General features: G+C 66.6%; 61 protein-coding genes (1 of these 61 running past the window's edge). 38 read left to right on the top strand and 23 right to left on the bottom strand.

The window, feature by feature from the left end:
• The 12 genes from Q8S38_RS00845 to Q8S38_RS00790 all read left to right on the top strand — a co-directional run.
• Positions 1-432, top strand: the 3' end of a protein-coding gene (locus Q8S38_RS00845) for a PQQ-dependent sugar dehydrogenase (protein ID WP_305678520.1). It extends 702 nt beyond the left edge of the window; 432 of the gene's 1134 nt are visible here — the last part of the coding sequence; its start codon lies off the left edge, out of view; its stop codon occupies positions 430-432.
• 270 nt (positions 433-702) lie between these two features.
• Positions 703-1389 carry an RNA polymerase sigma factor gene (locus Q8S38_RS00840; RefSeq protein ID WP_371125809.1) on the top strand — a complete coding sequence of 229 codons (687 nt, stop codon included), beginning with the start codon at positions 703-705 and terminating at the stop codon, positions 1387-1389.
• A gap of 126 nt (positions 1390-1515) precedes the next feature.
• A complete protein-coding gene (locus Q8S38_RS00835) occupies positions 1516-2343 on the top strand; it encodes a flagellin (RefSeq protein ID WP_305678519.1) in 828 nt (275 codons plus the stop codon).
• Between the two features lie 65 nt (positions 2344-2408).
• Entirely contained in the window at positions 2409-4127 is a 1719-nt protein-coding gene (fliD, locus tag Q8S38_RS00830) for a flagellar filament capping protein FliD (protein WP_305678518.1), read from the top strand.
• Positions 4124-4546 (top strand): flagellar export chaperone FliS, encoded by a 423-nt coding sequence (locus Q8S38_RS00825; protein WP_305678517.1) that lies wholly within the window; start codon positions 4124-4126, stop codon positions 4544-4546. Before fliD ends, Q8S38_RS00825 begins: the two co-directional genes overlap by 4 nt.
• A gap of 71 nt (positions 4547-4617) precedes the next feature.
• Entirely contained in the window at positions 4618-4962 is a 345-nt protein-coding gene (locus Q8S38_RS00820) for a hypothetical protein (protein ID WP_305678516.1), read from the top strand.
• Between the two features lie 377 nt (positions 4963-5339).
• Positions 5340-5660 (top strand): flagellar hook capping FlgD N-terminal domain-containing protein, encoded by a 321-nt coding sequence (locus Q8S38_RS00815; RefSeq protein WP_305678515.1) that lies wholly within the window; start codon positions 5340-5342, stop codon positions 5658-5660.
• A gap of 52 nt (positions 5661-5712) precedes the next feature.
• Entirely contained in the window at positions 5713-6975 is a 1263-nt protein-coding gene (flgE, locus tag Q8S38_RS00810; protein ID WP_305678514.1) for a flagellar hook protein FlgE, read from the top strand.
• A complete protein-coding gene (locus Q8S38_RS00805) occupies positions 6972-7313 on the top strand; it encodes a hypothetical protein (RefSeq protein WP_305678513.1) in 342 nt (113 codons plus the stop codon). The genes flgE and Q8S38_RS00805 overlap by 4 nt, the downstream gene beginning before the upstream one ends.
• A gap of 18 nt (positions 7314-7331) precedes the next feature.
• Positions 7332-7814 (top strand): flagellar protein FlgN, encoded by a 483-nt coding sequence (locus Q8S38_RS00800; protein ID WP_305678512.1) that lies wholly within the window; start codon positions 7332-7334, stop codon positions 7812-7814.
• A 28-nt stretch (positions 7815-7842) separates the two neighbouring features.
• Positions 7843-9585: a flagellar hook-associated protein FlgK gene (flgK, locus tag Q8S38_RS00795; RefSeq protein ID WP_305678511.1), complete on the top strand. Its 1743-nt coding sequence runs from the start codon at positions 7843-7845 to the stop codon at positions 9583-9585.
• A 30-nt stretch (positions 9586-9615) separates the two neighbouring features.
• A complete protein-coding gene (locus tag Q8S38_RS00790) occupies positions 9616-10518 on the top strand; it encodes a flagellin (RefSeq protein WP_305678510.1) in 903 nt (300 codons plus the stop codon).
• A gap of 31 nt (positions 10519-10549) precedes the next feature.
• Here the strand turns inward: Q8S38_RS00790 and Q8S38_RS00785 are convergent, their stop codons facing one another.
• The gene (locus Q8S38_RS00785; RefSeq protein WP_305678509.1) at positions 10550-11314 is read right to left on the bottom strand and encodes a class I SAM-dependent methyltransferase; all 765 of its coding nucleotides are present in this window, start codon (positions 11312-11314) and stop codon (positions 10550-10552) included.
• Between the two features lie 85 nt (positions 11315-11399).
• Positions 11400-11660 carry a SemiSWEET family sugar transporter gene (locus Q8S38_RS00780; RefSeq protein ID WP_305678508.1) on the bottom strand — a complete coding sequence of 87 codons (261 nt, stop codon included), beginning with the start codon at positions 11658-11660 and terminating at the stop codon, positions 11400-11402.
• Between the two features lie 130 nt (positions 11661-11790).
• On the opposite strand from Q8S38_RS00780, the gene Q8S38_RS00775 reads away from it, so the two are divergent.
• The 6 genes from Q8S38_RS00775 (at position 11791) to Q8S38_RS00750 (ending at position 17132) form a co-directional block, all read left to right on the top strand.
• The gene (locus Q8S38_RS00775) at positions 11791-12975 is read left to right on the top strand and encodes a lytic murein transglycosylase (protein WP_305678507.1); all 1185 of its coding nucleotides are present in this window, start codon (positions 11791-11793) and stop codon (positions 12973-12975) included.
• 91 nt (positions 12976-13066) lie between these two features.
• Entirely contained in the window at positions 13067-13456 is a 390-nt protein-coding gene (locus Q8S38_RS00770; RefSeq protein WP_305678506.1) for a RidA family protein, read from the top strand.
• 85 nt (positions 13457-13541) lie between these two features.
• Complete coding sequence (gene leuB, locus Q8S38_RS00765; protein ID WP_069055983.1) at positions 13542-14651, top strand: 3-isopropylmalate dehydrogenase; 1110 nt, start codon at positions 13542-13544, stop codon at positions 14649-14651.
• A 183-nt stretch (positions 14652-14834) separates the two neighbouring features.
• Complete coding sequence (gene msrP, locus Q8S38_RS00760) at positions 14835-15791, top strand: protein-methionine-sulfoxide reductase catalytic subunit MsrP (protein WP_305678505.1); 957 nt, start codon at positions 14835-14837, stop codon at positions 15789-15791.
• A gap of 143 nt (positions 15792-15934) precedes the next feature.
• Positions 15935-16501 carry a methylated-DNA--[protein]-cysteine S-methyltransferase gene (locus Q8S38_RS00755; protein WP_305678504.1) on the top strand — a complete coding sequence of 189 codons (567 nt, stop codon included), beginning with the start codon at positions 15935-15937 and terminating at the stop codon, positions 16499-16501.
• A 79-nt stretch (positions 16502-16580) separates the two neighbouring features.
• Positions 16581-17132 (top strand): NADPH-dependent FMN reductase, encoded by a 552-nt coding sequence (locus Q8S38_RS00750; RefSeq protein WP_305678503.1) that lies wholly within the window; start codon positions 16581-16583, stop codon positions 17130-17132.
• 454 nt (positions 17133-17586) lie between these two features.
• Here Q8S38_RS00750 and Q8S38_RS00745 read toward each other — a convergent pair whose 3' ends face one another.
• The 3 genes from Q8S38_RS00745 to Q8S38_RS00735 form a co-directional block, all read right to left on the bottom strand.
• Positions 17587-18477, bottom strand: a complete 891-nt coding sequence (locus Q8S38_RS00745; RefSeq protein WP_267521841.1) for a LysR family transcriptional regulator — start codon at positions 18475-18477, stop codon at positions 17587-17589.
• 144 nt (positions 18478-18621) lie between these two features.
• Positions 18622-19587 carry a thioredoxin-disulfide reductase gene (gene trxB / locus Q8S38_RS00740; protein WP_305678502.1) on the bottom strand — a complete coding sequence of 322 codons (966 nt, stop codon included), beginning with the start codon at positions 19585-19587 and terminating at the stop codon, positions 18622-18624.
• A gap of 74 nt (positions 19588-19661) precedes the next feature.
• On the bottom strand, positions 19662-20645 hold the full coding sequence (locus tag Q8S38_RS00735) for a mitochondrial fission ELM1 family protein (protein WP_305678501.1): 984 nt from the start codon (positions 20643-20645) through the stop codon (positions 19662-19664).
• A gap of 101 nt (positions 20646-20746) precedes the next feature.
• Here Q8S38_RS00735 and Q8S38_RS00730 point away from each other — a divergent pair, with 101 nt between their 5' ends.
• Positions 20747-21211 (top strand): Lrp/AsnC family transcriptional regulator, encoded by a 465-nt coding sequence (locus tag Q8S38_RS00730; protein WP_305678500.1) that lies wholly within the window; start codon positions 20747-20749, stop codon positions 21209-21211.
• 4 nt (positions 21212-21215) lie between these two features.
• Positions 21216-21671, top strand: coding sequence for a GNAT family N-acetyltransferase (locus tag Q8S38_RS00725; RefSeq protein WP_305678499.1), 456 nt, complete (start codon positions 21216-21218; stop codon positions 21669-21671).
• Here Q8S38_RS00725 and Q8S38_RS00720 read toward each other — a convergent pair.
• From Q8S38_RS00720 to carB, 3 genes are all read right to left on the bottom strand, one after another.
• Positions 21656-22150: a hypothetical protein gene (locus tag Q8S38_RS00720; protein ID WP_305678498.1), complete on the bottom strand. Its 495-nt coding sequence runs from the start codon at positions 22148-22150 to the stop codon at positions 21656-21658. The genes Q8S38_RS00725 and Q8S38_RS00720 overlap by 16 nt on opposite strands.
• 89 nt (positions 22151-22239) lie before the next feature.
• The gene (gene greA, locus Q8S38_RS00715) at positions 22240-22716 is read right to left on the bottom strand and encodes a transcription elongation factor GreA (RefSeq protein WP_305678497.1); all 477 of its coding nucleotides are present in this window, start codon (positions 22714-22716) and stop codon (positions 22240-22242) included.
• 101 nt (positions 22717-22817) lie between these two features.
• Positions 22818-26180: a carbamoyl-phosphate synthase large subunit gene (gene carB, locus Q8S38_RS00710; RefSeq protein ID WP_305678496.1), complete on the bottom strand. Its 3363-nt coding sequence runs from the start codon at positions 26178-26180 to the stop codon at positions 22818-22820.
• A gap of 219 nt (positions 26181-26399) precedes the next feature.
• Between carB and Q8S38_RS00705 the strand changes: the two genes are divergently transcribed.
• Positions 26400-26804 carry a GtrA family protein gene (locus Q8S38_RS00705; RefSeq protein WP_305678495.1) on the top strand — a complete coding sequence of 135 codons (405 nt, stop codon included), beginning with the start codon at positions 26400-26402 and terminating at the stop codon, positions 26802-26804.
• Between the two features lie 21 nt (positions 26805-26825).
• Here Q8S38_RS00705 and Q8S38_RS00700 read toward each other — a convergent pair whose 3' ends face one another.
• Positions 26826-27782, bottom strand: a complete 957-nt coding sequence (locus Q8S38_RS00700; RefSeq protein ID WP_305678494.1) for a LysR family transcriptional regulator — start codon at positions 27780-27782, stop codon at positions 26826-26828.
• Positions 27783-27890: 108 nt separating this feature from the next.
• On the opposite strand from Q8S38_RS00700, the gene Q8S38_RS00695 reads away from it, so the two are divergent.
• On the top strand, positions 27891-28814 hold the full coding sequence (locus tag Q8S38_RS00695) for an MBL fold metallo-hydrolase (protein ID WP_371125808.1): 924 nt from the start codon (positions 27891-27893) through the stop codon (positions 28812-28814).
• A 59-nt stretch (positions 28815-28873) separates the two neighbouring features.
• Here Q8S38_RS00695 and Q8S38_RS00690 read toward each other — a convergent pair whose 3' ends face one another.
• From Q8S38_RS00690 to Q8S38_RS00675, 4 genes are all read right to left on the bottom strand, one after another.
• Entirely contained in the window at positions 28874-29701 is an 828-nt protein-coding gene (locus Q8S38_RS00690) for an Ivy family c-type lysozyme inhibitor (RefSeq protein WP_305678492.1), read from the bottom strand.
• Positions 29702-29747: 46 nt separating this feature from the next.
• Positions 29748-30440 (bottom strand): class I SAM-dependent methyltransferase, encoded by a 693-nt coding sequence (locus Q8S38_RS00685; RefSeq protein WP_305678491.1) that lies wholly within the window; start codon positions 30438-30440, stop codon positions 29748-29750.
• Between the two features lie 92 nt (positions 30441-30532).
• A complete protein-coding gene (locus Q8S38_RS00680; protein WP_305678490.1) occupies positions 30533-30754 on the bottom strand; it encodes a hypothetical protein in 222 nt (73 codons plus the stop codon).
• Positions 30755-30819: 65 nt separating this feature from the next.
• Complete coding sequence (locus Q8S38_RS00675) at positions 30820-31086, bottom strand: PilZ domain-containing protein (RefSeq protein ID WP_305678489.1); 267 nt, start codon at positions 31084-31086, stop codon at positions 30820-30822.
• A 137-nt stretch (positions 31087-31223) separates the two neighbouring features.
• On the opposite strand from Q8S38_RS00675, the gene Q8S38_RS00670 reads away from it, so the two are divergent.
• Positions 31224-32477, top strand: coding sequence for an SAM-dependent methyltransferase (locus Q8S38_RS00670; RefSeq protein ID WP_305678488.1), 1254 nt, complete (start codon positions 31224-31226; stop codon positions 32475-32477).
• A 7-nt stretch (positions 32478-32484) separates the two neighbouring features.
• Here the strand turns inward: Q8S38_RS00670 and Q8S38_RS00665 are convergent, their stop codons facing one another.
• The 5 genes from Q8S38_RS00665 to carA form a co-directional block, all read right to left on the bottom strand.
• Positions 32485-33006 (bottom strand): GNAT family N-acetyltransferase, encoded by a 522-nt coding sequence (locus Q8S38_RS00665; RefSeq protein WP_305678487.1) that lies wholly within the window; start codon positions 33004-33006, stop codon positions 32485-32487.
• Positions 33007-33052: 46 nt separating this feature from the next.
• On the bottom strand, positions 33053-33481 hold the full coding sequence (locus Q8S38_RS00660; RefSeq protein WP_305678486.1) for a group III truncated hemoglobin: 429 nt from the start codon (positions 33479-33481) through the stop codon (positions 33053-33055).
• A gap of 208 nt (positions 33482-33689) precedes the next feature.
• Positions 33690-35312 (bottom strand): ABC-F family ATP-binding cassette domain-containing protein, encoded by a 1623-nt coding sequence (locus Q8S38_RS00655; protein ID WP_305678485.1) that lies wholly within the window; start codon positions 35310-35312, stop codon positions 33690-33692.
• Positions 35309-36178, bottom strand: a complete 870-nt coding sequence (locus Q8S38_RS00650; RefSeq protein WP_305678484.1) for a prephenate dehydrogenase — start codon at positions 36176-36178, stop codon at positions 35309-35311. The genes Q8S38_RS00655 and Q8S38_RS00650 overlap by 4 nt, the downstream gene beginning before the upstream one ends.
• Positions 36179-36420: 242 nt before the next feature.
• Positions 36421-37629 (bottom strand): glutamine-hydrolyzing carbamoyl-phosphate synthase small subunit, encoded by a 1209-nt coding sequence (gene carA / locus Q8S38_RS00645; RefSeq protein WP_305678483.1) that lies wholly within the window; start codon positions 37627-37629, stop codon positions 36421-36423.
• A 153-nt stretch (positions 37630-37782) separates the two neighbouring features.
• Here carA and Q8S38_RS00640 point away from each other — a divergent pair, with 153 nt between their 5' ends.
• A complete protein-coding gene (locus tag Q8S38_RS00640; RefSeq protein WP_305678482.1) occupies positions 37783-38244 on the top strand; it encodes a GatB/YqeY domain-containing protein in 462 nt (153 codons plus the stop codon).
• Positions 38245-38265: 21 nt separating this feature from the next.
• On the opposite strand, the gene Q8S38_RS00635 is transcribed toward Q8S38_RS00640, so the two are convergent.
• Positions 38266-38655, bottom strand: a complete 390-nt coding sequence (locus Q8S38_RS00635) for a type II toxin-antitoxin system VapC family toxin (RefSeq protein WP_305678481.1) — start codon at positions 38653-38655, stop codon at positions 38266-38268.
• Positions 38652-38927 (bottom strand): type II toxin-antitoxin system VapB family antitoxin, encoded by a 276-nt coding sequence (locus Q8S38_RS00630; RefSeq protein ID WP_305678480.1) that lies wholly within the window; start codon positions 38925-38927, stop codon positions 38652-38654. The genes Q8S38_RS00635 and Q8S38_RS00630 overlap by 4 nt, the downstream gene beginning before the upstream one ends.
• A gap of 117 nt (positions 38928-39044) precedes the next feature.
• Here Q8S38_RS00630 and dnaG point away from each other — a divergent pair, with 117 nt between their 5' ends.
• A complete protein-coding gene (gene dnaG, locus Q8S38_RS00625; RefSeq protein ID WP_305678479.1) occupies positions 39045-40958 on the top strand; it encodes a DNA primase in 1914 nt (637 codons plus the stop codon).
• A gap of 206 nt (positions 40959-41164) precedes the next feature.
• Positions 41165-43207, top strand: coding sequence for an RNA polymerase sigma factor RpoD (gene rpoD / locus Q8S38_RS00620; RefSeq protein WP_305678478.1), 2043 nt, complete (start codon positions 41165-41167; stop codon positions 43205-43207).
• Between the two features lie 32 nt (positions 43208-43239).
• On the opposite strand, the gene Q8S38_RS00615 is transcribed toward rpoD, so the two are convergent.
• Complete coding sequence (locus tag Q8S38_RS00615; protein ID WP_305678477.1) at positions 43240-44196, bottom strand: WD40 repeat domain-containing protein; 957 nt, start codon at positions 44194-44196, stop codon at positions 43240-43242.
• Positions 44197-44373: 177 nt separating this feature from the next.
• On the opposite strand from Q8S38_RS00615, the gene Q8S38_RS00610 reads away from it, so the two are divergent.
• Positions 44374-44520 carry a hypothetical protein gene (locus Q8S38_RS00610; protein WP_305678476.1) on the top strand — a complete coding sequence of 49 codons (147 nt, stop codon included), beginning with the start codon at positions 44374-44376 and terminating at the stop codon, positions 44518-44520.
• Positions 44521-44684: 164 nt separating this feature from the next.
• On the opposite strand, the gene Q8S38_RS00605 is transcribed toward Q8S38_RS00610, so the two are convergent.
• A complete protein-coding gene (locus Q8S38_RS00605) occupies positions 44685-45167 on the bottom strand; it encodes an SRPBCC family protein (RefSeq protein WP_305678475.1) in 483 nt (160 codons plus the stop codon).
• Positions 45164-45508 (bottom strand): ArsR/SmtB family transcription factor, encoded by a 345-nt coding sequence (locus Q8S38_RS00600; protein ID WP_305678474.1) that lies wholly within the window; start codon positions 45506-45508, stop codon positions 45164-45166. The genes Q8S38_RS00605 and Q8S38_RS00600 overlap by 4 nt, the downstream gene beginning before the upstream one ends.
• A gap of 137 nt (positions 45509-45645) precedes the next feature.
• Between Q8S38_RS00600 and Q8S38_RS00595 the strand changes: the two genes are divergently transcribed.
• The 11 genes from Q8S38_RS00595 to Q8S38_RS00545 all read left to right on the top strand — a co-directional run.
• Entirely contained in the window at positions 45646-46257 is a 612-nt protein-coding gene (locus Q8S38_RS00595; protein ID WP_305678473.1) for a LysE family translocator, read from the top strand.
• A 6-nt stretch (positions 46258-46263) separates the two neighbouring features.
• Positions 46264-46686, top strand: coding sequence for a secondary thiamine-phosphate synthase enzyme YjbQ (locus Q8S38_RS00590; RefSeq protein ID WP_305678607.1), 423 nt, complete (start codon positions 46264-46266; stop codon positions 46684-46686).
• 82 nt (positions 46687-46768) lie between these two features.
• Positions 46769-47056, top strand: coding sequence for an HlyU family transcriptional regulator (locus Q8S38_RS00585; RefSeq protein ID WP_305678472.1), 288 nt, complete (start codon positions 46769-46771; stop codon positions 47054-47056).
• A 97-nt stretch (positions 47057-47153) separates the two neighbouring features.
• On the top strand, positions 47154-47714 hold the full coding sequence (locus Q8S38_RS00580; RefSeq protein WP_305678471.1) for a type 1 glutamine amidotransferase domain-containing protein: 561 nt from the start codon (positions 47154-47156) through the stop codon (positions 47712-47714).
• 187 nt (positions 47715-47901) lie between these two features.
• Entirely contained in the window at positions 47902-49140 is a 1239-nt protein-coding gene (locus tag Q8S38_RS00575) for an MFS transporter (protein WP_305678470.1), read from the top strand.
• A gap of 105 nt (positions 49141-49245) precedes the next feature.
• Entirely contained in the window at positions 49246-49524 is a 279-nt protein-coding gene (locus Q8S38_RS00570) for a type II toxin-antitoxin system RelE/ParE family toxin (RefSeq protein WP_305678469.1), read from the top strand.
• A 13-nt stretch (positions 49525-49537) separates the two neighbouring features.
• Positions 49538-49828: a HigA family addiction module antitoxin gene (locus tag Q8S38_RS00565; RefSeq protein WP_305678468.1), complete on the top strand. Its 291-nt coding sequence runs from the start codon at positions 49538-49540 to the stop codon at positions 49826-49828.
• Positions 49829-49991: 163 nt separating this feature from the next.
• On the top strand, positions 49992-51017 hold the full coding sequence (locus tag Q8S38_RS00560; protein ID WP_305678467.1) for a methionine synthase: 1026 nt from the start codon (positions 49992-49994) through the stop codon (positions 51015-51017).
• A 91-nt stretch (positions 51018-51108) separates the two neighbouring features.
• Complete coding sequence (locus tag Q8S38_RS00555; RefSeq protein WP_305678466.1) at positions 51109-51525, top strand: acyl-CoA thioesterase; 417 nt, start codon at positions 51109-51111, stop codon at positions 51523-51525.
• A gap of 391 nt (positions 51526-51916) precedes the next feature.
• Positions 51917-53083, top strand: coding sequence for an ABC transporter substrate-binding protein (locus Q8S38_RS00550; protein WP_305678465.1), 1167 nt, complete (start codon positions 51917-51919; stop codon positions 53081-53083).
• 34 nt (positions 53084-53117) lie between these two features.
• On the top strand, positions 53118-54953 hold a 1836-nt coding region (locus tag Q8S38_RS00545), incomplete at its 3' end, for a HAMP domain-containing protein (protein WP_305678464.1).

The following is a 54953-nucleotide window of genomic DNA, read 5'->3' as shown; positions in this document are numbered from 1 at the left end:
CAGCTTTGGACCGCCGAGCACGGCGCGCGCGGCGGGGACGAGGTCAACACACCCAAGGCCGGCCGCAACTATGGCTGGCCGGTGATCAGCTTCGGCGTCGATTATTCCGGGGCCAAACTCGGCGAGGGAACGGCCAAGGCCGGGATGGAACCGCCGCTGTTCTACTGGGACCCGTCGATCGCGCCGTCCGGCGCGGCGTTCTACACCGGCGCCGCATGGCCGGCCTGGACAAACTCTTTCTTCGTCGGCGGTCTCGCCGGGCAGATGCTGGTCAGGCTCTCGACGCAGGGCGAGACCGTGACGGGGCAGGAGCAACTGCTCAAGGGGCTCAATGAGCGCATTCGCGATGTCCGGCAGGGCCCGGACGGGTTCATCTACCTGCTCAGCGATGCGGCCGACGGGAAGCTGCTGCGGGTCAGGCCGGCGCGGTAGAGGAGACGTCGCAGGGACGAAGCGCCGAGGCGGGAGCGTCGCGAACGAATCTGTCCGCCCCCATGCGCTGTTGGCCGGAGCCCTTCGCCGCCAAGGGCGAACCCGGCAAAATCTGCCTAGAGCTAGGAAGATTTTTCCGACCTAACTATATGAAATATCTCATTTATTTCGTTTTTTGCGCGCCTGGTTTCGCGCTGTCGCGCGTTTCAGTTCCAGACGGCCCTTTCAGGCAAGCCCGACCTGAAAGTGGTTTCTGGAGGTTTCCAAGCGATGAGCGGCCAGGCATCTCACCTCAATTTCGTGCCACAGATGGTGTCCGCACCTCTTGCCCTGCTGCTCGATCAAAGCGCCGCGATGCCGCGGGCGTTGGAAAGGTTGGAAAGCCGCAGGCCGATGGATCGCGACGACGAACTGCTGGAACTGATCACGCTCGGCGACGATGCAGCGTTTCGCGAACTGGTCGAGCGCCATGTCGATCGCGCCTATGCGCTGGCGCTGCGCATTCTCCGCAACGGCGCCGATGCCGAGGATGTCGTCCAGGACACACTGCTGAAGATCTGGAGCCAGCGCGGCACCTGGCAGTCCGGCCGCGCGAAGTTCTCGACCTGGCTCTACCGCGTCGTCACCAATCGCTGCCTCGACCTGCGCCGCCGTCCGAAGACGGAAGACATGGACAACGCGCCCGAGGTCGTCGATGCGCAGCCTGACGCACTCGTGACCCTGCAGCGCCATGAGGTCAGCGACCTCCTGGCCCGGGAGATGGAGCGCCTGCCGGACCAGCAGCGGGTCGCCCTGATCCTCTCCTATTACGACGATCTCACCAACTCGCAGATCGCCGAGGTGATGGACACGACGGTCCAGGCGGTCGAATCGCTTCTGAAACGCGGGCGCCAGCATTTGCGCAAGCAGCTTCACAGCACCGAGCGCGACATCTGCCGTTCGTTTACCGTCGATTAGCCACGATCCTGACCATCTTCAAAAAGATCGCCAGCCGCATCGCCCTGCGCCGTTGAACCCCCAGACGCCCTCCCACGCGGCGTCCGCTCCCGGAAGGGAGCTTCATCGGAACAAGGAGAAGCCGCGATGGCTGTGATCTCGACGAATCTCGCCGCCAATTCGGCGGTCCGCTATCTGAACATGAACTCCGCCGACCAGACCGCTTCGCTGTCGAAGCTGGCGAGCGGCTCGCGCATCGTCACCGCCGCCGACGACGCTTCGGGGCTGGCGATCTCGACGCGCATCTCGTCCGACGTCACCGCCCTGACGCAGGCCGCGACCAACGCCTCGCATGGCACCTCGATCCTGCAGACGGCCGATGGCGGCGCCTCCAACATCAGCGACATGCTGCAGCGCATGAAGGCGCTGGCCTCCCAGTCGGCCTCCGGCACGGTGACGGATTCGGAGCGCACCTACATCAACGCGGAGTTCGATCAGCTGGTCGAGGAAATCGACGGCCTCTCCCAGAGCACGCGTTACAACGGCGAGAGCCTGCTCGACGGCACGGGCGCCTTCGCGACTGGCATGGTCGTCGTCGTCGGCTCCGATGCGACCGCCGACACGATCAATGTGACGATCGACGCGCTGGACGCGACGACGCTCGGCGTCGATACGCAGGACATCTCGACGCAGGCCGGCGCGACGACCGCCATCGCCGCCATCGATACCGCGATCGACTCCGTGTCGAGCGCACGGGCCAATATCGGCGCGCTGCAGTCGCGTTTCGAGTTCCGCTCCAACACGATCGCGACCAGCATCGAAAACCTCGAAGCGGCCAACTCCGCGATCAAGGACGTCGATGTCGCGCAGGAGTCGGCCAATCTGGCCTCGATCAAGGTCAAGACGCAGGCTTCGGTGGCCGCCGCAGCGCAGGCCAATTCGATGCCGTCCGAACTGCTGAAGCTGCTGCAGTAAGGCTCAGGCACGGTGGGCCGGTCCTGGACAGCCGGCCCACCTCTCACCTTCATGCGGAGATAGCGATGGCCTCGGTCAGCAGCACCAGTTCGAGCACGACGTCGTCCTATACGAGCGCCACGACCTCGACCGCGACCACCGACACCTCGGATATCGACTGGAATGCGCTGATCGAGGTCGCGGTCCAGGCCAAGCTGAGCAAGGCGGATTCGATCGATCTCAAGATCACCGCCAACGAAGCCAAGATTGCCGGCTATCAGGAGCTGCAATCGCTGCTCGCCGATGTGGCCGACGCGGCCGATGCGCTGCGTGCGGTCTCGGGAAGCTCCAACAGCAGTACCGATGTCTTCCTCGACCGCGCCGCCTATCTGACCGCAAACGGCAGCGTCGATGCCGCCTCCGCCCTGTCGGCCACCGTCGAGGATGGCAGTGACGTCGGCAACTACGACATCCAGATTCTCCAGCTCGCCAAGGCCCACAAGGTTGCCGGTGCGACACAAGCATCGAAATCGGAGGATCTCGGCTATTCCGGCGTCATCTCGCTCGGCATCGACGGTGGCAGCCCGATCGATCTGACGGTGACCGCAAGCATGTCGCTCGCCGACATCGCCGACACCATCAACGGCGAATCCGACGCCACCGGAGTCCAGGCGACCATCCTGCAGGTGTTGAATTCAAGTTATCGCCTCGTGCTGTCGGCGGTCGAAACCGGCGAGACCATCAGCGCGAGCGCCGTCTCGGGCGACGATGTGCTCGCCTCGCTCGGCCTCACCGACGGATCGGGTGCCTTCGCCGATGTGCTGCAGGAGCCGCAGGACGCGATCCTGACGCTCGACGGCATCGCGGTGACCCGCAACAGCAATGACATCGACGACCTGCTCGATGGCGTGACCCTGCATCTCTACCAGACGACGCAGGACGATCCGGATACCGAGAGCGAGGTTTCGATCACGCTGGAGGTCGGCGCCGATGTCAGCTCCGCCAAGACGGCGATTGAGACCCTCGTCAACGCCTATAACGCCTTCCGCGAATTCAGCACCGCGCAACAGAGCCTGGCGAGCGACGGCAGCGTCTCGGACGAGGCGGTTCTGTTCGGCGATGGCACGCTGCGCAGCGCGACCCTGTCGGTCTACAGCGCGCTGACCCGCACGGTGGACGGGGAGTCGATGAGCCTGATCGGCCTTTCCTTCGACAGCGACGGCTCGCTGGTGATCGACGAGGATACGCTGGACAACGCGCTGCTCGACGATCTCGACGCCGTCAAGTCGCTGCTCGGCTTCCAGATGGATGCGTCCTCCAGCCAGTTGCAACTGCTCTCGCGGGGGACCAGCGTCCCGGCCGACTTCACGCTCGATATCAGCGTCGACGCCAGCGGCGCGATGAGTTCGGTATCGGTGGGCGGTGATGCCTCGCTGTTCACCGTCAACGGGACACGCATCATCGGCGCCAAAGGCACGGCCTATGAGGGCTACACCTTCGTCTACGCGGGCTCGGCCGCGCAATCGATCGACGTTTCGCTCAGCACCGGCATTGCCGAGCTGCTTTATAACTCGGCGGACAAGGTGTCGGACACCTCCGACGGCTCGTTGCAGACGCTGATCGACAACCTGTCCGAGGTCGATGACGACCTGCAGGCCAAGAGCGACGCCATCCGCTCCGCGACCGAGACCTACCAGACCAATCTGAGCAACCGCTACGCCCGCTACCAGGCGGCCATCGCGGCTGCCGAGTCGACCCAGGACTACCTCACAGCGCTCCTCGACCAATGGAACAGTTCGTCATGAACCAGCACGCCCAACCGCTCGCCGCCTATCGCCGGGTCGCCGCCCAGGTCCATCCGCTCGTCGCGGTGGTCAAGCTGTATGACGAGGCGATCCGCCAGCTCAGGCTGGCGATCATGGCCACGCAGGATCGCCGTCACGAAGAGAGCCATGCCTGCATCACCAAGTCGTCGACGATCCTGCGGGGGCTCTGTCACTGCCTGCGCTTCGACAAGGGCGAAGACGTCGCCCAGCAGTTGCTCAAGGCCTACACCTACAACATCATGGCGATCCACACCGCTTATGGACGTCGGGATGCGCCGGCGCGTTACGAGAAGATCATCTGGCACCTGACGGGCCTGCGTAACGCCTGGGCGGAGATCGCCGGGCTGGCGCCCAAAACGCAGGTCGTTCCCGTCCCGCAGAAGGCGGTCAGGCGCTGAAACGATCGCGCGGATAGAAGGTCGCATCCCACCGGTGCCGACGCGGCCCGGTGGCTCGAGGCTGCGAAGATTTGCCCGTTCCCGAACATTCCGAAACAGTTTATGCACAAGGAGAAACGTTCGGGAACGAAACAGACATGAAACGAAGCGAGCTTCGGGAGGCCGTCGACCGTCACGGCGAGGATCTCTCGACCTGGCCGCTTTCGGAACGACACGAAGCCATCGCGCTCCTGGCGAACGATCCGGATGCCCGCTCCGTTCTCGACGAAGCGCGCGCGATGCGTGCGCTGATCGCCGGCCAGGCGCCCATTCGCGCTCCTGTCGGCCTGGCGGATCGGATCGTGAAGGCTGCGATCGGCGGTTCAGCCCCGACGACCACAAGGGCCCGCCCTGTGAAAGCCGCCGTCTCCTCCTAGCCACGCGATCCTGGCGACGCAGCCATCCGTTGCGAACCCGCGGTCAACCGCGAGGGGAGGCCGGCCGCCAGGTTGCGCATCGGCGGGTCGGGAACCGACGACGTTCGGTTCGAGAAAGCCCGGCGGCCGCGGGCCGGGAAACAATGCGCTGCTGCCATCGGTTAACAATTCTCTAAACGCGATAGTTAATACAAGTTTAAGACAATGATCCTGGCGTCAGGCGAGAGAATTTCGTCGCCAGCTTCAATATTCGCCGCCTGAAAATTCCTCCTCACGCGTTTCATCATCGATCCCGCAGCACATCAGCGCCGCGGGCTCGGATCGAAACGTATCCGCTCCGGGATCCCACCAGTCCCGCAGCCTGAGGGAGGCTCGCCATGAGCGTCAGTTCGGTTTCCTCGTCCACGGCGACGACCGCTGCCAGCACGACCAGTTCCTCGACATCGTCCTCCTCGTTTTCGGAGTCCGAGTTCATGTCGCTGCTCGTGCAGCAACTCCAGAACCAGGATCCGTCGAATCCGACCGACTCCAGCCAGCTCGCCTCGCAGATGCTGTCCTATGCCGGATACAGCCAGCAGGTCGCGATGAACGATACGCTGTCATCGCTGTCCTCGACGATGAACACCCTCTCGTCGACCGTATCCGACCTCTACTCCTCGGTCAGCGCGATGTCTTCGAAGCTGAGCGTCTCTGCCTGAGCACAGCTCGGCCGGCACCACCCCTGTTCCCGTGTAGAGTTGAGTAAACGCCATGAGTCTCACCGGCGCCTTGAATTCGGCTGTCTCGGCCCTGTCAGCGCAGAGTTCTGCCCTGTCGATGGTCAGCCAGAACCTCGCCAACTCCAACACCTATGGATACAAGACGACCACGGCCAGCTTCGAGAGCCTGATCGCCGACTCGACCTCGTCCGCCTATTCCGCCGGCGGCGTCTCGATCACCGGCGTCTCCAGCATCGCCACGCAGGGCTCGCTGGTCTCATCGGCGACCTCGACCAACATGGCGATCGAGGGCAACGGCTTCTTTGTCGTTGGCAACGACTCTGCCAATGGCGACATCTACTATTCCCGCAACGGCCAGTTCACGATCGACAAGAACGGCTATCTTTCGAACGGCGACTACTACCTGCAGGGTTGGCCCACCGATGCCGAGGGCACCGTCCTGGGCGCGACAACCGCCGCCGCGCTCCAGACCGTCGATACGAAGGCGATCGGCAGCATCGCGGCGGCCACGACCAGCCTGTCGCTGCAAGCCAACCTCCCGGCCGATGCCGCGGTCGGCGACAGTTTCGAAAGCGAACTCGAGGTCTACGACTCGCTGGGCACCGCCGCCACCACGACCGTCACCTGGACGAAGACGGCCGAGAATACCTGGAGCGCCGCCTTCTCCAATGCGACGAGCGCGGACGGCAACACGCTGCTGGGCACGTCGCCGGCGAGCAACACGGTTTCGATCAGCTTCAACAACAACGGCACGTTCGCCAGCACCACTCCCAATCCGCCGACGCTGACCTTCACCGGCTGGACGACGGGGGCGGCTGACAGCGCGATTGCGCTCGACATGGGCACGGCCGGATCGTCGAGCGGGCTGAGCCAGCTCTCGACGGGCGACGATCAATTGTCGGTTTCGCTCGAATACGATCAGGACGGCATCAGCTATGGCACGCTGACCGGCGTCGAACTCGGCGACGACGGCACCGTCTATGCAAACTATGACAACGACCAGCGGCGGGCGATCTACAAGGTCGCTGTCGCGACCTTCAACAATGCCGACGGGCTGACCTCCCTGAGCAGCGGGGTCTACGCCGCGAACTCGATGTCGGGCGCCAGCTCGCTGCATGTGGCCGGCACCAATGGCGCGGGCACGATCTCGGGCAGCATGCTCGAAGCGAGCACGACCGATACCAGCCAGGAATTCAGCAACATGATGGCGGCGCAGCAGGCCTATTCGGCCGCGGCGCAGGTGATGTCCTCCGTCAATACGATGTACGACACGCTGCTGAGCGCGATGCGATGAAGCGCAACCGCCCCGCTCCCCGCGTCGCACGCCCGGCGCGCGCTGCCCCGCCCGACATCCTCGCGCAGGACCCCTTGCTCGCGCGGCTGGCCGTCGTCGAAACGACCGCCAGGAACCAACTCGCCGCAGCGCGGCAGAAACCGCCCGCCGCGAAGCCTGCCGAGCGCCAGCGCAAGGAGGCGCTCGTCACCCTCGCCAATCTCGGCTTCATGCTCGATGCCCTGCGCAGCGCCCGCGACGACATGCGCGGCGCCCTCGACAAGAGCATGACGACGCATCGCGCTCTCGACGCCTACCACCGCGCCGGATCGCTCTCCGACATTCCCTACAAGCGCTGAGACATGCGAGCACCCGTCATGCCCCCATCCCCCTTGCTCGACACCGTGCCCGGCGGACAGACGCGCCGCCAGTCGGCCAATGCCGCCATCAAGGCGATGCTCGCTCTCGTCGACGATCTGATCGTCGTGATCGAGGAAGAGAACGCGCTGATGGCCGCCGGCATTCCGGCCTCGACCTCGCATCTCGTCGCGCGCAAGCGCGAGCTTTCCGGCCAGTTCTCGCACTGGATTGCGGGTCTGCGCAGCCGCGACATCGCTTTCGCCGATGCCGACGCCGCGCTGCACAGGCGCCTGATCGCGAGCAACGAGGTTCTCCGCCTCCACATGAACGACAATGTCGAAAGCCTTCGCAGCTCGATTGCCGCGACGCGGCGGCGCATCGACGCGATCATGCGCGCCATTCGCGAGCAGTCGGCGCCGCCACCCAGCCGCTACGGGGCCAACGGCAAGACCGCGCCTGCGCAGATGGCGCAGACCATTCGCCCGAGCCGCTATCTTTAACGCCACCTCGGTCCAACAGGGGCTGACCATGTCCTTCTCCGCCATCCGCAGCATCGCCTACAGCTCCCTGGCGAACACGCAGCTGCAGATGGCGCTGACGTCGTCCAATGTCGCCAATGCCGACACCGAGGGCTACACGCGCAAGGTCGCGACGCAGGCCGCCGTCTATACCGGCACGGTGGGCTCGGGCGTGTCGGTGACCGCGATCACCAGCAACGTCGACAAGTATCTGCTTCAGGATCTTGTCGGCGCGACGAGCACGGCTGGCGCGGCGACGACGACGGAGAGCTACGCGGACAAGCTGCAGAACCTGCTCGGCGCGACGACGGGCGGCGACAGCGGCGGCACCTCGCTCGCCAACAGCATCGCCGACCTCGAAACCGCCCTGTCGCAACTGAGCGGCACGCCCGAAAGCGAGACGCTGAAGGCCTCTTCCGTCGCCGCGCTCGATACCCTGGCAAGCCAGCTGCGCGAAACCTCGACCGGCATCCAGGGGCTGCGTGCCGATGCCGACGACGCCATCGAGGACGCCGTCTCGACGATCAATACCGCCCTGAACGCCATCGATGCCCTGAACGGCCAGATCGCCACGGCCCAGTCGCGCGGCGAGGCGACGGCCGACCTCGAGGACACGCGCAACACGGCGCTGCAGACGCTGTCCGGCCAGATCGATGTGAAATACTACGTCACATCCGACAACCAGATGCGGATCTCCACCGCCTCGGGCACCACGTTGCTGGACAGCCGCGCTCACGAGCTCTCCTCTTCAAGCGCAGCGGCCGTCACCCGCGACACCGTGTTCAGCGGTATCACGGTCGATGGCAAGGACATCACCCCCGAGGTCGGGTCGGGCCAGGTCGGCGCCCTGATCACGCAGCGAGACAGCGTGTTGCCGGCGGCCCAGGCGGAGCTCGACGAACTCGCCACGGGGCTGATCGACACGCTCAACAGCATCCACAATGCCGGGACCTCGCTGCCTCCGCCCTCAACCCTGACCGGGTCGACCGCGCTCTCCGCCGGCGACGCGTTTTCAGGCAGTGGCAGCGTCCGCCTCGCGGTGACTGACGCGGACGGCGCGCTGGTCAGCTACCAGGACCTCGATCTGTCGACTTTCTCCACGGTGTCGGACCTGGTCTCGGCTCTCGACGGCATCGACGGCCTGTCGGCCTCGCTCGACGCGTCCGGGCGGGTCGTGATCGCCGCCGACGCCGCCGATACCGGCATTGCGATCGCCGATATCGACAGCGCGGTGGGCGATGCCGACCAGGGCCTGTCGGATTATCTCGGCCTCAACGATCTGCTGGGCGGCTCGGACGCATCGACGATCGCGGTGCGCAAGGATCTGATCGCGACGCCGGGCCTGCTGGCGACATCGCAGCTTTCGGCCGAAGCCAGCCCGAGCGTCGGCGATAGCGTCGTCAGCATCGGCGAAAGCGGCATCGCCCAGGCGCTCGACGCGGCGCTGAGCGCTCCTCAGAGCTTCGCTGCGGCTGGGACGCTGAAGGCATCGAGCACGTCCTTTGCCGATTATGCCGCGAAGATCGTGTCCGGCATCGCGGCCACCGCGACGAACAGCGCGAGCGCGTCTGAGACCAGCCAGAGCGCGCAGCAGTCGCTGGCGGATTCGCTGGCGTCGCAATCAGGCGTCAATCTCGACGAGGAGACGGCGAAGCTTTCGGAGCTGGAACAGCAGTACTCGATGGCGGCCCAGCTTCTGGAGACGCTCAACAGCATGTTCGACACGCTGCTTCAGGTCGTCGCGTCATCCTGACGAGGCGTTCACTCAACGGGACAGGAGCCCATGATCACACGCGTCGCGACCTTCGCCATGAGCGAGCGCATGCTGGAAGCCTCGCAGCGTTCGCAGGCGAAAATGAACGAGCTTCAGCTCCAGCAGGCGTCGGGCTCCGTCTCGAGCGACTATGGCGGGCTGGGTCGTTCGGCGGGAACGCTGGTCAGCCTGGAGGTTTCGGTCGCGCGCTCCAAAAGTTATGCGGGCGCGGCCGACGACGCGCGCGGCCGTGTCGAGGTGATGTCCGACGCCTTGACCTCGATTACCGATGCGCTGTCGGGTTTCCGCGCGAGCCTGTCGGCCGCCATCAGCGCCGGCAGCGACGACGATACCCTGCAGGCCACGGCGCAGAGCTATCTCGACGAGGTCGCTGACCTGCTCAACACCCGCTTCGAGGGCCGCTATCTCTTTGGCGGCAGCGACACCACGACGGCCCCCGTCGACCTTTCCGGCCATGCCGCAACCGACGTCGCCACGGCCGACACCTCCTACTACCAGGGCAATGGCGTGAAGGCCTCGGTCGCGGTCTCCTCGGAGCGGACGCTGAGCTACGGCGTCACGGGCAATGACGCCGCCTTCGAACAGGCGCTGCGCGCCCTCAGCGCCGTCGCCAACGCGGCGACCGTTCCCGACACGGCAACCCTGCAGGCGATCTCGAACCTGACCGTCAGCGCCACCGACGCCGTCGCCGCCGTCCAGGGTCAGTTGTCCGTTCATGCCGCAACCCTGGAGCGCAGCGCGTCTGCACAGGTGGAGTACCAGGATTATGCCGCCGGGCTGATCAGCGAGGTGAACGGTGCCGACGTCACGGAACTGGCCCTGCAACTCTCGACCTACGAGACGCAATTGCAGGCGTCATACTCCGCCATGGCCAAGATCCAGTCGCTCAGCCTGATGGATTATCTGAAATAGTGAGGGCGCTCTGACCGGCAGGTCAGACCCCTCAGACGATCTCCGCCAGCCGCGTGTCCTGCGACAGCACCAGACACCAGTGCGGCTCGAAATCGGCGCCCAGCGGCCAGATGAAGTCCTTGAAGATCTCCAGCATCAACGCCTGGTAGCGCTCGAACCAGGCGCGCCGGCAGAGCACGAACTTGGTCGCGCCGACGATTGTCTCACGGTCGATGACGCAGAGCGGCACGATGTCGGGATTGGCCTCGAGATACGCCTGCACGGCGACCATCAGGGTCGGGTAGCCGGGGTGGAGCATGTCGTCGAGCACGATCAGCCCGCCCTCGGCGAGGCAGGCGGTGGCCAGGGCGAGGTCGCGGCCGAGCGCGGCGCGGGAATGCTCGCCGTCGATATGGAGGAAGCGCAAGGGCACGCCGCCGGCCTTCGCGAGGAGGTCTGCGGGCGCCATCGCGCCGGCATCGCCCTTGATCGTGCGGCGGCGCTCGGGGCCGATGCCGTGGCGAGCGCAATTGGCCTCGAAGCGCTGCTCCACGCCCGGGTCGGGCCAGGAGAAGATGTCGAGCGCCAGTGCGATCTCGCCTTCCTCGAGCGCATGGGCGAGCGCGATGAAGAAGCGGCCCTCGAAGGCGCCGATCTCGGCGATCGGCCCGCGCACGCCTTGCTGCGTCTGCAGCCGCAGCAGCCGCGCGCAGATCGCCGCGGCGAAACGCGAGGACATGCCGACGACGCGGTCATAGCCATCGGCGAGGTAGGCTTCGACGGCGGGATGGCCGGGGGAGGGGATGGGGGCTGTCATGTCGTCCGTTCATCCCTCGATCATGCGCCGGAGCGCCTGCGGTCCGCGCTTCCGGGTCGTTGAGGCCGTCGCCTGGATGTCGAGGCTAGCCGAACCGCAGCTTCATCGACAGGATCAGCAGAACAAGCAAGAGCGTGAGCGCATTGGCGACGACGACCGGCGCGGAGCCGATCTGCACGCCATAGGTCAGCCAGAGAACGGTGCCGAGCGCCAGCAGCGACTGTGTCCAGAGCGAGATCGCGCGGGTGTCGCGGGTGCGGATGGTGCGCCAGGCTTGCGGCAGCCAGCACAGGCTGGTCAGGGCGGCGGCGGCGAAGCCGAGGATCTCGATCGTGGCGGGCGACATGGTCGGTTCCCATGAGAAGGCCTCCCGTCATAGGGGGATTCGCCGGATGCTGCCGCCAAATCGCGCAAGGTTAACCTCTCTTAACCGCCACGCCCTAGTTTCGCGTCATTCCTGCGATTCGGTGGAGACCATGCGCACCCTCATCCTGGCCCTGCCCCTCGTCCTGATCGCCTCCGCCGCCTCGGCGCAGGGCGGCTTCCAGTCCTGCCTCTCAGGTTTGCGCTCCGACGCAGCCGCCAAGGGCGTGTCGGGCGCCACATTCGACCGCGCCATGGCCGGCGTCGAGCCGGACATGAAGATCATCGAGGCGATGAACAACCAACCGGAGTTCAAGACGCCGATCTGGGATTATCTCGGCACGCTCGTCGATGACGAGAAGGTCGCGGAAGGACGCGCGATGATGCGCCAGCACGCCGCGGTGCTCGCCGCGGCCGAGCAGCGCTTCGGCGTCGATCGTCACACCATTGCCGCCGTCTGGGGCGTCGAGAGCGATTTCGGCAAGGCTAAGGGGCGATGGCCGCTGGTGCAGGCGCTCTCCACCGGGGCCTGCCTGGCGCCGCGCCGCAACGCCTTCTTCAAGGGCGAGCTGCTGGCGACGCTGCAGATCATCCAACGCGGCGATGTGCGGGCTGAGCGGCTTTTCGGCTCCTGGGCCGGGGCCTTCGGGCACACCCAGTTCATCCCCTCGACCTATCTGCGCCTTGCCGTCGACGGCGACGGCGACGGGCGCCGCGACCTGGTCGATTCGATCCCCGATGCGCTGCATTCGACCGCCAACTTCATGGACAAGGCGGGCTGGGTCACCGGCGCGACCTGGGGCTACGAGGTCCGGGTGCCATCAGGCTATTCCGGCCCGACGGGGCGCAATCCCAAGCAGCCTGTGTCGTCCTGGGCGTCGCGCGGCATCGTCAAGTTCGACGGCTCGCCGCTCAACGGCACGGGCAATGCCGGGCTTTTGATGCCGGCAGGCCGCAACGGACCCGCCTTCCTCGTCTTCAAGAATTACGATGCGGCCTTCAGCTACAATGGCGCGGATTCCTATGCGCTGGCGATCTCGCTGCTGTCGGACCGGCTGCGCGGCCGGCCGGGCGTGCAGGGGCAATGGCCGACCGACGATCTGCCGCTCTCGCGCGAGCAGCGCCGCGAATTGCAGCGGCTCCTGATTGCGCGCGGCTACAATGTCGGCGAGCCCGACGGCGCCGTCGGCTCGCTGACGCGGGCCGCGATCCGGGATGTCGAGGCCAAGATCGGCATGCCGCAGACCGGCCGCCCCGGCGAGAAGGTGCTGCGCGCGCTGAAAAGCGGGCGGGTTTAGCCCCGGCGTCATGCTCGGGCTTGACCCGAGCATCTCCCGCGGGAGATTCTCGGGTCTGCGCTTCGCTTCGCCCGAGAATGACGGACTCCGCATGACCCGCCGCCTGATCTCCACCGGCTCGCCCTTCGAGACCGCCTTCGGCTATTCGCGCGCCGTGATCGACGGCGATCTCGTCTTCGTTTCGGGCACCACCGGCTACGACTATGTCACCATGACCCTGCCGGAGGATGCTGCCGAGCAGGCGCGCAACATCTTTCGCACGCTGGAGACCGTCCTGGCGGAGGCGGGCACCTCGCTGGCGGGCGTGGTGCGGGCGCAGTATTTCGTCACCGACCGGGCCTATTGCGAGCCGGTGCTCGCCGTCTGCGGCGAGGTCTTCCGCGAGGTGCGCCCAGCGGCCGGCATCTATGTCGTGGCCGGGCTGCTGAAGCCCGAGATGAAGGTCGAGATCGAGGTGACCGCGCGGCTGGCGCGGCCCTGACATCGCGTCCGCGCCGCTTGCATGCGGGGGGCGCGCGCCCTAATCAGCCGCCATTGCAGGTTCAAGAAACGGCGAGGCGACGACCATGGCGACCCACAAGCTCCTGATGCTTCCCGGCGACGGTATCGGCCCCGAGGTGATGGGGCAGGTCGAGACGATCGTCTCCTGGTTCGGCAAGCAGGGGCTCGCCTCCTTCGAGATCGAGAAGGGGCTCGTCGGCGGCAGCGCTTACGATGCGCACAAGCAGGCGATCTCGGAAGGCGACATGAAGCTCGCCCAGCAGGCGGACGCCGTGCTGTTTGGCGCCGTCGGCGGCCCGAAATGGGCGGATGTGCCCTATCAGCACCGCCCGGAGGCCGGGCTTTTGCGCCTGCGCAAGGATCTCGGCCTGTTCGCAAACTTACGCCCGGCGATCTGCTATCCGGCGCTGGCCTCGGCCTCCTCGCTGAAGCCCGAAGTGGTCGAGGGGCTCGACATCCTGATCGTGCGCGAGCTCACCGGCGGCGTCTATTTCGGCGAGCCGAAGGAGATCGTCACGCTGGAGGACGGCTCCAAGCGCGGGGTCGACACGCAGCTCTACACCACGCCCGAGATCGACCGGATCTGCCGCGTCGCCTTCGAGCTGGCGCGCACGCGCCGCAACAAGGTCTCCTCCGCCGAGAAGCACAACGTCATGAAGACCGGCGTGCTCTGGAAGCAGACGGTGACCGCGCTGCACGCCAAGGACTATGCCGATGTCGAGCTCGAGCATGTGCTCGCCGACAACTGCGCCATGCAGCTCGTGCGCTGGCCCAAGCAGTACGACGTCATCGTCACCGACAACCTCTTCGGCGACATCCTCTCGGACGTCGCGGCGATGCTGACCGGCTCGCTGGGCATGCTGCCCTCCGCCTCGCTCGGCGCCGAGGACCCGGCCACCGGCAAGCGCAAGGCGCTCTACGAGCCCGTCCACGGCTCGGCGCCCGATATCGCCGGCAAGGGGCTGGCCAACCCGATCGCGATGATCGGCTCCTTTGCGATGGCGCTGCGCTACTCCTTCGGCGCGATCGAGGCGGCCGACCGTCTCGAAGGCGCAATCGCCGACGTGCTGGGCTCCGGCACCCGCACCAAGGACATCGCGGCGCCCGGCGCCAACGCGGTGTCGACCAGCGAGATGGGCCAGGCCATCGTCAAGGCGCTGGAGGCGCGGGGGTAAGGGGCGTCAGTCGTCATGGTCGGGCTTGACCCGACCATCTCAGGCAGGCGTCACCTTCGGGACGAGGTGCTCGGGGCAAGCCCGAGCACGACGGCGGGTGCCTCACCTCTCCCCCTCGTGAATTGCGCGCGGGGGCTCCCCATGCGTTAGAGTGCCGGCATCCGAAACGGGGTTTGTCCGTCGATGCTGATCAAGAACCGTCCGAGCTGGGCCATTCCCGAGAGCGAGGCGACACCCGAAGCGGTGTTCTTCAACCGCCGTGCCTTCATGGCTGGCGGCGCAGGCTTGATCGCCGGGGCGGCGCTGCCGGGCGCGGCCTTCGCGCAAGGGGCCGACCCGACGCTCGATCTCTATCCCGCCAAGACCAATACCGCTTACACGCTCGACCGGCCGGTGACGCCGGAGGCCGATGCGGCGAGCTACAACAATTTCTACGAATTCGGCACGTCGAAGGACATCGTCGCCGCCTCGAAGCGGCTGGTGACGCGCCCCTGGACGGTGGCGATCGACGGGCTGGTCGAAAAGCCCTTCGAGATCGCCTTCGACGACCTCGTCCGCAAGCTGCCGCTGGAAGAGCGGCTCTATCGCTTCCGCTGCGTCGAGGCCTGGTCGATGGCGGTGCCCTGGACCGGCATCCCGCTGAAAGCCTTCGTCGATTTCGCCAAGCCGCTGTCGGGGGCGAAATACATCCGCTTCGAGACTTTCCTGAACCCGCGCATGGCGCCGGGCCAGTCGGCTCGCTGGTATCCCTGGCCCTATACAGAAGGGCTGAGCATGGCGGAGGCCGCCAACGAATTGCCGCTGCTGGTCACCGGCATCTACGGCAAGCCGATCCCGACCCAGCACGGCGCGCCGCTGCGGCTGGTGGTGCCGTGGAAATACGGCTTCAAATCGATCAAGTCGATCACCAAGATCAGCTTCGTGGCCGAGCGGCCCAAGACCTTCTGGGAGGGCCTGCAGGCGGCGGAATACGGCTTCTGGGCCAATGTGAACCCGGAGGTCGCCCATCCGCGCTGGAGCCAGGCGAGCGAGCAGATTCTGGGCACGCGCGACCGCAAGCCGACGCTCCTGTACAACGGCTATGGCGAGCAGGTCGCCTCGCTCTACAAGGGGATGGAGGGCGAGAAGCTCTTCATGTGAAGGGGGCTGCCGGTTTCCCACCGTCATTGCGAGCGCAGCGAAGCAACCCAGAACAGCGGCGCTGCCCATCGCCCTGGATCGCTTCGCTGCGCTCGCGATGGCGGGCTTGGCGGCGCTTCGCGCAATCGCCTATGTTCGGCGCCATGCCGGGACAGTTCCATCTCTTCGACACCGCGATCGGTTCCTGTGCGCTGGTCTGGCAATCGGCTCATATCGTCGGGGCGCAGTTGCCCGAGATCGACGAGGCGACGGCGCGGCTCAGGCTGGCGCGGCGTTTTCCCGACGCGGTGGAGGCTCCGCCGCCCGGCTTCGTCGCGGCGGCCATCGCCGACATCGTCGCCTTGCTTTCCGGGCAGCCGCGCGATCTCTCGCATCTGCCGATCGATCTGTCGGGCGTGAGCGATTTCAACCGCCGGGTCTATGAGTTGGCGCTCACGATCGCGCCCGGCGAAACACTGACCTATGGCGCCGTCGCAGCCCGTATCGGCGAGCCCGGTGCCGCGCGGGCCGTCGGCGTCGCACTCGGCCAGAACCCGTTTCCCATCATCGTGCCCTGCCATCGGGTGCTGGCGGCTGGCGGCCGGACCGGCGGGTTCTCGGCCGATGGCGGCGTCGCGACCAAGCTGCGCCTGCTGACGATCGACAAGGCGCGGACGAGCCCGGTGCCCGGGCTGTTCGACGCCCTGCCGCTGGCAATCCGGCCGCGCTGAGCGCCTTTGAGGATCCATCGGCCGTTTATTCGCGTTTCCATTGCGAACCCTTTCCCGCACTCATCGAGGCATTCTCCCCATGGCAACGTTCACGCTCGCAATCATCATCGGCAGCAACCGCAAGGCCTCGATCAACCGCAAGCTCGCCCAGGGGCTCGCCGGCCTCGGCGCGGCATCCTTCACGGCGCAGGTCGCGCAGATCGACGATCTGCCGATGTATAATCAGGATCTGGAGTCGGCCTTCCCGGCCAGCGCGACGCGGCTGAAGGATGAGATCGCCCGTGCCGATGCCGTGCTGGTGGTGACGCCCGAGCACAACCGCTCGATCCCCGCCGTGCTGAAGAACGCGATCGACTGGGCCTCGCGTCCCTCTGGCAAGGGTGTATGGGGCGGCAAGCCGCTGGCCATCATCGGGACGAGCCCGGGCGGTGTCGGGACTGCCTGCGCCCAACAGCATCTGCGCGATATCCTCGGCAATCAGGGTGCGCTGGTGATGGGCGGCCAGATGTTCATCACCTGGAAGGATGGGCTGGTCGACGACGCCGGCACCGTGACCGTCGAGTCGACGCGCGAATTCCTGCAGAGCTTCATGAACCGATTCGCAGCGCTGGTCGGGAAGCTGACCGCCTGACGGTTTCCGCGGGCCGGGCAAAAAAAGGGCCGGCGTCCCGTGAGGGAGCCGGCCTTGAAAGTTTGAAACATCCGGCTCGAACGCCAAACATCTCAGAGGGGAACGGCTGAAACGAACTCAATGCCGGGAGGAGGTAGCAGAGCCCGTTCCGAACAACCGTGAGTGCTATATCGGGCAGCACATGCCTTTTTGCAATGCAGCATAGCCCGGGTCCGCCATGCATAAATTGCATGAACCGCGATCATATGGCGCAATTTAAGTCTAAATCATTGATAAATATGCGCGCAGCGCAGTCGGCCCGTGGTGGGTCATCAACGATGTGATCGTGGATTGCTGCGCTGCAGCACGGGTTGGCTGCGGTGCCGCACCGGCTGTCGAGGCCGGCTGCATGCGATCTCGACGAACGGAAGCCGCCGCCGCCGAATCAGAGTTCGGCGACGAGGGGCTGTTCCGGTCAGTAGGTCCAGCGCTGCGCCTTCTGGATCAGGAAGTCGCGGAAGACCTGGACGCGCGCGACCGACTTCATCTCTTCCGGATAGACCAGATAGCTCTCGAGCTGCGGCATCTCGGTCTCGCGCATCAACTGCACGAGCGGGGAGCCGGTCTCGATCAGGTAATCCGGCAGCACGGCGATGCCCGCCCCCGAATCGACCGCCCGCTTCATCGCCGTGATGTTGTTGACGGTGAGATGGATCGGGCGGGGGTTGCGCGGGTCGCGGCCGAGCGATCCGAGCCAGTGGACCGCGGTGAGATAGGAGGGCGAGGTCCCGCCGAAGGAGAGGATGCGGTGGTTGTCGAGATCCTCATGGGTCTTTGGCTCGCCGAAGCGCTTCACATAGGCCGGCGAGCCATAGACGTGGAAATGCACGGTGAAGAGCTTGCGCTGGATCAGGTCCGGCTGCTGGGGCTGGCGCAGGCGGATGGCGATGTCGGCCTCGCGCATCGACAGGTCGAGCTCTTCATCGGTGAGGATGAGATCGACCTTGATGTCGGGGTAGAGATCGAGGAACTCGGCCAGGCGCGGCGTCAGCCAATGCCCGCCGAGGCCGCGCGTCGCGGTGACCTTGAGCTCGCCGGAGGGATGCTCGCGCGTCTCGGAGAGCTGCGCGCGCGTGCGCTCGAGGCGCTGCGTCATCTCCCGTGCGGCCCGCCACAGCAGTTCTCCCTGCTCGGTCAGGATCAGACCGCGCGTATGGCGATGAAACAGCGGTGCGCGCAATTCGCGCTCCAGCGCACCGATCTGGCGGCTGACGGCGGATTGACTGAGGCCCAGAACATCGCCAGCTTTGGTGAAGCTACCGGACTCGGCGACGGTATAAAAAATCCTGATGCGGTCCCAATCCACCGCGGCCCCCCTTGTTATGCGTTGGACGCATGTTGGGGGTTAATATCCTTGAACGTCAACGCCTCGGCGGCAATACGGCGACCTTTTCGCACTGAAATTGGTTACGGAAACGATCAATTTCTGTGATCAATAAGGCGGCGAGGCTTATTCCGCCGCCTGCAGGTGCTCCAGCTCCTGCGCCTGCAGCCAGCGCTCAGCGTCGAGCGCGGCCATGCAGCCCATGCCGGCCGCCGTCACGGCCTGGCGATAATGCTCGTCGGAGACGTCGCCGGCCGCAAAGACGCCATCGACATTGGTCCGGCTGGTGCCCGGCGTCACGTCGAGATAACCGGTCTCGTTCATGGCGAGCTGGCCGGCGAAGAGTTCGGTCGCCGGCTTGTGGCCGATCGCGATGAAGACGCCGTCGGCCTTCAGATCGCGCTCGGCGCCGGTCTTCAGGTTGCGCAGCCGCAGATGGGTGACGTTGGGGGGCTCCGTCCCGCCGCAGATCTCGGCGACCTCCGAATCCCAGACCACCTCGATCTTGGGGTGCTTGAACAACCGGTCCTGCATCACCTTCTCGGCGCGCAGCGAGTCACGGCGATGGACCAGCGTGACCTTGCTGGCGAGATTGGCGAGATAGAGGGCCTCCTCGACGGCGGTGTTGCCGCCGCCGACGACCGCGACCTCCTTGTTGCGGAAGAAGAAGCCGTCGCAGGTGGCGCAGGCCGAGACGCCGAAGCCCTGGAAGGCCTGCTCGGAGGGCAGGCCCAGCCACTTGGCCTGGGCGCCGGTGGCGATGATCAGCGCATCGCAGGAATAGGTTTCGCCGCCGTCACCCCAGAGCCGGAAGGGGCGCTGCGAGAGATCGACCCGGGCGATGTGGTCGGAGACCATGCGCGTGCCCATGTGCTCGGCCTGGGCGCGCATCTGCTCCATCAGCCAGGGGCCCTGGACGACGTCGGCGAAGCCTGGATAGTTCTCGACATCGGTGGTGATCATCAGCTGGCCGCCGGCCTGCATGCCGGAAATGAGGACCGGCTCCATCAGGGCGCGGGCGGCATAGATCGCGGCCGTATAGCCGGCGGGGCCTGAACCGACGATCATCACGCGGGCATGGGTATGGGCCATCGTCGTCATCCTTTTCCTCAGTTCCCGTGACATACGACGCCGGCCCGCCGATGCAAGCGCAGCTATGGTCAAGATCAGGCGAGGCCGAGCTGCTGCCTGTGCATAAGCCAGCGCTGCCGCACCGCCTCGGCGATCGCCTGCGTCGCATCGACCGGGGCGTAAGGTGTTCCCGCCAGCCGGCCTTCGAAATGATGGACCAGGCCCTGGCGCTTCAGCGCCTCCAGGAACCTGGCAAGCTTGCCATGGCCGCCATGGGGCTCGAATACCAGGATCGGCACGCCTGTCGCGGTCGCCTCGCCGATCATGTTGGTCGAATCGGCGGTGGTGACGATGGCGTCGGCATGGGCGAGCAGCGCGACATAGGGGTTCTCGCCCGTGCCGTCCCACCACCAGCCGCCATGGCGGGAAAAGACCGCAGCGACGGCTGCATCGAGCGCGGGCGTGGTCCGGCGCGAGCGCGAGCCCATCAGCGCGACCCCGGAGCGGGCGAGCGCATCGAGCGCGTCCGCAAAACGGGTGATGTCCTCTGGCCGGAAACGGTGATGCCGGCTGTCGCCGCCGACCAGGACGGCAGCGCGCGGGGAGGGCAGGGCGGCGATGGCGGCAGGGGGCGTGCGGCGCGCCTGCTCCAGGCGTTGTGGGGCAAGCCGGTGCGGCGAGGTCGTCGTCACCAGCACGTTGTCGCCGCGCAGGCGGTCATGCTCGGCGACCCAGAGGAAATCCGCCGAGCCCGCGCCGGTGCGCGGGTCCTTGAGGATGACGGTGAAGGTCGCGCCGTTCGAGGCCTTCCGGACGGCGCGCACATAGGCCACGGCCCGCCGGCCCGAGGCGATCAGGATGTCGGGGAAGGGCGGGCGGATCGGGCTTCCGGGGCGGTCTGGCCCCTCGCGCGGATCGATCGGCCCGCGCGGCATCAGCCAGGCGAAGGGTTTTCGCGGCGCGATCCGCCGGATCTCGGGGGTAACGCCGAGCCTTTCGGCGACGCCGAGGCACTGGACCTCGTCGCCGGCCTTGCCGTCGGTCAGGACCCAGACGCTTGGGATCGGTTCGGCGGGCAAGGCGGACTCCTCGGGCAACGCGGTCAATCGGGCAGCGGCACGCGCCTTGTATCGCCAAGACGCTGAGTCTACACCAGCGCAACCTTGCTCCAGGACCCCTCGTGCGCTCCAAACTCGACGATATCGACACCGCGATCCTGCGCGAACTGCAGGGCGACGGGCGCATGACCAATGTCGAGCTGGCGAGCCGCGTCGGCATCTCGCCGCCGCCCTGCCTGCGTCGCGTGCGGGCTCTGGAAGAGGCCGGGCTGATCACCGGCTACCGGGCCCAGCTCGACGAGCGCAAGCTCGGGCTCGACGTCGTGTGCTTCGCCTTCGTGCATCTGGCCAGCCAGGCGGAGGCGGACCTGGAGGTGTTCCAGGCGCGTATCCGGGCCTGGCCCGCGGTGCGCGAATGCTGGAAGCTGTCGGGCGACATCGATTTCATGCTGAAATGCGTCGCGCCGGATCTCAAGGCCTTTCAGGATTTCGTCGGCGAGCTGACGGCCCTACCCAATGTTCGCAATGTCCGCACCGCGCTGGCGCTCGACCGGGTCAAGGACGAGCCGATCGTGCCGTTCGGGTGAGGCGATGTCCGTTGTTCGTCTGGCCGGTGCGGCCGATCTGCCTGCCATTCTCTCGCTCTATGCCCAGTTGAGCCCGGATGACCTTCTGCCTGACGCCGTGGCGGCCGAGGCGACCTGGAACCGCATGCTGACGAGCGACATGATGAGCGTTCATGTGGCCGAGTTCGAAGGTGCCGTCGCCGCAACCTGCGTCCTGATCGTCGTGCCGAACCTGACGCGCAATCAACGCCCGTTTGCGCTGATCGAGAATGTGGTCAGCGCCGCCGCCTTGCGCGGACGTGGTCTCGGCAAGACGGTCGTGCAGGCGGCTGTCGCCCATGCCTTCTCGCTGGACTGCTACAAGGTGATGCTCATGACGGGCCGGAGCGACCCGGCGGTGCTCGGCTTCTACGAGGCCTGCGGCTTTCAGCGCGGCAAGACCGCCTTTCAGATCAGGAACCCGGCTCAACCGCCGAGATAGCGCCTGATCCAGAGCGCGTTGTTCTCGATCAGCGCGGCGACGCGGCGCTGGTCGACATCGGGGCGGTACCAGGCACCGCCGGAATCGGAGCCGATATTGGACAGGATCGCCCATTGGCCCAGCACCTCGCCACGCGGGCCGGTCAGGACATAGTCGGCGTCGAAATTATCCATGCTGGCGCCGCCGGCGCCCGGCTTGCCGCCACCGCCGCCGCCGGCCCAGCTCGCCAGCCAGACGCCCTTGACGGTCACGGTCAGGGTCGGCCCGCCCCTGCGGATCATCGGGGCGAGCGTGGTGGCGAGCTGGCGCTCAAGGTCGCGCTTGATTTCGTGGGACCGCTGACCCCAGCCCTGCGCCGAAAGGCGGGAGGTGTCGACGCGAATCGCGCCGACGGTCCTGGCCTGCGCCAATGCGGGACCGGCGGAGGCGAGCAACGCGCCGGCCATGGTGGAGAGGACGAATGCGCGACGGGTCGTCATGGCTGGAACTCCCTCAGGGTCGGCAACGCATGTAATGTCGCGCGCCAGGAACACCAAGACAGGCGCGCCCGCGCCGAAGCGGCCGCGCCCTAGCGGAAGACGACGCTGACGACCTCGTAGGACTTGCCGCCGCCGGGCGTGTTGACCTGCACGGAATCGCCAACCTTCTTGCCGATCAAGGCGCGCGCGATCGGCGAGCCGATCGAGACCTTGCCGGACTTCACATCCGATTCGGGCTCGCCGACGATCTGGTAGCTCTTCTCTTCCTCGGTATCGTCGTCGATCAGCTTGACGGTGGCGCCGAACTTGATCGTGTCGCTGCCGGCGAGCTTCGAGATGTCGATGATATCGGCCCGGCCGACCAGCGATTCGAGCTCCTGGATACGGCCTTCGTTCAGCGCCTGCGCTTCCTTGGCGGCGTGATACTCGGCGTTCTCGGAGAGATCGCCATGGGCGCGGGCCTCCGAAATCGCCGCGATGATGCGCTGGCGCTGGACCTGCTGGCGGTCCTTGAGTTCGGCCTCCAGAGCGGCAAAGCCGCCGGCGGTCATCGGAACCTTTTCCATCGTCTCGTCCCATCATCCGAAAGCGGGTGCCCGCCGGCGGCTGCTTTGCCGCCCGCGTCCCGCTTCCTGTCGTTTCTCTAGACTTCGGCGGCGTGCCGCTGTCAGGCGGCGCTAACGAAGTAGGATTGCAGCGATCTGACTTCGAGATCGCCACTGCAATAGGCCTTGATGCCTTCCGCCGCCGCGATCGCTCCGGCCAAGGTGGTATAATAGGGCACCTTGTGCAAGAGGGCCGTTCGGCGGAGCGAGCGCGAATCCGCCAGCGCCTGCGGGCCGTCGGTGGTGTTGAAGACGAGCTGGATTTCGCCGTTCTTGATCGCGTCGACGACGTGCGGGCGGCCTTCCAGCACCTTGTTGATCTTGGCGGCCGGGATGCCCTCGTCCTGCAGCAGGCGCAGCGTGCCGCCGGTCGCCAGCACGCGGAAGCCGAGATCGGCCAGCATCCGGACGCTTTCGACGATGCGCGGCTTGTCCTCGTCGCGCACCGAGACAAAGACCGTGCCCTTGACCGGCACTTTCGAGCCGGCACCGAGCTGGCTCTTGGCGAAGGCGATGTCGAAGGAGCGGTCGAGGCCGATGACCTCGCCGGTCGAGCGCATCTCCGGGCCGAGCAGCACGTCGACGCCGGGGAAGCGGGCGAAGGGGAAGACCGCCTCCTTGACGCCGACATGGTTCAGCGTCTGGGCCTTCAGGCCGAAGCTCGCGAGGCTCTCGCCGGCCATGATGCGCGCGGCGATCTTGGCGACGGGGATGCCGACGACCTTGGCGACGAAGGGCACCGTGCGCGAGGCGCGCGGGTTGACCTCGAGCACGTAGATGTCGCCATCCTTGATCGCGTACTGGACGTTCATCAGCCCGCCGACATCGAGCGCCAGCGCCATGGCGCGGGTCTGGCGCTCCAGCTCGGCGATGGTTTCAGGCGAAAGCGAGCGCGGCGGCAGCGAGCAGGCCGAATCGCCGGAATGGATGCCGGCCTCCTCGATATGCTCCATGATGCCGGCGATGAAGGCGTCCTTGCCGTCGGCCAGACAGTCGACATCGACCTCGATCGCGTCCGACAGATAGCGGTCGAACAGCAGCGGGTTCTTGCCGAGCACGGTGTTGATCTGGCCGGTCTTGTCGTTGGGATACTTGGCCTTGACCTCGGAGGGGATCAGCGAGGGCAGGGTGCCCAGCAGGTAATCCTCGAACATCGCCTCGTCGCGGATGATCGCCATGGCGCGGCCGCCGAGCACATAGGACGGCCGCACGACGAAGGGCAGGCCGAGCTCGGCCACGATCATGCGGGCCTGCTCGACCGAATAGGCGATGCCGTTCTTGGGCTGCTTGAGCTGCAGCTTGTCGAGCAGGCGCTTGAAGCGGTCGCGGTCCTCGGCGAGGTCGATCGCGTCGGGCGAGGTGCCGAGGATCGGGATGCCGGCCTCTTCGAGCGCATTCGCCAGCTTGAGCGGGGTCTGCCCGCCGAACTGGACGATGACGCCGTGCAGCGTGCCGTTCTGCTTCTCGGTCTCGAGGATTTCGAGCACGTCCTCGGCGGTCAGCGGCTCGAAATAGAGCCGGTCGGAGGTGTCGTAGTCGGTCGAGACGGTCTCAGGATTGCAGTTGACCATGATGGTCTCGTAGCCGGCATCCTTCAGCGCATAGCAGGCATGGCAGCAGCAATAGTCGAACTCGATGCCTTGGCCGATGCGGTTGGGGCCGCCTCCGAGAATGACGACCTTCTTCCGGTCGGTCGGCTGCGCCTCGTCGGCGGCCTTGCCCATGAAGGGCATGGCGTAGGTCGAGTACATATAGGCGGTGGGCGAAGCGAACTCGGCGGCGCAGGTGTCGATGCGCTTGTAGACCGGGCGGACGTCGAGCGAGCGCCGAAGCGCGCGCACCTCGGCCTCGGTCTTGCCGGCGACGGCGGCGAGGCGCTTGTCGGAGAAGCCCATCGCCTTGACCTGCCGGAACGCGCCCGGCGTCTGCGGCAGGCCGAAGCTGCGGACCTTCTCCTCGGTGTCGACGATGCCGCGCATCTGCTCGAGGAACCAGGGGTCGATCCTGCAGCTCTCATGGATCTGCGCATCGGTGAAGCCGAAACGCATCGCCTGCGCGACCTGGAGGATGCGGTCTGGCGTCGGCGTCGAGAGCGCGGCCTTGATCGCGTTCTTGTCGTCGCCCTTGCCCATGCCTTCGATCTCGATCTCGTCGAGGCCGTCGAGGCCGGTTTCCAGCGAGCGCAGCGCCTTCTGCAAGGATTCCTGGAAGGTCCGGCCGATCGCCATGGCCTCGCCGACCGACTTCATCGCGGTGGTCAGGGTCGGCTCGGCGCCGGGGAACTTCTCGAAGGCGAAGCGCGGGATCTTGGTGACGACATAGTCGATCGTCGGCTCGAAGGAGGCCGGCGTCGCGCCGCCGGTGATGTCGTTCTCGATTTCGTCGAGCGTGTAGCCGACCGCAAGTCGTGCCGCGACCTTGGCGATGGGGAAGCCCGTGGCCTTGGAGGCCAGCGCCGAGGAGCGCGAGACGCGCGGGTTCATCTCGATGACGATCATCCGGCCGGTCTCGGGATCGACCGCGAATTGCACGTTCGAACCGCCGGTCTCGACGCCGATCTCGCGCAGCACTGCCAGCGAGGCGTCGCGCATGATCTGGTATTCCTTGTCGGTCAGCGTCAGCGCTGGCGCCACCGTGATCGAATCGCCGGTGTGGACGCCCATCGGGTCGAGATTCTCGATCGAGCAGACGATGATGCAGTTGTCGTTCTTGTCGCGAACGACCTCCATCTCGTACTCCTTCCAGCCGAGCACGCTCTCCTCGATGAGGATCTCGCTGGTCGGGGAGGCATCGAAGCCGCGCTCGCAGATCTCGATGAACTCGCCCTTGTTGTAGGCGATGCCGCCGCCGGTGCCGCCCATGGTGAAGGACGGGCGGATGATGGCGGGCAGGCCGATATCCTCGAGCGCGGTCAGCGCCTGGCCGAGATTCTTGACGTGGTGCGAGCGTGGCGTGTCGAGGCCGATCTTGGTCATCGCCTCGCGGAACAACTCGCGATCCTCGGCCTTGTCGATCGCTTCGGCTGTGGCGCCGATCATCTCGACGTCGAACTGCTGGAGCACGCTGATCTTGCTGCCGTCGGGCTGCGGAATCGTCTTCTTGTTGAGTGAGAGCGCGCAGTTCAGCGCGGTCTGGCCGCCCATGGTCGGCAGCAGGGCAAAGCCGCCCGGCAGCACATGGCGCTCCTTCTCGATGATCTTGGCGACGATCTCGGGCGTGATCGGCTCGACATAGGTCGCATCCGCCAGATCGGGATCGGTCATGATCGTGGCCGGGTTCGAGTTCACCAGCACGATGCGGTAGCCCTCGGCCTTGAGCGTCTTCACGGCCTGCGTGCCGGAATAGTCGAACTCGCAGGCTTGGCCGATGATGATGGGGCCGGCGCCGATGATCAGGATGGTCTTGATGTCTGTGCGCTTGGGCATGGGGCTCGACTTCGTCTTGAGGCAGGCGCGCGCACTCCCTGCCGTCCGATCATGCGAGCGGGCCGGTGCGAGCGCCTGAGATGAATGCTAGGCGCTCGCTATAGAGGGGAGCAGCGGCTCAGGGAAGCGGAAAGCGCGCGCCACGCGTCGCGGCGCACAGGTTGCGTGGGCTGGAAAGCCGTTCAGCTCTCGTTGGGACGAATCCTGTAAGACGGCGACATGCCGCTGCGTCGCTACCCCCGTCAGTCCCGCCAGCTCCTGGCCTATGTCGTCGCCGGCGGGATCACGGCGGTTGCGCATTACGGCGTGCTGGTCGCGCTGGTCGAGCTCGCGCGTGTCGATCCGGTGCCGGCGACGCTGGCGGGCTTCGTGGTCGGCGCGGTCGTCTCCTACACGCTCAACCGCTGGCTGACCTTCGACGCCACGAACAGCCATGCCCAGGCGACCTGGCGCTTCGGCCTGATCGCGGCTGGAGGTTTCGCGCTCACGGGTGTGCTGATGCATCTGTTCGTGGCGGTGTGGGATTTGCCCTATCTGCCGATGCAGTTCGTCACCACGGGCATCGTGATGGTGTTCTCGTTCCTGGGGCACAAGTTCTTTTCATTCGCCGATCGGGCGGGGTGAGCCCGTGGCCCGCGAGGCTGTTCAGGCGTGCGTTTTGACGTGGGCGAGAAAGGCCCGCATGGCCGCACTGGGGTGCCGCCGGTTGGGGTAATAGAGAAACCAGCTCGGGAGCCGGGGGCTCCAGTCCCGCATCAGTTCGATCAGCCGCCCGTCGTCGAGATAGGGTTTGGCATAGGTATCGAAGACATGGGCGATGCCCTGGCCGGCCAGAGCGGCCTGCACCTCCTGATGGGCCGAGCCCAGCGTCAGCCGGGCATCGGGCGCGATCGACAGGGCTTCCCCATCCTTCTCAAATTCCCAGGTGGCCAAGGACCCGCCGGGGAAGCGGCGGCGGATGCAATCATGGCCGATCAGGTCCTGCGGGCTCAGCGGCGTTCCGCGCGCATCGCGATAGGCCGGCGAGCAGACGATGGCGTAGCGCAGGGGCGGGCCCAATGGCGTGGCGATCATGTCCTGCGCCAGCTGTCGACCGAAGCGGACGCCCGCGTCGAAGCCTCGCTCGACGATGTCGATGAGGGCGGCGTCGCTGACGATCTCGACCTTCACATCGGGAAAACGGTTCATGAAATCGAACACGAGCGGACACAGCACATGCTCCGCGGCCGGGGCCGGCGCGTTGATGCGGATGAGGCCCGAGGGTGTGTCGCGCAACTGGTCGAGGTCTTCCAGCGCCTCCTGGATGTCATCCAGTGCCGGCCCGAGCCGTCCGAGCAGGCGGGCTCCCGCCTCGGTCGGCGCAACACTGCGCGTCGTGCGGTTGAGAAGCCGGATGCCCAGGGCCTCTTCGAGCGTCGTCATGGTCTGGCTCAAGGCCGAGGACGAGACCCGCCGCTCGCGCGCCGCGGCCCGGAATCCACCGCAGCGGATGATCGCGGCGAAGACCTCCAGACTGTCGAGTCGGAGCGGGCTCATTGCAAGGCAGACCTTATCAAGCTGATCACGTCTGAGAAGCTTATGCGCGCGCCGCGGCGCTGTCATCCTGTGCCGAGCAAGACCTGCCACCACAGAAACGGGATGATGATGATCCGACCGACCCTCAATCGCCGAACGATCATGCTGTCCGCAGCGAGCGGCAGCGCCGGCCTCATGCTGGGGCCACCCAGCGCCGGCCGTGTCGGTGCTCAAACACCAACAACGACCGCCGCCAATGCCGGCTTCTATCACTTCCGCGTCGGCGACATCCGCGCGACGGTGCTGAGCGACGGCGTCATCGGCGGGCCCCCGCGAATCTATGCCAGCGACGCTCCGGAGGCGGATCTGCAGACCGTGCTGCGGCGCGCCTTCCTGCCCACCGAACACCTCACCTTGAACCTGAACACGCTGCTGATCGAGACCGGCGGTCGACGCATCCTGCTCGAAGCGGGCGCCGGCGGGACGATGGGCCCCAATGGCGGCCGCATCTTCGCCAATCTCGAGGCCATAGGTCTGACGCCGGGCGATATCGACGTCATCGTCGTCTCGCACACCCATCCCGATCACGTCGGCAATTTTCGGGCGGCCGACGGCGGTCGGGCGTTCCCGCGGGCCATCGTCTTCGCGCCGAAGGCGGATTGGGACTTCTTCGTCCGAGCCGAGCCCGATCTGTCCTACATGCCGGTGCCTGCGGATTTCCGGAACCGGTTCGGTGCGGCGATCAAACGAAGTGTGGAGCCCGTCGCCGCCACGGTCGAACTCTACGAGCCTGGCCGCGAGATCGTTCCGGGTCTCACAACCCTTGCCGCTGCGGGCCATACGCCGGGCATGGTCGCATTCCTCATCCATTCCGGAAGCGACCAGCTGCTGCTGACGGCGGACCTCGCCTACCATCCGGTCGTCAACATCGACCGCCCGTGGCGCCCCGGCCCCGACCGCGACAAGGAGGCGGCACTGGCTGCGCGCCGACGGATCTTCGATCGCGCCGCGGCGGAGCAGATGCTGGTCCTGGGCTTCCACTACCCGTTCCCAGGGCTCGGCCGCATGCTGAAGATCGACGGCGGCTATGCCTGGGTGCCGACCAACTGGCGGTTCTAGACGCGCAGCCGCCGGCTCGCTTAGGCCTCATCGGCGTCTCGCCGACGGCGCCGCCGCCGTCAGGGCGCGTACCAGTCCTGCGGATCGATCTGCTTGCGGGCCACGCCCGGCGCGACCGCAACGGCGATCGGCTTGTGCGATTTGCAGGCTGCGTTCAGGCCGCAGACCACGAATTCGGAGTAATAGGCGCGCTGGCCGGGAGAATCCTTCGTCTGTGCGAAGACGAAATACTCGCCCGGCGGCAGCGACATGGAATAGCGCATCTGCTTTCCCGCCCGCGTCTTGCGCGACGAGCAGGTCAGTTGTTTCGTGGCGATGTCCTCCGCACAGATCTGCATGTCCGGTGGGATGTAGTCGCTCGGATAGGACAGCTCGCCCTCGATCGTGCCAGCAGCGCCAGCGACGCGAGGAGAGGGGGCGGGATCGGCGGCGGTGGCGGCGGTCGGCGCCGATCCCGGAATGGAGGCCCGCGCAAGGTCACCTGCGCGTGCGGCACGCAGCATGCCCTGCATTCCCGCGTCCGGGCGATTGAAGAAGCGCTCGCGTGACGGATCAACTGTCGTCTGCAGCGCGTGGATCGTCCGGTTGGACGGGTCAATCAGGACGACCAGCTTGTTGTCGGCGCAATTGCGAGGCTGGCAGAGATTGACCACGGTCCAGCTCTTGCCGCTGGCATCCTGCCGCGACTCGGGCGCCGAGCCGACACCGGCGAACGGAGCGATCCAGGAATCCCAGCGCTCGAAGCGCTCTCCGGCAAGAGCCCGTGTCCAGGCGGCCTTGATCCAGGGCGTCGCCAGCAGTTCCTGAGGATGCAACTGGGCCGATGCCGACGTTAGCCCATAGAGCCAAAGCAGAACCGAAATCGCGACGCACCGTCCCCACTGCATTGCGACTCCTCCACTCTGGTCGCGGATCGCCGTGGCACGCACCGCCTCACCCCGCCTTGCGCCCCACCAGCGTCAGCCGATGCGGGTTGTGGCCGAAGTTCGTCGCGGGCGCGACGTCCGCAAAGCCGGCCGCCGCGATCAGGCCGGTGATCTCGTCGATGCGGTAGGTCGAGAGGCCGTATTGCGCCCTCAGCTTGCGGTAATCGGAGAACGCGGTGCGGACGAGGCCGGCCAGTGCCGCCATGAGGAAGCCGCCGCGCCAGGCGAAGGCCAGCAGTTGCGAGGCGTCGGTCAGCGGGCTGACATCGGGCGGGATGATGTCGGCAACGACCAGCCTGCCGCCGGGCCTGAGCTTGCCGCGCCAGGTGGCGAGCAGGGCGACGAGTTCGTCGCGCGAGAGGTACTGGATCAGCGAGTTGGCGACGACGAGATCGAGGGTTGCGTCGGGCAGCGCCTCGACCTCCTCGGGCGAGACCACACTGACGTTCGCCTTGCCGCCGAGCATCGCGCGCAGCTTGTCGCGCACGCTCGGCGCCGCCTCGCAGAGATAGAGCTGGCCGCAATGGCCGGCGACCCGGCCGGCATCGAGCGCCTCGCCGCAGCCATGGTCGAGCACGACGGCGTCGGACGCGGGAATATGGCCGATCAGGTCAGTCGCGATCTGGCGGTAATGCAGGGCCTTGTGGCGCGGCGAGACATAGATCGCGTGGTCGCCGTTCCAGAAATCGCGCCAGGACATCGCTCGAGCCGTTCCGCAGGATCGCGCGATCGCCCGCGCCGCGGCCAGAGCACTACGCCGCGCGAGGGCGCGTTAGCAAGCGGGGCGGCCGGTCACAGCGGCGCGACCACGCGGTCGTCATGGGCGTGGACGAAGGTGAGGGCAGCGCCGCGAAACTGCGTCCAGGCCGGCATGGGGCGGTCGTCGGGCTGGGGCTTTTTCGGTTCCGGGAAGGCGTCTGGGCCGCGGTGATCGTCGGCCAGCAGGCTGTCGGGATCGATCCGGGCGGAGCGGCAGAGCGCACGGGCGATCCGGGTGATTCTGTCGTCTTCCATGGCAGGCTCCGGCTTCGTCGAGCGATGAAACGTCGGGGCTGCCCGAGGGTTCCGCTGGCCGGCGGTCATCGCGAGGCCTCGGGCTCGGGCGTGAAACGGATGCCGATTTCGCCCTTGCCGATCCAGACGATGGTGGCGCGCTTCGAGATGTCCATGAGTTCGTCATGGAGATGCAGATCCAGCGGGAGCGGCCGGTCGCTTTGGGGCTTGAGCCTCGCGCCGGTCGCCGAGAGATCGAGGATGCGGCACTCGACCAGGAAACGCTGCGAACGGTCGAACAGCTTCGCCATGCGCAGATGCGACCGCCACCGCTTCGAGGCTCGCTTGTCCATTCGTCGCCGTTCTCGCTTCCGTCCTCCAACGACGCTTTTTTACAACAGGAGCATGGAGCGAGGCTGGCGGAGGCCCGCGCAGGTTCCCTTGGAGCAGCCAGATACTCTAGGGTCAGCGCCGAAGCCTGGGGTGTGCGATGCTGCTGCTACCGCGTTTGCTGAAGTCTTTCGTCAGGCAGGGCCGCCTGACGGTGATCACACCCGATGCCAGGCGCCATGTCTTCGGCCCCGGTCCCGGCGAATTGACCTTCGCCGGCGTCGTGAAGACGGCGCCTGCGGTCACCGTGCGCTTCCATGACGACCGGATCGAGCGCGAACTCTTCCTCAATCCCGAGCTCGCCCTCGCCGAAGGCTACATGGACGGGCGGATCGACTTCGAGGAGGGCTCGATCCACGACCTGCTGACGCTGTTCTGGCTGCAGCGCAAGGAGCTGCGCAAGCACCCGATCCAGAAGCTGATCCGCTCGGTGCGCTTCAAGATCCGGCGGTTCCGGATGCACAATCCGCTCGGCGTCGCCGGCAAAAAGGTCAAGCATCACTACGACATCCCGACCGATTTCTACCGGCTCTGGCTCGACGAGACGATGACCTATTCCTGCGCTTATTGGCAGTCTCCCGATGTCGGGCTGGAGAACGCGCAGCGGGCGAAGCTGCGCCACATCGCCGCCAAGTTGAAGATCGAGCCGGGGATGACGGTCCTCGACATCGGCTCGGGCTGGGGCGAGCTCGCGATCTACCTGGCGAAGGCCTGCGGCGCGAAGGTGACCGGGCTCAATGTCTCGCCCGACCAGATGGCCGCGGCCCAGAAGCGGGCCGAGGCTGCGGGCGTCGGCGACGCGGTGAGCTTCATCAACAAGGACTATCGGGAGCTGACCGGCCGTTTCGACCGCGTCGTCTCCGTCGGCATGATGGAGCATGTCGGCGTCGCGCATTACCTCGAATACTTCGAGAAGATCCGCGATCTGCTGACGCCGGACGGGATCGCGCTGGTCCATTGCATCGGCCGCGTCGGCCCGCCGGGCTTCACCGGTCCGTTCTTCGACAAGTACATTTTTCCCGGCGGCTATGCGCCGGCGCTGTCGGAGGTGTTCGCGGCGGTGGAGCAGACCGGGCTCTGGCATTCCGACTGCGAGTTCTGGCGCCGGCACTATCACTGGACGCTGGAAGCCTGGCGCGAGCGCTTCATGGCGCAGCGGCCGCAGGTGGTCGCGATGATGGGCGAGCGCTTTGCGCGGATGTGGGAGTTCTATCTCTGCGCCTGCTCGATCTCCTTCGATATCGGCGGCGACATGGTGTTCCAGCTCCTGCTCGGCCCGCACAAGAGCGCCGTGCCGGTGATCCGGGACTATATCCAGGACGACGAGAAGGCGCTGGCGGCGCGGGGTTTTTGAACGGCGCTCAGGTGTCGCCAGCAAAATCCAGCACGATCAGCGCCTCGTCGATGAAGACGCCGTCGACCCGCAGCGCCTTGTCCTCCCGTCCGTAGTGCCGGAAGCCCAGGCTCTCATAGAGCCGCAGCGCCGGCGTATTGGCGACGCCCACGCCCGCCTGCAGCAGCACGACATGGGCGCGCGCATGGTCGATGACGGCCGTGACCAGCGCACGGCCAAGGCCATGGCCGCGATGGGCCGGCGCGACATGGACGCCGACGAGCAGGCCCTTGTGGCGGGACTTCAGGGATTGGTCCGGCACGATGAAGCCGGCGGTGCCAACGAGATCGTCTCCGGCAAAGGCGCCGAAGACGCAGTTCAGCGGGCCGCCATCGAGGCGCCTCGCCGTCATCTCGAGGCTGCGCGCCACCTCGTCCTTATAGCTCGCACCGAAGGCCTCGGGGTGGTCGCGCAGGGCCTGCAGGCGGAGCGTGCGATAGGCGGCGGCGTCGGCTGCGGTGAGGGGGCGGATGAGGGGCAGCGCGTCCATGCCTCATCCCATCACGGTGCGCGTCGTCGCGGCAAGGCTCTTTGCCTCAGCCCCGGCTGTGGCGCGGGCGGGCGATTTCGCCGGTGACAGAGGCGCGGCCCATCTCGAAGCTGTCGGCGATGCGGCGTGCGCGGATGATGAACTCGTCGGCGACATCCGGCTCACCGCAGATTTCCGCCGCGGTCTCCTCGAACAGGCTGAGCCAGCGGTCGAAATGCTGCGGTTCCAGCGGCAGGATCAGATGCGGGCGCATCGGCCGGCCGTGATAACGCCCGGTCCGCAGCATCACCGAGCTCCAGAAATCGGCGATGTTGGCGATGTGCTCGTCCCAGTTCTCGACGGCGCCCATGAAGATGGGGCCGATCACGGCGTCCTCGCGGGCCCGCTCGTAGAAACGCGCGACCAGCGTCGCGATCATCGCCTCGGTGATGGCGGGGTGGGCGGCGCCGGGCCGGGTGAGGGGATTGTCGGTCATGGATGGGGGGCTCGCGGCTGATCGGCAGGCTGGGTGTTTATCGCGTCGGGCCGACCCGCCCCTTGATCTGAATCGCGTCGTCATCCTGGACAAGCCGCGCAGCGGCGCAGACCGGGATCCATCATAGGGCACCGTCGAGGCCTTTGATGGATCCCGGACGAAGCTACGCTTCGCCCAGGATGACGGCGCCTTTTCGCTGCCGACGTCGCTAGCTCCGCAGGCCCGGCGCTTCCTGGCCGGTGCGGGCGACGTATTCGGTGTAGCCGCCGCCATAGGCATGGACGCCGTCGGGCGTCAGCTCCAGCGTGCGGTTGGAGAGTGCGGCGAGGAAATGCCGGTCGTGGCTGACGAAGAGCATCGTGCCCTCGTACTGCGCGAGCGCATTGATCAGCATTTCCTTGGTGGCGATGTCCAAATGGTTGGTGGGCTCGTCGAGGACAAGGAAGTTCGGCGGATCGTAGAGCATCAGCGCCATGACGAGGCGGGCCTTCTCGCCGCCGGATAGGACGCGGCAGCGCTTCTCGACATCGTCGCCGGAGAAGCCGAAGCAGCCGGCGAGGGCGCGCAGCGAGCCCTGGCCGGCCTGAGGAAAGCGGTCCTCCAGCGACTGGAAGATGGTGCGGTCGCCGTCGAGCACCTCCATGGCGTGCTGGGCGAAATAGCCGAGCTTGATCGAGCCGCCGAGTGCGACCATGCCGTCATCGGGGGTAGTCGAGCCGGTGACGAGCTTCAAAAGCGTCGACTTGCCGGCGCCGTTGATCCCCATCACGCACCAGCGTTCCTTGCGACGGACCTGGAAATCCAGCCCCTCGTAGATCGTGCGGCTGCCATAGCGCTTGTGGACGCCCTTGAGCGTGACGACGTCCTCGCCCGAGCGCGGCGGGGCCTGGAACTCGAAGGAGACGGTCTGTCGGCGCTTGGGCGGCTCGACCTTCTCGATCTTGTCGAGCTTCTTGACCCGGCTCTGGACCTGGGCTGCGTGCGAGGCGCGCGCCTTGAAGCGCTCGATGAAGTTGATCTCCTTGGCGAGCATCGCCTGCTGGCGCTCGAACTGCGCCTGCTGCTGCTTTTCGGCGAGCGCGCGCTGCTCCTGGTAAAATTCGTAATTGCCGGAATAGCTGGTCAGCGCGCCGCCATCGATCTCGACGATCTTGCCGACGATGCGGTTCATGAACTCGCGGTCATGCGAGGTCATCAGAAGCGCGCCCTCATAGCCCTTGAGGAAGGATTCCAGCCAGATCAGGCTTTCGAGGTCGAGATGGTTGGAGGGCTCGTCGAGCAGCATCGCGTCGGGGCGCATCAGGAGGATGCGGGCGAGCGCGACGCGCATCTTCCAGCCGCCCGAGAGCGCGCCGACATCGCCCTCCATCATCTCCTGGCTGAAGCCGAGGCCGTCGAGCACCTCGCGGGCGCGGCCGTCGAGCGCGTAGCCGTCGAGTTCCTCGAAGCGCCCCTGGACCTCGCCATAGCGCTCGATGATCTCGTCCATCTCGCCGGCACGGTCGGGATCGCCCATCGCGGCTTCGAGCTCGCGCAGTTCGGCGGCGACGGTGCTGACGGGGCCGGCTCCGTCCATCACCGCGGCGACGGCGCTCATGCCCTTCATGTCGCCGACATCCTGGCTGAAATAGCCGATGGTGACGCCGCGATCGACCTGGACCATGCCCTCATCGGGGCGGTCCTCGCCGGTGATCATGCGAAACAGGGTGGTCTTGCCGGCGCCGTTGGGGCCGACGAGTCCGACCTTCTCGCCTTTCAAGAGCGAGGCGGAGGCCTCGATGAAGACGATCTGCTGGCCGTTCTGCTTGCCGATGTTTTCGAGGCGGATCATGATTTTACGTGACGCTCAGGGATCATACTGCGCTGCAATAGGGCAGGAAGCCTCGGTGCGGAAGAGGCCGCTGCCGGTTCCGCGCTGCAGGCGGGCGGGGGCTCTGACGAGTCGTGTCCTTCCAGCGCGTGGGTCAGCGCCTGGGCATGGGCGAAGAATCGCTCCCGCACGGCTCGCGCATGCGGGTTGGCCCGTTCGATCGCCAAGAAGACGCCGGGCGCGTCGTGGCGCACCATCTCGGTTGCCTGCATCAGCAGCTCGAAGCTGCGCGTCGTCATCCGGCGCGGGACGGGCTCCATTCGGACGAGGATCTTGGCGACGAGATGGGTCAGGCCCTGGACCAGCGCCATGTCGCGGTCATGCGCGTCCGGCGTTGTCAGGATCACGTCGAGGGCGAAGGTCCGGCGCAGGAAGGCGGCGATGCGCCCCACGCTGCAACCGCGGATTGGGCAGAGCGCGATCTTCAAGCGGGCCAGCCCGTCGCGCGCGCTCTGCGGGCCGAAGAGCGGATGCGTGCCGATGATCTCGACCTGCTCCGGCAGCCCTTCCAGCAGCAGGCGGGCTGGCTCGATCTTCACCGAGCCGACATCGAGCACGACGGTGCCCGCGCGCAGATGCGGGCGAAGGCTCGCAATTGCGTCGGCCATCGCGTCGACCGGGACGGCGAGTACGACGATATCGCAGGCCGCGACCGCCGCGACGTCGCCGGGCACGAGCCCCTGGCCCGCCCGGTCGGGCTGCGGCGGCCGGGCGGGATCGCAGATGACGAGGCGAAGATGCGGCTGGAGGTGGCGCGCCATAAGCTGCCCGAAGGCGCCGAAGCCGAGCAGGCCGAGAGAGGAGAAGGATTTGCGCTGGCGTGGCATCGTCGGGTTCCCTGGAGGGGGCCGCGATGCCGGGTGACTGCCTGAGTTCAACCGCCAGCGCGGCGGTTGAAGCATGAGAATGCGACCCGCCTTATGAGGACGGGGCGTAATAGGTCCGGGCGAGGCAGGTCGCTGGGGTCATGAGCCGCTTCAAGCGCAGGCGGCGGGGGCTGTCAACCCGGACGTAGCGAAGCGCAGGTCCGGGTCGAAGGCGCAGGTTCAGGAGGCTGACGACGGCAGCCTCAGGCTGCTGTCTTCGCCTTTGCCTTGTCCATCATCTCGACGAAGCGGGTGAAGAGATAATGGCTGTCCTGCGGGCCGGGCGAGGCTTCCGGGTGGTGCTGGACGCTGAAGGCCGGGCGGTCGGTCAGGGCGAAGCCGCTGTTGGAGCCGTCGAAGAGCGAGACATGGGTTTCGACGGCGTGAGCCGGCAGCGAGGCGGGATCGACCGCGAAGCCATGGTTCATCGAGACGATCTCGACCTTGCCGGTCGTCTTGTCCTGCACCGGGTGGTTGGCGCCGTGATGGCCCTGCTTCATCTTCATCGTCTGGCCGCCGACGGCCAGCGCCAGCATCTGGTGGCCGAGGCAGATGCCGAAGGTCGGGACCTTCTTCTCGAGCAACTCCTTGATCACCGGGACGGCGTATTGCCCGGTCGCGGCCGGGTCGCCCGGGCCGTTCGACAGGAAGATGCCATCGGGCTTGAGCGCCAGGATTTCGGCCGCGGTCGCGGTGGAGGGCACGACGGTGACGTCGCAGCCGGCCTTGGAGAGCAGGCGCAGGATGTTTCGCTTCACGCCGTAATCGATCGCGACGACCTTGTGGGCCGCGCCGTCGCGCTTGCCGTAGCCGGCGGGCCACTGCCAGGGCGTCTCGTCCCATTCATAGCGCTGGGCCGAGGTGACCAACGGCACGAGGTCGAGGCCCGCCATGTCCGGCAGTTCTGCGGCGAGCTTCTGGAGCCGCGCAATGTCGAAGACGCCGTCGGGGGCATGGGCGAGGACGGCGTTGGGCATACCGCTGTCGCGGATCAGCGCGGTCAAAGCGCGGGTATCGACGCCGCAGATGCCGACGATGTTGCGCGCCTTGAGCCAGGCGTCGAAATGGCGGTTCGCGCGCCAGTTGGACGGCTCGGTGATGGTGGCGTGGAGCACGATTCCGCGCACGCCGGAGGCGGCGGCGGCATTGACCGTTTCGATGTCCTCGTCGTTGACGCCGACATTGCCGATATGGGGGAAGGTGAAGGTGATGATCTGCCCGGCATAGGACGGGTCGGTCAGGATCTCCTGATAGCCCGTCATCGCCGTGTTGAAGCAAACTTCGCCGGGCGCCTCGCCGGTGGCACCGAGGCCGAAGCCCTCCAGCACCGTGCCGTCCGCCAGCACCAGCAGCGCGGTCGCGCGCGGTTCGCTCCAGCCGCCCGTGGCGGGGTTTCCTTCATGTGCGGTCATGTCTATGTCTCGGTCCAGGCCGCGCGAGCTGCGGCAATGCATGGGCGGCAGCGGTTTCGCTCGCCGTCGTCTGGAGCGCGAGCCTTAAAGACGCGCTCCCATGCCGTCAATCAAGGCAGGCGCCGAGCCTGCGGATAAAAAGGAAAGTTCACCATGACCAATCTGCGCGAGCGCTTCACGGCCGATCTCAAGGAGGCGATGAAGGCCGGCGAGAAGGGCAAGGTCTCGACCATCCGTCTGATCACCTCGGCCCTGAAGGACAAGGACATCGAGGCGCGCGGGCTGGGCAAGCCCGAGACCACGCCCGACGAGGTGCTCGCCCTGCTGCAGAAGATGATCAAGCAGCGCCAGGAATCGATCGCGATCTACGACGCCAACGGCCGCCCCGAACTCGCCGCCGGCGAGCGCGCCGAGGTCGAGGTGATCGCGGGCTACATGCCCAAGCAGATGTCCGACGACGAGGTGCAGGCCGCCATCGCAGCCGCGGTCGCCGAAAGCGGCGCGGCCTCGGTCAAGGACATGGGCAAGGTCATCGCGATCCTGCGCGCGAACTATGCCGGCCAGATGGATTTCGGCAAGGCGAGCGGGCTGGTGAAGGCTGCGCTGGCGGGGTGAGGTTGCCGGCGTCGAGCGGGCTCAAGCTCGCTCGATATCCGTCAGGGCAAAATCCTCGCCCTTGAACAGCAGCGGCCAGCCGCGTGCCTGCGCCAGCGCATAGGCGGCGCAATCACCCATGTTGAGCCTGGCCGGATGGCGGCCCTTGCCGAAGCGACGGTAGGCTTCGAAGGCAAGGTCGGAGAGGGCTTCGTCGAAAGGGACGATGTCGATCTTCCATCTGCTCAGCAGGTCGTCGAAGCGTGCGCGATCGAGCCTCCTGCCCATCTCCAATACGATGCGAGTCTCAAGCGCATTGACCGCAGAGATGCAAAGACCTGATGCTGAAGCGAGTTGCCCGAGCCAGGCCTCGGCATCGCTTTCATGCGTCAGGATGGCAATGATGACCGAGCTATCGACGACAATCTTCACCACATGCCGTTCTCGTCATAGCCGATGATATCGTCCATCTCATCCTTGGTCAGCGACCGCTCGGCCGGCTTGATGTCGTATTTCTTATAAAATTCCGCCAACCAGAGTTTGCTCTCCGCGATCCGTCTCGCCTTCTCGTCCCCGGACAACTCGTCCTTGCCGAGTTCGCTGCTGACGGCCTGACGCACGGCCTCGGTCAGGCTGAGGCCGCGGCGCTTGGCCAGCGTCCGCACGGCCTTCTCCGTCTCCGGATCCTTGATGTTGAGGGCCATGGCGATCTTCCTTTTGCCGCTCTTTCTTTATCATGCGGCTGTGGATTGCGCCAACAAACCGGTCTCCCGCCATATCGGCGATTGGCTTTCGGCCGCCCTGCGCCCACATAGAAAGCGATGAAGTTCCCGCCCTCCATTCTCGAAGAAATCAAGGCGCGGCTGCCGGTCTCGGCGGTCGTGGGCAAGCGCGTGCGCCTCGCCAAGGCGGGCCGCGAGTGGAAAGGGCTATCGCCCTTCAACGCCGAGAAGACGCCGTCCTTCTTCGTCAATGACCAGAAGGCCTCGTTCTTCGATTTCTCGTCGGGCAAGAACGGCGACATCTTCAAATTCGTGATGGAGACGGAAGGGTTGTCCTTCCCCGAGGCCGTCGAGAAGCTCGCGGCCGAAGCTGGCGTCACGCTGCCCAAGATCACGCAGGAAGCGCAGGTCCAGGAGGAGCGCCGCAAGGGCCTGCATGAGGTGGTGGAGCTCGCGGCGCGCTTTTTCGAGGCGGAGCTGACCGGGGATCGGGGTGGGTCTGCACGGCGCTATCTCGCCTCGCGCGGGCTCGACGGCGAGGCGCGGACGCGCTTCCGGATCGGCTATGGCCCGGCCGATCGGTTTGCGCTGCGCGACCATCTCGCGGGGAAGGGCGTCTCGGCCGAGCTGATGATGGAGGCAGGCCTGCTCGTGCATGGCGACGAGATCGCCGTGCCCTATGACCGCTTCCGCGACCGCATCATGTTCCCGATCCACGATTCGCGCGGGCGACCTGTCGCTTTCGGCGGGCGGGCGATGAGCGCCGAGGTCTCGGCCAAGTACCTGAACTCGCCGGAGACGCCGCTCTTCCACAAGGGCTCGCTGCTGTTCAACCACCACAACGCCCGCAAGGCCGCTCATGACACCGGCCAGGCGATCGTGGTCGAGGGCTATGTCGACGTCATCGCCATGGCGCTCGCCGGTTTCCCGCAGACGGTCGCCCCGCTCGGCACGGCCTTGACCGAGGACCAGCTGACGCTGCTCTGGCGCATGGCGGACGAACCGGTGATCTGCCTCGATGGCGACAAGGCCGGGCGCAAGGCGGCCAGCCGCGCCATCGACATCGCCCTGCCGCTGCTGGAGCCCGGCAAGTCGCTGTCCTTCGCGCTGCTGCCCGAGGGGCAGGACCCCGACGATCTGGCGCGTTCGGGCGGCAAGGCAGCGATCGCCGAGGTTCTGGGTGCGGCGCGGCCGCTGGTCGACATGCTGTGGACGCGCGAGGTCGAGGCCGGCCCGCTCGACACGCCCGAGCGCCGTGCCGCCTTCGAGCGCCGGCTGAAGGAGCCGCTCGGCCAGATCCGCGACGAGACGACGCGCAAGCATTATCGCCGCGAGATGGAGGAGCGGCTGGCGCAGCTCTTCGCCAGCGCCGCTCCGGCGCGCACGGAGCGGGGCCGGAACAGCGGCGGCTATCCGCGCGGACGCGGGCAGGGGGCGGGCGGTCGCGGCGGGTTCAGGGGCGGCTTCCAGCAACCAGCGCCCTGGGCGACCGGGCTGCTCACGGCGTCGAGCCAGCTCACCGGCTCGCGCATGATGGCGCGTGGACGCGGCGAGGATAAGCGCGAGGCCTTCATCCTGCTGGCGCTGGCGAGCCACCCCGCGCTGATCCTGCGCTGCGCCGACGAAATCGCCGATCTCTCGCTGGACGGCACCGCCGCCGAACGCTTCCGGCAGGCGCTGCTCGATGCCGCAATGGAGGGCATTCTCGACGAGCAGGCTCTGGCGATCCGTCTCGAACAGCCGCGCGTGCAGGAGGCGCAGGCGCAATTGCTGGCGGTGACGGGCCCCGCCGAGCGGCTGAAACTCGCGCAAGCGGCTGATCCTGAATCGGTTTTTGACTCAATTCGTCAGGCTATTGTCTTGCATCATCGTGCGCGGACGCTACATAGCGAGCTGAAGGCAGCCGAGCGCGCATTGGCTGACGAAGCGACCGAAGCCCATTTCGCCTGGATCAAGGACGTCAAAGCTCGCCTCGAGACGATCGAGGGGACGGAGGCGATGTCCGGAGATTGAGTGCAAGAGTGCCCCGGTGCCCCGCCTCGTCGCGTGCGCGTGGGTCGGCAAAGTGGTTTACGGTTCATCAACGATGAGCAGTGCCATGTCGCCTGTGTGATTTGGGTGGGGTGAGCGCGCCGGACCTGCGGCCGCGCCGCCCTTTTATGCGTCTGCGGATGGCTTCATCGAAGCCGTAGCGGCGCGAGAGTGCGGAGCGCTGATTGATGGCGACGAAAACGAGCGAACGGGACAAGACCGATCAGGTCGCGCCGGAAGCGCCTGCGACCTCCGATGGACCGTTGCTCGATCTGACGGATCAGGCCGTCAGGCGGATGATCAAGCTCGCCAAGAAGCGCGGCTATGTCACCTATGACGAACTGAACGAAGTCCTGCCCTCGGAGGAGTTCACCTCCGAGCAGATCGAGGACGTGCTCGGCCAGCTCAGCGAGCAGGGCATCAACGTCGTCGACAACGAGGACCCGGAAGCCTCGGGCGAGGAGCGCGCCGCGGCGCGCACCGGCACCAATGGCGCCGACGAGGAAGAGGCCGAGGGCGGCGATCTGGTCGACGCCTCGCGCTCGGCCCTGCCCGTCGAGGTCAAGCGCAATCTCGAGCCGACCGAGCGCACCGACGATCCGGTGCGGATGTATCTGCGCGAGATGGGCTCGGTCGAGCTGCTCTCCCGCGAGGGCGAAATCGCCATCGCCAAGCGCATCGAGGCCGGCCGCGAGGCGATGATCGCCGGGCTCTGCGAGAGCCCGCTGACCTTCCAGGCGATCATCATCTGGCGCGACGAGCTCAACGAAGCCAAGGTCCTGCTGCGCGACATAATCGATCTCGAGGCGACCTATGCCGGCCCCGACGGCAAGAATCCGACGCAGCTGCCCGGCGAGGGCGGCGAAGGCGGGGAGCCGACCGAGGGCGGCCCGGCCGCGGCCGAGGGCGAGACGCCCGAAGGCGAGCTGCCGCCCGATCTCGACGACGACGACATGGAGAACAACGTCTCGCTCTCGGCCATGGAGGCCGAGCTCAAGCCGCGCGTGCTGGAGACGTTCGATTCGATCGCCGACAACTACAAGAAGCTGCGCCGCCTGCAGGACCAGGACATCGCCAACCGGCTGGAGAACACCAAGCTCTCGCCCTCGCAGGATCGCAAATACAAGAAGCTCAAGGACGACATCATCACCGCGGTGAAGTCGCTCTCGCTCAACAACAACCGCATCGAGGCGCTGGTCGAGCAGCTCTACGACATCAACAAGCGCCTGATCGGGCATGAGACGCGTCTGCTGCGCCTGGCCGAGAGCTATGGCGTCGGCCGCGAGGACTTCCTCAAGCAGCATGTCGGCGGCGAGCTCGACCCGAAATGGGTCCTGCGCGTCTCCAAGCTCGGCTCGCGCGGCTGGCGCGACTTCGTCGGCGCCGAACTCGACCGGATCAAGAGCCTGCGCGAGGACATCCATACGCTGGCCTCCGAGACCGGCCTGGAAATCCAGGAGTTCCGCAAGATCGTGCTGATGGTCCAGAAGGGCGAGCGCGAGGCGCGTCAGGCGAAGAAGGAGATGATCGAGGCCAATCTGCGCCTCGTGATCTCGATCGCCAAGAAATATACCAATCGCGGCCTGCAGTTCCTCGACCTGATCCAGGAAGGCAATATCGGCCTGATGAAGGCGGTCGATAAGTTCGAGTACCGCCGCGGCTACAAGTTCTCGACCTATGCCACATGGTGGATCCGCCAGGCGATCACCCGCTCGATCGCCGACCAGGCCCGCACGATCCGCATCCCCGTCCACATGATCGAGACGATCAACAAGATCGTGCGGACCTCGCGCCAGATGCTGCACGAGATCGGCCGCGAGCCGACGCCTGAAGAACTGGCCGAGAAGCTGGCCATGCCGCTGGAGAAGGTGCGCAAGGTCCTCAAGATCGCCAAGGAGCCGATCTCGCTGGAGACCCCGATCGGCGACGAGGAAGACAGCCATCTCGGCGACTTCATCGAGGACAAGAACGCGATCCTGCCGATCGACGCTGCGATCCAGTCAAACCTGCGGGAGACGACGACCCGCGTGCTGGCGTCGCTCACCCCGCGCGAGGAGCGCGTGCTGCGCATGCGCTTCGGCATCGGCATGAACACCGACCACACGCTTGAAGAGGTCGGCCAGCAGTTCAGCGTCACCCGCGAGCGCATCCGCCAGATCGAGGCGAAGGCGCTCCGGAAGCTGAAGCATCCGAGCCGGAGCCGGAAGCTCAGGAGCTTCCTGGACAACTGAGGTGGACGTCTGCGATCCGAATGGCGGCGCGATCAGGGTTTCGCGCCGCGCCTGGCAAGTTCCGTCGCGACGTCCCAGACGACGAGTTCCTGGCCTGCCGCCGCGGCGAGCTGTCCTGCGGCGTTGATGGCGATCATTTTGACGGGGCTTTTCGCACCCAGCAGTTCGATGATCGGGGCGCGATTGGCCAGGTCGGGCGAAAAGACGAAGATCCTGCCGTCGTAACGGCCGACTGCGACGAAAACCCTACTCGGGAATGTCGCCACTGCATTGGCGGGCGAGGCGATCTCGCCGGGGCCGGCCGTGCCGATGAAACCGCCCGTCGCGCTCTTCCAGCGGGCGATATAGCCTTTCGCGTTTCCGGCCGCGAGCCCGCCATCACGCGAGAGCGCGACAGATTGCAGGCCCTCGTCCAGTTCGTAGGTCAAGGATGCGATGAGTTGGCCATTGCCCGTGCGGTAGCAATGGATTCGACTCTTGGCGTCGATCGCGCAGACCGAAAGGCCGTCCGGCGCGAGGGCGGCGCCACGGAGGGGACGTTCGGCCTCCGGAGCTGCGATGCGACGCGGCGGTGCGCGACCGTCGAGGGCGATCAGATGCAGTGCCACGTGGCTCGCCACGAAGCCGAGCATGCCGGTATCATCGACATCGAACCGGATCGGCAGTTCGTCGGCGCCGATCACTGACCCGAGATCGATCGCCGGAAGCGGCGCCGCCGTGGCGGCCTGCCAGCGCCAGAGCTTGCGGTCCCACTGGCCGAGCGCCGCGACCGTCCGGCCGCCATCGGCGAAACGCGCCGCCAGAATGCCGGGAGCCGATCCCAGGTAACGCAGGCGCGGTTTGGCCTCGCCCACAGTCCAGAGCGTAATCTCGCCGCGCACGCCGGCGACGAGCAGCGTCTTGCCATTGCCGCCATATTCGACGGAGTTGGCTGACGCGGCATCGACATTGGCCCGCCAGATCGGATTGATGTCGCTGGCCCATGCCATAGGCGGAGCGGCAAAGAGCCAAAGAGCCAAACAGATGAAGGCGTATTGCATCCGGCTGTCCTCCGTCGCTTTGCCAATAGTATTTCTACATCCGACTCCAGCCAACGGGGTTTTGGGGGCCCGCCTATTCTCCGGCTCCAGATGATGGCAGCATGAGGCTGTTCACGGGCGGCGGCGATGATCGACAAGCCTGATCTGGCGGAGATCGAAGCGGCGGTGCAGGCGGCGCGGGCAAAGGCCGAGACTCAGAAACTACAGCAACAGCCCGTCGCCGCGAGTGATACCGGCAGCACGGCGACGGACGGTGTCGGCGAGTCATCTTAGCCGCCCTCGACGGCACACTCGAAATGGCAGGCAGCGTGCTGGGGGCGGCGGTGAGGTCTCGCGTCAAACGTCGGTGGCATTTTCGACAGTTTGGGATCGTGACCGCCGGGCGAGCGGGACGCCGGCGACCATCGGTGGCCGGAGGCGGTGCGGGAGCTTGCGCCTCACATCCCCTTCACCAGCGCCACCAGCTGATCCAGCGCGGTGCCCCAGCCCTGCTGGAAGCCCATCTCCTCGTGCTGCTTGCGGCCGGCCTCGTCCTTGTGCAGGGCGCGGGCCGTGTAGAGCGTTCCGGTCGCGGTCGGTTCGATGGCGATCGAGGCCGTCATGAAGCCGGAGCCAACCGGGCGGTAGCCGGGGCCAAGCGCATCGGTGAAGACGAGGAGCTTTTCGGGCACGATGGCGAGAAAGCAGCCGGTGTTGTCGTGCTTCTCGCCATCGGGGCCCTCCATCACGGTGCGGAACCTGCCGCCGGGGCGCAGGTCGATCTCGCATAGTGTGGTGCGCCAGGGGGCGGGCGTGAACCATTGCTGGAGCAGCGCTGGCTCGGTCCAGGCGCGCCAGACCAGATGCGGCGGCACCGCGACCTCGCGCTTGAGCTCGAGATCGAGCGCCGGGTCGAAGGCGGCGGCGGGCAGGGTCGTCATGGGCGTTCCTCGTCGTTCTTCAGTTGCAGGACCAGGGCGTCGAGCCGGTCGAGGCGCAGCGTCCAGAGGCTGCGCTGCGCCTCCAGCCAGGTTTCGGCGGCGGCCAGAGGTTCGCTGCGCAGGGAGCAGGTGCGCACGCGCCCGGTCTTGGCGGTGGTGACGAGCCCGGTTTCCTCCAGGACCTTGAGGTGCTGGAGAAAGCTCGGCAGCGCCATCTCGAAGGGCCGGGCGAGTTCGCTGACCGAGGCCGGCCCCCGACCCAGCGCCTGCACCACCGCGCGCCGCGTCGGATCGGCCAGCGCACGGAAGGTGTCGTCGAGGGTGGGGGGCGTCGCGGACATGGGACGATCCAAGCGCAGATCGATACTTAGGTCAATGCCTAAGTGATCATTGGCGTCCATCAAGGGCTGTGATGGCGGGGCTTGATCTGACGGCCGCCCTGCGGCTTGCTGGCCGCTGCTCCGCGGAGGCCACCGCCATGTCGCCCGAATTCCTGCTGACCTCGCTGATCGTCGTGGCCTCGCCCGGTACCGGCGCGATCTACACCATCGCCGCGGGGCTTACCCGGGGCTCTCGGGCGAGCCTGCTCGCGGCGTTTGCCTGCACGCTGGGGATCGTGCCGCATCTGCTGGCGGCGATGCTGGGGCTGGCGGCGTTGCTGCATGCCAGCGCGCTCGCCTTCGCCCTCGTGAAATATGCCGGCGTCGCCTATCTCTTGTTCATGGCCTGGCAGACGCTGCAGGAGCATGGCGCGCTGAGCGTCGAGGCCAAGGCCGATCCGCGCTCGGCCTGGCGGGTGCTGCGCGACGGCGTCGCGATCAATGTGCTCAACCCCAAGCTCTCGATCTTCTTCGTCGCCTTCCTGCCGCAGTTCATCGCGGCCGGCGAAGCGGCCCCGCTGGCGCGGATGCTGGAGCTGTCAGGTGTGTTCATGGCGATGACCTTCGTGGTCTTCGCGCTCTACGGCCTGTTCGCGGCGGCGATGCGCGACAAGGTGGTGACGCGGCCGGCGGTGATGGCCTGGCTGCGGCGGGGCTTCGCCGCCGCCTTCGTGGCGCTGGGCGCCAAGCTCGCCGTCACCGAGCGCTGAGCCGTGATCAGCCGGACCATCCTCACCCTCGCCACGACCGGGCCAGGCCTCTACGAATTTACGGACCGCGCCGTGCATTTTGTCGCGCAGGCGGGGATCGCGACCGGGCTGCTGACGCTTTTCGTGCGGCACACCTCCTGCTCGCTCCTGATCCAGGAGAACGCCGACCCGGATGTGCGTGTTGATCTCGACGCGTTCTTCCGCCGGCTGGTTCCCTCCGCCGACGATCCGGCGATGGAGTATCTCGTCCATCGCGCCGAGGGGCCCGACGACATGCCGGCCCATCTCAAGGCGGCGCTGACGCCGGTGTCGCTGGGCGTGCCCGTAATGGACGGCCGGCTGGTGCTGGGCACCTGGCAGGGGATCTATCTGTTCGAGCATCGCGCGCGGCCGCACCGGCGCGAGGTCGTGCTGCATCTGGCGGGGTGAGGGGCGCGGTCGGCCTTGGCAGCGGCAGCGTGCGCGGATAGGTCTGCCAGCATCCTTGCATCCATGGTCGGAGGAAAGCCCGGTGTCCTTCCTGAAATCCCTGTTCGGTGGCCGCAAGCCGGCCGACGACAAGCCGGCCGGTCCGCTCAAGAGCATCGAGCATAACGGCTTCACCATCCATGCCACGCCCTATCAGGATGGCGGCCAGTGGCAGCTGTGCGGCGTCGTCGAGAAGTCGATCGAGGGCGAGGTGAAGAGCCACCGCTTCGTCCGGGCCGACCGCTTCCCGGGACAGGCGGAGGCTGTCGATTTCACCCTGGTCAAGGGCCAGCAACTCGTCGACCAGCAGGGCGAGGCGGTGTTCCGGTAGGTCCTGGCACGGCCACAGCGACGTTTTCGCGCGGGAACGGACGCGCCATCCGCGGGTTGTCGGGGCATCACCTGCACCCCGAACACGGAGGCTCTTCATGAGCGCGCTTTCTGGCAAGACCATTCTCATCCTTTCCACCAACGGTTTCGAGCAGTCGGAACTCGACGTGCCCCATGCCAAGCTGAAAGAGGCCGGCGCCACCGTGCATATCGTCTCGCCCGATGCCGGCGAGATCACGGGCTGGGACCAGAAGGACTGGGGCCGGGCGGTCAAGGTCGACAAGACGCTCGACGAGGTCAGCGCCGATGCCTACGACGCCATCGTCCTGCCCGGCGGGCAGATGAACCCCGACACGCTGCGCGGCAACCCCAAGGCGCTCGCCCTCATCGAGGCCTTCTTCAAGCAGGGGAAGGTCGTCGCGGCCGTCTGCCATGCACCCTGGCTGCTGATCGACACGGGCATCGCCAAGGGCCGCCGCCTGACGTCCTACGGCACGATGAAGCAGGACATGATCAATGCCGGTGCGCTCTGGGAAGACAGCGAGGTCGTGACCGACAAGGGTGTCGTCACCTCGCGCAAGCCCGAGGATCTGCCGGCCTTCGTCGCCAAGATCATCGAGGAGATCAACGAAGGCCGCCACGAGCGCAAGGCCGCCTGATCACCGCCGACTGGTGATTTCGGGAGCTTTCGCCTTCGGACGGAGGCTCCCGTTTCGCTTCTGCGAGGGCAGGATGCGCGCATCGGCGCTGCCCCTCTCTGCTCTGGATGCGCTTGCCGTGACGCTGCGCCCTGCCTAATCCTCGTGCGCAAGAACGCCGTTCTCCACAGCGGCGCGCCGAGGAAACATGGCCCCTGACGATCCCCGCTACGCGCCCGATTCTTCCTATGCCTGGCTGCGGCTGGTCGTTTCGCTCGTGGTCGGCACGGCGGCCTGCGTCGGCACCTGGTCGGTCGTGGTGGTGCTGCCTTCGGTGCAGACCGAGTTCGGGACGCTGCGGGCGGGCGCCGCGCTGCCCTATACCTGCGTGATGCTGGGCTTCGGCTTCGGCAACATCGCGATGGGCCGCATCGCCGACCGCTACGGCATCATCGTGCCGATCGTCGGCGGGGCGCTGCTGCTCGGCTCCGGCTACATGCTGGCCGGATTGGCGCAGAGCCTCTGGCAGTTCGCGCTGGTGCATCTCTTCCTGATCGGCGTCGGCGGCGGGGCGGGCTTCTCGCCGCTGATCGCCGATCTGTCGCACTGGTTTCGGCGGCATCGCGGGCTCGCCGTCGTCTTTGGCGCGTCGGGGAGCTATCTGGCGGGCGTGATCTGGCCGCAGGTGATCACCTGGGGCCTGGCGAACCATGGCTGGCGGGCGACGCATATCGGCATCGGGCTGGCGGTGATGGCGATCATGCTGCCGCTCGCGCCCTTCTTCCGGCGGCGCCCCTCTGCGGCGAGCATGGCGGCCCAGGATGCGGCAAGCGCCGGTGCGCGCGGCGATCTCGGCCTCTCGGCCAACCAGCTGCAATGGCTTTTGGCGGTCGCGGGGTTCTGCTGCTGTGTGGCGATGGCGATGCCGCAGGTCCATATCGTCGCCTATTGCGGCGATCTTGGTTATGGCGTGGCGCGCGGCGCCGAGATGCTGTCCCTGATGCTGGCGCTCGGCATCGTCAGCCGGATCGGCTCGGGCTTCGTCGCCGACCGGATCGGTGGGGCGGCGACGCTGGCGCTGGGCTCGCTGATGCAGGGGCTGGCGCTTTTCTTGTATCTCTGGTTCGATGGGCTGACCTCGCTGTTCATCGTGACCGGGATCTTCGGCCTGTTCCAGGGCGGCATCGTGCCGATGTACGCCGTGATCATCCGGGAGTATCTGCCGGCGCGCGAGGCCGGCATGCGCATCGGCATCGTGATGTCGGCGACGATCCTCGGCATGGCCTTCGGCGGCTATGTCTCAGGCGCGATCTTCGATGCGTTCGCCTCCTACCGCGCCGCCTTCCTCAACGGTCTGGCCTGGAACCTCGTCAACCTGACGATCGTCTGCTGGCTGATGATGCGGGCGCGGCGCCGGCCGGAAGGATCCGCGGCAACGGCGGTCTGAACCCGATCGGGCGACCCGACGGCGCGGGCATCGCATTTTCGCGCTGACGCCTTCCGGGTACCCGCAATAGCGGTCGCTCGTGTTTCATGCTATGAAACAGTCCGCATGAAGCGGATCGCCGACAAGCACACGCTGGCGCTTTACGAGGACGGCATTTGCCATCCTCGCTGGCGAGGCTTCGAGGCGATCGCGCTGCGAAAGCTCGACCGCGTCATGAACATCACGCGCCTGGACGATCTCCGTGTGCCTCCGGGCAATCGCCTCGAAGCGCTGAAGGGCGATCGTTCGGGCCAGTGGAGCATCAGGATCAACGACCAATACCGGATCTGCTTCAAATGGGACGGGACACAGGCCCACGCGATCGAGATCACGGACTATCACTGAGGGAGAGCGCAAGATGTCGCGCATCACGACCCATCCCGGCGAAATGCTGCAACACGAGTTCCTCGTGCCGATGGGGATTTCGGCCCGAGCGCTCGCGCGCGCCATGAAGGTTCCGCCGACGCGGGTCACCAAGCTCCTGAGGGCTGAGACCGGCATGACGGCCGACACCGCGATCAGGCTGGAGCGGGTGCTCGGCGCCTCGGCCGGCTTCTGGCTCAATCTCCAGAACAGCTACGATCTGACGCGCGAACAGGTTGCCAAGGCTGAGGCCTATGCCGAACTGGCGCCTCTGGTCGCCGCCTGAGCATCATCTCTCCGGAGCAGTCAGGGCGTGGAGGTGGTCAAGGAAGCTCGTACTTGGCTGCGGTGATCCCGGCATCGGTGTCGCAGACCTGATCGTTACACTTGACGGCGATGCCTCGTGCATCCGATGTCGGCGCAACCAAAAGCCCGCAGAGGAAACCTCCATGCTGTTCACCACCATCGCCGGCAGCCTGCCCAAGCCGACCTGGCTTGCCGAATCCGAGCGTCTCTGGGCGCCGTGGAAGCTGGAGGGCGTGGCGCTGCAGGAGGGCCGGCGCGATGCGACGATCCTCTCGGTCAAGCTGCAGGAGGATGCCGGCATCGACATCGTCGGCGACGGCGAGCAGGCGCGGGTGCATTTCGTCCATGGCTTCCTGGCCAATCTCGCCGGCATCGACTTCGACAAGAAGACGATCATGGGCATCCGCAACAACCGCTACGAGGCCGAGGTGCCGACCGTGACCGGCGCGATCACTCGCAAGGGGCCGGTGCACAGCATGGAGGCGCAGGCCGCCCGCGCCCACACCACGCGCAAGCTGAAGTTCACGCTGCCGGGGCCGATGACAATCGTCGACACGATCGCCGACGAGCATTACGGCCGCCGCGAGGACCTCGCCATGGCGTTCGCGGCCGTGCTGAACGAGGAGGCGCATGAGCTTCAGGCGCTGGGCGTCGACGTCATCCAGTTCGATGAGCCCGCCTTCAACGTCTACATGAAGGAGGTCCCGGACTGGGGCATCGCCTGCCTCGAGCGCGCCGCGCAGGGCCTGACCGCGACCACCGCCGTCCACATCTGCTATGGCTACGGCATCAAGGCCAATATCGACTGGAAGGCGAGCCTCGGCGAGGAGTGGCGCCATTACGAGCAGACCTTCCCGGCGATCGCGAAGAGCTCGATCGACCAGGTCTCGCTGGAATGCCGCAACTCCAAGGTGCCGCTCGACCTGATCAAGCTGCTCAACGGCAAGGACGTGCTGGCGGGCGCGATCGACGTCGCCTCCAACGCGATCGAGACGCCCGAGGAGGTCGCGGCCACCATCCGCGCCGCTCTCGCCTTCGTGGCGCCCGAGAAGCTCTTCCCCTGCACCAATTGCGGGCTCGCACCGATGACGTCGGAGGTCGCCTATGGCAAGCTCGCGGCGCTGGCGGCCGGCGCGGCGCTGGTGCGCAAGGAACTGGGCGCGGCCTGAAGCCGGCCCCTCATCGGCTCATCCGTCCCATCTGGCGCAGGCGCGGTGGCGCATGCTCCAATGGCGGGAGATTCGCGCAAGGGTTGAGCCGATGACGAGAGAAGCGGGCGTGGCGCAGGACGAGGCGCCGCGCGGCAACCTGACGGTGCGCATCAATGCGATGCCGGCCGACACCAATGCCAATGGCGACATCTTCGGCGGCTGGGTGATGTCGCGCATGGATGCGGCAGGCGGCATCGCCGGCGTCGACCGGGCGCAGGGGCGCGTCGTCACCATCGCGGTCGATGCGATGACCTTCATCCGGCCCGTAAAGGTCGGTGATGTGCTCAGCGTCTACACCGAGGTCGAGTCGGTCGGCCGCACCTCGATGAAGATCCATGTCGAGGCCTGGGCCCGGCGCTTCCGCACGATGGTCCACGAGAAGGTGACCGACGCGACCTTCACCTTCGTGGCGATCGACGAGGAGGGGCGGCCCCGGCCGGTTCCCGAACTGGTCCGCTCGGCCTAGGCGCGCCGCCGGCGGCAGGCGCTGCGTCCTTTTGAGGCAAGCGGGTCGAGCGCGCGTTGGAAGCGCCGAACGCCCGAGGCGCCAGCGCGATTGCCCCGTGCGCTGCGTCGGATCGCAGTATCGCGCGACGGCGGCGCAACGTCATGGTGGACGCCCTTGTTGCGGCTGAAGATCTTTCTGTCGAAAGTTCAGCCTGCTTGTGACGATCTTTTTATTGGCGCGTGCTGAAGGGGCGGGCGCGCATACACTAAGAAAATCTGAATAGTTGAAATCAGCAGTGATTCAGAAGACTCCAGTCACTTAACCTTTCGTTAGGTGCCTTTCCCTCATTCTGCCGGTCGGCTGGCCTAACCCAACTGTCCGCTCAAGAAAAAATCCGGGGGATCCTTTCATGATCAATCGTCGTGACGTCCTGACTGGCCTTGCCTGCGCCTCCACCGCCGCGCTGCTGCCCGGCCGCGCCTTCGCAGAGACCGGCGTGATGGCCGACAAGATCGTGCTCGGCCAGGCGGCCGTGTTCGAGGGGCCCGCCAGCGCGCTGGGCTTGGGCATGCGCGATGGACTCACCGCCGCCTTCGCGGAAGCCAATGCCAAGGGTGGCGTCGGGGGTCGCAAGATCGAGCTTCTGACGCAGGACGACGGTTACGAGCCCGGCAAGTCGATCGATGCGACCAAGGCCCTGATCGCCAAGGATGTCTTCGCGCTGGTCGGTCCTGTCGGCACGCCGACGGCGATGGCCGCCCATCCGATCGCGAAGGAGGCCGGGCTGCCGTTCATCGGAGCCTTCACCGGCGCCGAGGGCCTGCGCGATCCCTATCTGCCGCATGTCGTCAATGTGCGCGCCTCCTACTTCCAGGAGACCGAGGTCTGGATCGAGCGCCTCGTCAAGGACAAGGGCTTCACCAAGATCGCGATCTTCTATCAGGACGACGCGTTCGGCCGCGCCGGCCTCGCCGGCGTCAAGAAGGCGATGGACGCGCGCAAGATGAGCCTCGTCGCCGAAGGCACCTTCGAGCGCAACACGATCGCGGTCCGGTCGGCACTGCTGGAAATCCGCAAGGCCAATCCGGAAGCCGTGGTGATGGTGGGCCCCTACAAGCCCTGCGCCGAGTTCATCAAGCTGTGCAAGCAGGTGAAGTTCACGCCGGTGTTCATGAACATCTCCTTTGTCGGCTCCGATGCGCTGGCTGCCGAACTCGGCGATGCGGGCGCCGGCGTCTATGTCACGCAGGTCGTGCCGCTGCCGACGGATGCGTCGATCCCCGTGGTCAAGGCCTACCAGGCGGCTCTCGCGGCCAGCGACGCCAAGGACAAGAAGCCGGGCTTCGTTTCGCTGGAAGGCTATCTCGTCGGGCGCACCGTCCTTGCCGCTCTCGAAAAGGCCGGCAAGGCCCCGACCCGCAAGGCTGTCATGGAGGCGCTGACCAATGGCTCCTTTGATTTCGGCGGCTTCAAGATGACCTTCGGCCCCAATGACAACCGCGGCTCCGACGACGTCTACCTGACGGTCATCGGATCGGACGGCACCTTCAAGTCGGTCAGCTCTCTGTCCGCCTGAGCAGCATCTGCCGCGTCGTAATTCGGAGAGTGACATGACGAAGGCCAAGACACCGGCGCGCCTGCGCGCGCCGCGGCGCATCGGCATCGCCGCGCGCATCTATGCCGCGCTCGGCGCATTGACCACGCTGACGATCGTCGCCTCCGCGGTGGCCTGGCTGTCCTATGACCGGATCAACGCCACGGTCGGCGAGATGGTCGAGCACAAGATGCCTACGGTCGAACTCGTGCTCGAACTCTCCCAGGTCGGGACGCAGTCGACCGCGCTCGCACCGCGCTTCATGAACGTGCAGACGGTGCAGCAACGCGCCCGCCTGACCACGGAACTGGACACGATCGAGGCCAAGCAGTTCGAACTGATCCGGGCCGTCGGCAAGATCGGCGGCGTCGACATGAAGCCGGTGCAGAAGGCGATCGACGATCTTTCGCTGCGGATCAACGACATCAACGACCTGACCGGAACCCGGCTGCGCAACGCCGCGCAGATGGCTGCCGCCGTCGAACAGCTGAACAAGGTGCGCGAAGACTTCGTCAAGGTGGTCGGCGGCGAGGCCGATGAGCGCCAGTTCAACGTCGTGCTCGGCATCGAAAGCGTCAAGGGGCTGGAGGGAGGGCGGCTCGACGAGGCCCTGAAGGCGATCAACGACGTCGAGTTTCCGGCCTTCGACCTGGCGCGCAAGCTCGAAGCGCAGGTCAACGAACTGATCGGCCTGCTGCGCGAGGTTGACCAGATGGCGGACCAGTCGCGACTGGGGCTCGCGCGCGAGCGTCTCAAGGCGGTCGTGCTGCGGATCGAGAAGGACATGGCCGCCGCCGACAAGATCATGCCCAACGAGGCGCGGACCCGCGTGATCGACGCCGTCATCGCCTTGGGTGAAGGGCCGCGCGGCGTGGTCGCGATGCGCCAGCGCGACATCGAAACGCAGGAGGCGATCAATGCCCGCGTCCTCGACATCGACCAGGCTGCGGCCGCGATGCGCGCGGAAATCGACAAGCTGGTCACAGCCGCCCGCTCCAGCGCGGTGGCCGCAAATGCCTCGACGGCAAATCTGATCGAGCAGAGCAAGATGTGGCTGGGCGCGATCGGCGTCGGCTCGCTGCTGATCGCGCTCGTGCTGGCCTTGCTCTATGTCCGCCCTGCGATCATCGGGCGCCTGAACCGGCTCTGGGCGGCGACGCGTGCGATTGCCGATGGGGCGCTGGAGACGGTGGTCGACACCAAGGGCAACGACGAGATCTCCGACATCTCGAAGAGCGTGCTGCTCTTCCGCGACAATGCGGTGGCGCTGCGCGCCGCCGAGGCTGCCAAGATCGAGGACGATGCGGCGGCCCTGCAACAGCGTCGCGAGATGATGGCGGAACTCGGCGCCGCCTTCGGCGAGGTCGTGGCTGCCGCCGCGGCCGGCGATTTCAGTCGCCGCGTGCAGGCGAACTTCACGGATGCCGAGTTGAACGCGCTCGCCGGTTCGGTCAACGAATTGCTGGAGACGGTGCAGGGCGGTCTGTCGGAAACCTGCGACGTGCTCGCCGAGCTCTCGGCGGGCCATCTTTCGACCCGCATCGAGGGGCTGTATCAGGGCGCCTTCGCGGAGCTGAAGAACGGCACCAATGCGCTGGCCGACGAGTTCGAGAGCACGCTGGCCAAGCTCTCGGAGACGGTCGCGGCGGTCCGCAGCGCCACGACCGAGATCCTCGACGGCGTCACCGATCTGGCCGAGCGCACCAGCGAGGAGAGCAACGCCGTCTCGATGGCGACCAACCAGCTCGGCGCCTTCGCCGGCACGGTGAAGAAGACGGCGTCGGACGCCGCCCAGGCCACCGGCATGGCCGAGGGCGCCGACAGCCACGCGCAGCAGGGCGAGAAGGTCGTC

The sequence above is a fragment of the Allobosea sp. genome (assembly GCF_030695125.1).
Classification (GTDB): domain Bacteria; phylum Pseudomonadota; class Alphaproteobacteria; order Rhizobiales; family Beijerinckiaceae; genus Allobosea.
Note: the sequence above shows the minus strand (reverse complement) of the source record. Positions and strands in the feature narration are given on the sequence as shown.

Coding starts and splice junctions, on each gene's coding strand:
- greA (WP_305678497.1), bottom strand. CDS start 22,716: ATGGAAAAGGTTCCGATGACCGCCGGCGGCTTTGCCGCTCTGGAGGCC.
- Q8S38_RS00725 (WP_305678499.1), top strand. CDS start 21,216: ATGTCCGTTGTTCGTCTGGCCGGTGCGGCCGATCTGCCTGCCATTCTC.
- Q8S38_RS00565 (WP_305678468.1), top strand. CDS start 49,538: ATGTCGCGCATCACGACCCATCCCGGCGAAATGCTGCAACACGAGTTC.
- Q8S38_RS00690 (WP_305678492.1), bottom strand. CDS start 29,701: ATGCAGTGGGGACGGTGCGTCGCGATTTCGGTTCTGCTTTGGCTCTAT.
- Q8S38_RS00650 (WP_305678484.1), bottom strand. CDS start 36,178: ATGCCACGCCAGCGCAAATCCTTCTCCTCTCTCGGCCTGCTCGGCTTC.
- Q8S38_RS00560 (WP_305678467.1), top strand. CDS start 49,992: ATGCTGTTCACCACCATCGCCGGCAGCCTGCCCAAGCCGACCTGGCTT.
- Q8S38_RS00550 (WP_305678465.1), top strand. CDS start 51,917: ATGATCAATCGTCGTGACGTCCTGACTGGCCTTGCCTGCGCCTCCACC.
- Q8S38_RS00570 (WP_305678469.1), top strand. CDS start 49,246: ATGAAGCGGATCGCCGACAAGCACACGCTGGCGCTTTACGAGGACGGC.
- Q8S38_RS00790 (WP_305678510.1), top strand. CDS start 9,616: ATGATCACACGCGTCGCGACCTTCGCCATGAGCGAGCGCATGCTGGAA.
- carA (WP_305678483.1), bottom strand. CDS start 37,629: ATGACCGCACATGAAGGAAACCCCGCCACGGGCGGCTGGAGCGAACCG.
- Q8S38_RS00640 (WP_305678482.1), top strand. CDS start 37,783: ATGACCAATCTGCGCGAGCGCTTCACGGCCGATCTCAAGGAGGCGATG.
- trxB (WP_305678502.1), bottom strand. CDS start 19,587: ATGGCCCATACCCATGCCCGCGTGATGATCGTCGGTTCAGGCCCCGCC.
- Q8S38_RS00575 (WP_305678470.1), top strand. CDS start 47,902: ATGGCCCCTGACGATCCCCGCTACGCGCCCGATTCTTCCTATGCCTGG.
- Q8S38_RS00840 (WP_371125809.1), top strand. CDS start 703: ATGAGCGGCCAGGCATCTCACCTCAATTTCGTGCCACAGATGGTGTCC.
- Q8S38_RS00630 (WP_305678480.1), bottom strand. CDS start 38,927: ATGGCCCTCAACATCAAGGATCCGGAGACGGAGAAGGCCGTGCGGACG.
- Q8S38_RS00600 (WP_305678474.1), bottom strand. CDS start 45,508: ATGTCCGCGACGCCCCCCACCCTCGACGACACCTTCCGTGCGCTGGCC.
- Q8S38_RS00835 (WP_305678519.1), top strand. CDS start 1,516: ATGGCTGTGATCTCGACGAATCTCGCCGCCAATTCGGCGGTCCGCTAT.
- Q8S38_RS00775 (WP_305678507.1), top strand. CDS start 11,791: ATGCGCACCCTCATCCTGGCCCTGCCCCTCGTCCTGATCGCCTCCGCC.
- Q8S38_RS00665 (WP_305678487.1), bottom strand. CDS start 33,006: ATGGACGCGCTGCCCCTCATCCGCCCCCTCACCGCAGCCGACGCCGCC.
- Q8S38_RS00685 (WP_305678491.1), bottom strand. CDS start 30,440: ATGTCCTGGCGCGATTTCTGGAACGGCGACCACGCGATCTATGTCTCG.
- Q8S38_RS00660 (WP_305678486.1), bottom strand. CDS start 33,481: ATGACCGACAATCCCCTCACCCGGCCCGGCGCCGCCCACCCCGCCATC.
- Q8S38_RS00670 (WP_305678488.1), top strand. CDS start 31,224: ATGCTGCTGCTACCGCGTTTGCTGAAGTCTTTCGTCAGGCAGGGCCGC.
- Q8S38_RS00595 (WP_305678473.1), top strand. CDS start 45,646: ATGTCGCCCGAATTCCTGCTGACCTCGCTGATCGTCGTGGCCTCGCCC.
- Q8S38_RS00805 (WP_305678513.1), top strand. CDS start 6,972: ATGAAGCGCAACCGCCCCGCTCCCCGCGTCGCACGCCCGGCGCGCGCT.
- Q8S38_RS00780 (WP_305678508.1), bottom strand. CDS start 11,660: ATGTCGCCCGCCACGATCGAGATCCTCGGCTTCGCCGCCGCCGCCCTG.
- fliD (WP_305678518.1), top strand. CDS start 2,409: ATGGCCTCGGTCAGCAGCACCAGTTCGAGCACGACGTCGTCCTATACG.
- Q8S38_RS00605 (WP_305678475.1), bottom strand. CDS start 45,167: ATGACGACCCTGCCCGCCGCCGCCTTCGACCCGGCGCTCGATCTCGAG.
- rpoD (WP_305678478.1), top strand. CDS start 41,165: ATGGCGACGAAAACGAGCGAACGGGACAAGACCGATCAGGTCGCGCCG.
- Q8S38_RS00825 (WP_305678517.1), top strand. CDS start 4,124: ATGAACCAGCACGCCCAACCGCTCGCCGCCTATCGCCGGGTCGCCGCC.
- flgE (WP_305678514.1), top strand. CDS start 5,713: ATGAGTCTCACCGGCGCCTTGAATTCGGCTGTCTCGGCCCTGTCAGCG.
- Q8S38_RS00675 (WP_305678489.1), bottom strand. CDS start 31,086: ATGGACAAGCGAGCCTCGAAGCGGTGGCGGTCGCATCTGCGCATGGCG.
- Q8S38_RS00800 (WP_305678512.1), top strand. CDS start 7,332: ATGCCCCCATCCCCCTTGCTCGACACCGTGCCCGGCGGACAGACGCGC.
- Q8S38_RS00770 (WP_305678506.1), top strand. CDS start 13,067: ATGACCCGCCGCCTGATCTCCACCGGCTCGCCCTTCGAGACCGCCTTC.
- Q8S38_RS00680 (WP_305678490.1), bottom strand. CDS start 30,754: ATGGAAGACGACAGAATCACCCGGATCGCCCGTGCGCTCTGCCGCTCC.
- Q8S38_RS00580 (WP_305678471.1), top strand. CDS start 47,154: ATGAGCGCGCTTTCTGGCAAGACCATTCTCATCCTTTCCACCAACGGT.
- msrP (WP_305678505.1), top strand. CDS start 14,835: ATGCTGATCAAGAACCGTCCGAGCTGGGCCATTCCCGAGAGCGAGGCG.
- Q8S38_RS00815 (WP_305678515.1), top strand. CDS start 5,340: ATGAGCGTCAGTTCGGTTTCCTCGTCCACGGCGACGACCGCTGCCAGC.
- carB (WP_305678496.1), bottom strand. CDS start 26,180: ATGCCCAAGCGCACAGACATCAAGACCATCCTGATCATCGGCGCCGGC.
- Q8S38_RS00755 (WP_305678504.1), top strand. CDS start 15,935: ATGCCGGGACAGTTCCATCTCTTCGACACCGCGATCGGTTCCTGTGCG.
- Q8S38_RS00700 (WP_305678494.1), bottom strand. CDS start 27,782: ATGACAGCGCCGCGGCGCGCGCATAAGCTTCTCAGACGTGATCAGCTT.
- Q8S38_RS00750 (WP_305678503.1), top strand. CDS start 16,581: ATGGCAACGTTCACGCTCGCAATCATCATCGGCAGCAACCGCAAGGCC.
- Q8S38_RS00615 (WP_305678477.1), bottom strand. CDS start 44,196: ATGGCATGGGCCAGCGACATCAATCCGATCTGGCGGGCCAATGTCGAT.
- Q8S38_RS00720 (WP_305678498.1), bottom strand. CDS start 22,150: ATGACGACCCGTCGCGCATTCGTCCTCTCCACCATGGCCGGCGCGTTG.
- flgK (WP_305678511.1), top strand. CDS start 7,843: ATGTCCTTCTCCGCCATCCGCAGCATCGCCTACAGCTCCCTGGCGAAC.
- Q8S38_RS00610 (WP_305678476.1), top strand. CDS start 44,374: ATGATCGACAAGCCTGATCTGGCGGAGATCGAAGCGGCGGTGCAGGCG.
- Q8S38_RS00555 (WP_305678466.1), top strand. CDS start 51,109: ATGACGAGAGAAGCGGGCGTGGCGCAGGACGAGGCGCCGCGCGGCAAC.
- Q8S38_RS00705 (WP_305678495.1), top strand. CDS start 26,400: ATGCCGCTGCGTCGCTACCCCCGTCAGTCCCGCCAGCTCCTGGCCTAT.
- dnaG (WP_305678479.1), top strand. CDS start 39,045: ATGAAGTTCCCGCCCTCCATTCTCGAAGAAATCAAGGCGCGGCTGCCG.
- leuB (WP_069055983.1), top strand. CDS start 13,542: ATGGCGACCCACAAGCTCCTGATGCTTCCCGGCGACGGTATCGGCCCC.
- Q8S38_RS00785 (WP_305678509.1), bottom strand. CDS start 11,314: ATGACAGCCCCCATCCCCTCCCCCGGCCATCCCGCCGTCGAAGCCTAC.
- Q8S38_RS00655 (WP_305678485.1), bottom strand. CDS start 35,312: ATGATCCGCCTCGAAAACATCGGCAAGCAGAACGGCCAGCAGATCGTC.
- Q8S38_RS00695 (WP_371125808.1), top strand. CDS start 27,891: ATGCTGGGGCCACCCAGCGCCGGCCGTGTCGGTGCTCAAACACCAACA.